General features: G+C 37.6%; 61 protein-coding genes, 1 riboswitch and 1 other annotated feature. Of the genes, 54 read left to right on the forward strand and 7 right to left on the reverse strand.

From position 1 onward, the window contains the following. Positions 1 to 269: 269 nt before the first annotated feature. The 4 genes from ABF682_RS03575 to rpoC all read left to right on the forward strand — a co-directional run bounded on the left by ABF682_RS03575 (position 270) and on the right by rpoC (position 11,100). Positions 270 to 737: a CtsR family transcriptional regulator gene (locus ABF682_RS03575; protein WP_289979837.1), complete on the forward strand. Its 468-nt coding sequence runs from the start codon at positions 270 to 272 to the stop codon at positions 735 to 737. Positions 738 to 753: 16 nt separating this feature from the next. Next, positions 754 to 3,219 carry an ATP-dependent Clp protease ATP-binding subunit gene (locus tag ABF682_RS03580; protein ID WP_415619032.1) on the forward strand — a complete coding sequence of 822 codons (2,466 nt, stop codon included), beginning with the start codon at positions 754 to 756 and terminating at the stop codon, positions 3,217 to 3,219. Between the two features lie 553 nt (positions 3,220 to 3,772). Next, a complete protein-coding gene (locus ABF682_RS03585) occupies positions 3,773 to 7,369 on the forward strand; it encodes a DNA-directed RNA polymerase subunit beta (RefSeq protein WP_289979834.1) in 3,597 nt (1,198 codons plus the stop codon). Positions 7,370 to 7,431: 62 nt separating this feature from the next. Continuing rightward, positions 7,432 to 11,100, forward strand: a complete 3,669-nt coding sequence (rpoC, locus tag ABF682_RS03590; RefSeq protein WP_289979832.1) for a DNA-directed RNA polymerase subunit beta' — start codon at positions 7,432 to 7,434, stop codon at positions 11,098 to 11,100. 205 nt (positions 11,101 to 11,305) lie between these two features. Here the strand turns inward: rpoC and ABF682_RS03595 are convergent, their stop codons facing one another. Beyond that, positions 11,306 to 12,007, reverse strand: a complete 702-nt coding sequence (locus ABF682_RS03595) for a prepilin peptidase (RefSeq protein WP_415619033.1) — start codon at positions 12,005 to 12,007, stop codon at positions 11,306 to 11,308. Positions 12,008 to 12,283: 276 nt separating this feature from the next. On the opposite strand from ABF682_RS03595, the gene rpsL reads away from it, so the two are divergent. The 3 genes from rpsL (at position 12,284) to fusA (ending at position 15,401) form a co-directional block, all read left to right on the forward strand. Then, on the forward strand, positions 12,284 to 12,697 hold the full coding sequence (rpsL, locus tag ABF682_RS03600) for a 30S ribosomal protein S12 (protein WP_289979829.1): 414 nt from the start codon (positions 12,284 to 12,286) through the stop codon (positions 12,695 to 12,697). A 29-nt stretch (positions 12,698 to 12,726) separates the two neighbouring features. Beyond that, a complete protein-coding gene (gene rpsG, locus ABF682_RS03605) occupies positions 12,727 to 13,197 on the forward strand; it encodes a 30S ribosomal protein S7 (protein ID WP_003689451.1) in 471 nt (156 codons plus the stop codon). 110 nt (positions 13,198 to 13,307) lie between these two features. Beyond that, positions 13,308 to 15,401 carry an elongation factor G gene (fusA, locus tag ABF682_RS03610; RefSeq protein WP_415619034.1) on the forward strand — a complete coding sequence of 698 codons (2,094 nt, stop codon included), beginning with the start codon at positions 13,308 to 13,310 and terminating at the stop codon, positions 15,399 to 15,401. A gap of 109 nt (positions 15,402 to 15,510) precedes the next feature. Here fusA and ABF682_RS03615 read toward each other — a convergent pair whose 3' ends face one another. Beyond that, entirely contained in the window at positions 15,511 to 16,059 is a 549-nt protein-coding gene (locus ABF682_RS03615; RefSeq protein WP_289979823.1) for a cysteine hydrolase family protein, read from the reverse strand. A 265-nt stretch (positions 16,060 to 16,324) separates the two neighbouring features. Here ABF682_RS03615 and rpsJ point away from each other — a divergent pair, with 265 nt between their 5' ends. From rpsJ to ABF682_RS03795, 36 genes are all read left to right on the forward strand, one after another. Further along, a complete protein-coding gene (gene rpsJ / locus ABF682_RS03620; protein WP_289979820.1) occupies positions 16,325 to 16,633 on the forward strand; it encodes a 30S ribosomal protein S10 in 309 nt (102 codons plus the stop codon). Positions 16,634 to 16,683: 50 nt separating this feature from the next. Next, complete coding sequence (gene rplC, locus ABF682_RS03625) at positions 16,684 to 17,313, forward strand: 50S ribosomal protein L3 (protein WP_415619035.1); 630 nt, start codon at positions 16,684 to 16,686, stop codon at positions 17,311 to 17,313. A 23-nt stretch (positions 17,314 to 17,336) separates the two neighbouring features. Then, positions 17,337 to 17,960, forward strand: coding sequence for a 50S ribosomal protein L4 (rplD, locus tag ABF682_RS03630; protein WP_289979816.1), 624 nt, complete (start codon positions 17,337 to 17,339; stop codon positions 17,958 to 17,960). A 1-nt stretch (position 17,961) separates the two neighbouring features. Continuing rightward, complete coding sequence (gene rplW / locus ABF682_RS03635) at positions 17,962 to 18,246, forward strand: 50S ribosomal protein L23 (RefSeq protein WP_289979813.1); 285 nt, start codon at positions 17,962 to 17,964, stop codon at positions 18,244 to 18,246. A 26-nt stretch (positions 18,247 to 18,272) separates the two neighbouring features. Beyond that, the gene (gene rplB / locus ABF682_RS03640) at positions 18,273 to 19,103 is read left to right on the forward strand and encodes a 50S ribosomal protein L2 (RefSeq protein WP_415619036.1); all 831 of its coding nucleotides are present in this window, start codon (positions 18,273 to 18,275) and stop codon (positions 19,101 to 19,103) included. A gap of 46 nt (positions 19,104 to 19,149) precedes the next feature. Continuing rightward, positions 19,150 to 19,431, forward strand: coding sequence for a 30S ribosomal protein S19 (rpsS, locus tag ABF682_RS03645; protein ID WP_289979811.1), 282 nt, complete (start codon positions 19,150 to 19,152; stop codon positions 19,429 to 19,431). A gap of 14 nt (positions 19,432 to 19,445) precedes the next feature. Then, positions 19,446 to 19,793 (forward strand): 50S ribosomal protein L22, encoded by a 348-nt coding sequence (gene rplV / locus ABF682_RS03650; protein ID WP_289979810.1) that lies wholly within the window; start codon positions 19,446 to 19,448, stop codon positions 19,791 to 19,793. A 13-nt stretch (positions 19,794 to 19,806) separates the two neighbouring features. Next, complete coding sequence (gene rpsC, locus ABF682_RS03655; protein ID WP_289979809.1) at positions 19,807 to 20,463, forward strand: 30S ribosomal protein S3; 657 nt, start codon at positions 19,807 to 19,809, stop codon at positions 20,461 to 20,463. A 3-nt stretch (positions 20,464 to 20,466) separates the two neighbouring features. After that, complete coding sequence (gene rplP, locus ABF682_RS03660; RefSeq protein WP_289979808.1) at positions 20,467 to 20,901, forward strand: 50S ribosomal protein L16; 435 nt, start codon at positions 20,467 to 20,469, stop codon at positions 20,899 to 20,901. Further along, complete coding sequence (gene rpmC, locus ABF682_RS03665; RefSeq protein ID WP_003689426.1) at positions 20,891 to 21,085, forward strand: 50S ribosomal protein L29; 195 nt, start codon at positions 20,891 to 20,893, stop codon at positions 21,083 to 21,085. The genes rplP and rpmC overlap by 11 nt, the downstream gene beginning before the upstream one ends. A gap of 25 nt (positions 21,086 to 21,110) precedes the next feature. Beyond that, complete coding sequence (gene rpsQ, locus ABF682_RS03670) at positions 21,111 to 21,377, forward strand: 30S ribosomal protein S17 (protein ID WP_289979806.1); 267 nt, start codon at positions 21,111 to 21,113, stop codon at positions 21,375 to 21,377. Positions 21,378 to 21,443: 66 nt separating this feature from the next. Beyond that, positions 21,444 to 21,812, forward strand: coding sequence for a 50S ribosomal protein L14 (rplN, locus tag ABF682_RS03675; RefSeq protein WP_289979803.1), 369 nt, complete (start codon positions 21,444 to 21,446; stop codon positions 21,810 to 21,812). A gap of 33 nt (positions 21,813 to 21,845) precedes the next feature. Continuing rightward, a complete protein-coding gene (gene rplX / locus ABF682_RS03680; RefSeq protein ID WP_289979801.1) occupies positions 21,846 to 22,157 on the forward strand; it encodes a 50S ribosomal protein L24 in 312 nt (103 codons plus the stop codon). A 26-nt stretch (positions 22,158 to 22,183) separates the two neighbouring features. Continuing rightward, the gene (rplE, locus tag ABF682_RS03685) at positions 22,184 to 22,726 is read left to right on the forward strand and encodes a 50S ribosomal protein L5 (RefSeq protein ID WP_289979799.1); all 543 of its coding nucleotides are present in this window, start codon (positions 22,184 to 22,186) and stop codon (positions 22,724 to 22,726) included. Between the two features lie 13 nt (positions 22,727 to 22,739). Then, positions 22,740 to 22,925, forward strand: a complete 186-nt coding sequence (locus ABF682_RS03690; RefSeq protein ID WP_003689416.1) for a type Z 30S ribosomal protein S14 — start codon at positions 22,740 to 22,742, stop codon at positions 22,923 to 22,925. A 29-nt stretch (positions 22,926 to 22,954) separates the two neighbouring features. Further along, positions 22,955 to 23,353: a 30S ribosomal protein S8 gene (gene rpsH, locus ABF682_RS03695; RefSeq protein ID WP_289979791.1), complete on the forward strand. Its 399-nt coding sequence runs from the start codon at positions 22,955 to 22,957 to the stop codon at positions 23,351 to 23,353. A gap of 31 nt (positions 23,354 to 23,384) precedes the next feature. Beyond that, positions 23,385 to 23,921 carry a 50S ribosomal protein L6 gene (rplF, locus tag ABF682_RS03700; RefSeq protein ID WP_289979788.1) on the forward strand — a complete coding sequence of 179 codons (537 nt, stop codon included), beginning with the start codon at positions 23,385 to 23,387 and terminating at the stop codon, positions 23,919 to 23,921. A gap of 43 nt (positions 23,922 to 23,964) precedes the next feature. Then, complete coding sequence (gene rplR / locus ABF682_RS03705) at positions 23,965 to 24,321, forward strand: 50S ribosomal protein L18 (protein ID WP_289979787.1); 357 nt, start codon at positions 23,965 to 23,967, stop codon at positions 24,319 to 24,321. Between the two features lie 21 nt (positions 24,322 to 24,342). Next, entirely contained in the window at positions 24,343 to 24,843 is a 501-nt protein-coding gene (rpsE, locus tag ABF682_RS03710; protein ID WP_289979786.1) for a 30S ribosomal protein S5, read from the forward strand. 15 nt (positions 24,844 to 24,858) lie between these two features. Continuing rightward, complete coding sequence (gene rpmD, locus ABF682_RS03715; protein WP_289979782.1) at positions 24,859 to 25,041, forward strand: 50S ribosomal protein L30; 183 nt, start codon at positions 24,859 to 24,861, stop codon at positions 25,039 to 25,041. A gap of 46 nt (positions 25,042 to 25,087) precedes the next feature. Next, positions 25,088 to 25,522, forward strand: coding sequence for a 50S ribosomal protein L15 (gene rplO, locus ABF682_RS03720; protein WP_289979779.1), 435 nt, complete (start codon positions 25,088 to 25,090; stop codon positions 25,520 to 25,522). Then, entirely contained in the window at positions 25,522 to 26,817 is a 1,296-nt protein-coding gene (secY, locus tag ABF682_RS03725) for a preprotein translocase subunit SecY (RefSeq protein WP_289979778.1), read from the forward strand. The genes rplO and secY overlap by 1 nt, the downstream gene beginning before the upstream one ends. 102 nt (positions 26,818 to 26,919) lie before the next feature. Continuing rightward, positions 26,920 to 27,573 carry an adenylate kinase gene (locus ABF682_RS03730; RefSeq protein ID WP_415619099.1) on the forward strand — a complete coding sequence of 218 codons (654 nt, stop codon included), beginning with the start codon at positions 26,920 to 26,922 and terminating at the stop codon, positions 27,571 to 27,573. A gap of 183 nt (positions 27,574 to 27,756) precedes the next feature. Then, positions 27,757 to 27,975, forward strand: coding sequence for a translation initiation factor IF-1 (infA, locus tag ABF682_RS03735; RefSeq protein WP_003689399.1), 219 nt, complete (start codon positions 27,757 to 27,759; stop codon positions 27,973 to 27,975). 34 nt (positions 27,976 to 28,009) lie between these two features. Continuing rightward, the gene (gene rpmJ / locus ABF682_RS03740; RefSeq protein WP_003689393.1) at positions 28,010 to 28,123 is read left to right on the forward strand and encodes a 50S ribosomal protein L36; all 114 of its coding nucleotides are present in this window, start codon (positions 28,010 to 28,012) and stop codon (positions 28,121 to 28,123) included. Positions 28,124 to 28,148: 25 nt separating this feature from the next. Beyond that, the gene (rpsM, locus tag ABF682_RS03745; protein ID WP_003689378.1) at positions 28,149 to 28,514 is read left to right on the forward strand and encodes a 30S ribosomal protein S13; all 366 of its coding nucleotides are present in this window, start codon (positions 28,149 to 28,151) and stop codon (positions 28,512 to 28,514) included. A 25-nt stretch (positions 28,515 to 28,539) separates the two neighbouring features. Beyond that, positions 28,540 to 28,929, forward strand: a complete 390-nt coding sequence (gene rpsK, locus ABF682_RS03750; protein ID WP_289979582.1) for a 30S ribosomal protein S11 — start codon at positions 28,540 to 28,542, stop codon at positions 28,927 to 28,929. Between the two features lie 85 nt (positions 28,930 to 29,014). Beyond that, positions 29,015 to 29,959: a DNA-directed RNA polymerase subunit alpha gene (locus ABF682_RS03755; protein WP_415619037.1), complete on the forward strand. Its 945-nt coding sequence runs from the start codon at positions 29,015 to 29,017 to the stop codon at positions 29,957 to 29,959. A gap of 25 nt (positions 29,960 to 29,984) precedes the next feature. Further along, complete coding sequence (gene rplQ / locus ABF682_RS03760; protein ID WP_289979578.1) at positions 29,985 to 30,368, forward strand: 50S ribosomal protein L17; 384 nt, start codon at positions 29,985 to 29,987, stop codon at positions 30,366 to 30,368. A gap of 447 nt (positions 30,369 to 30,815) precedes the next feature. After that, positions 30,816 to 31,643 (forward strand): energy-coupling factor ABC transporter ATP-binding protein, encoded by an 828-nt coding sequence (locus ABF682_RS03765; RefSeq protein ID WP_415619100.1) that lies wholly within the window; start codon positions 30,816 to 30,818, stop codon positions 31,641 to 31,643. After that, positions 31,619 to 32,500 (forward strand): energy-coupling factor ABC transporter ATP-binding protein, encoded by an 882-nt coding sequence (locus ABF682_RS03770; RefSeq protein ID WP_415619038.1) that lies wholly within the window; start codon positions 31,619 to 31,621, stop codon positions 32,498 to 32,500. The genes ABF682_RS03765 and ABF682_RS03770 overlap by 25 nt, the downstream gene beginning before the upstream one ends. Further along, positions 32,490 to 33,290, forward strand: coding sequence for an energy-coupling factor transporter transmembrane component T family protein (locus ABF682_RS03775; protein ID WP_415619101.1), 801 nt, complete (start codon positions 32,490 to 32,492; stop codon positions 33,288 to 33,290). Before ABF682_RS03770 ends, ABF682_RS03775 begins: the two co-directional genes overlap by 11 nt. A gap of 24 nt (positions 33,291 to 33,314) precedes the next feature. Next, entirely contained in the window at positions 33,315 to 34,082 is a 768-nt protein-coding gene (truA, locus tag ABF682_RS03780; RefSeq protein WP_289979574.1) for a tRNA pseudouridine(38-40) synthase TruA, read from the forward strand. A 126-nt stretch (positions 34,083 to 34,208) separates the two neighbouring features. Next, a complete protein-coding gene (rplM, locus tag ABF682_RS03785; protein WP_354669253.1) occupies positions 34,209 to 34,652 on the forward strand; it encodes a 50S ribosomal protein L13 in 444 nt (147 codons plus the stop codon). Between the two features lie 12 nt (positions 34,653 to 34,664). Then, positions 34,665 to 35,057, forward strand: a complete 393-nt coding sequence (gene rpsI, locus ABF682_RS03790) for a 30S ribosomal protein S9 (protein WP_289979572.1) — start codon at positions 34,665 to 34,667, stop codon at positions 35,055 to 35,057. A 208-nt stretch (positions 35,058 to 35,265) separates the two neighbouring features. Further along, on the forward strand, positions 35,266 to 36,225 hold the full coding sequence (locus ABF682_RS03795) for a LysR family transcriptional regulator (protein ID WP_415619039.1): 960 nt from the start codon (positions 35,266 to 35,268) through the stop codon (positions 36,223 to 36,225). A 229-nt stretch (positions 36,226 to 36,454) separates the two neighbouring features. On the opposite strand, the gene ABF682_RS03800 is transcribed toward ABF682_RS03795, so the two are convergent. From ABF682_RS03800 to ABF682_RS03810, 3 genes are all read right to left on the reverse strand, one after another. Further along, positions 36,455 to 37,639 carry an NADH-dependent oxidoreductase gene (locus ABF682_RS03800; RefSeq protein ID WP_289979569.1) on the reverse strand — a complete coding sequence of 395 codons (1,185 nt, stop codon included), beginning with the start codon at positions 37,637 to 37,639 and terminating at the stop codon, positions 36,455 to 36,457. A 165-nt stretch (positions 37,640 to 37,804) separates the two neighbouring features. Continuing rightward, entirely contained in the window at positions 37,805 to 38,896 is a 1,092-nt protein-coding gene (locus tag ABF682_RS03805) for an ABC transporter permease (RefSeq protein WP_415619040.1), read from the reverse strand. After that, positions 38,893 to 39,627 carry an ABC transporter ATP-binding protein gene (locus tag ABF682_RS03810; protein WP_415619041.1) on the reverse strand — a complete coding sequence of 245 codons (735 nt, stop codon included), beginning with the start codon at positions 39,625 to 39,627 and terminating at the stop codon, positions 38,893 to 38,895. The genes ABF682_RS03805 and ABF682_RS03810 overlap by 4 nt, the downstream gene beginning before the upstream one ends. A gap of 151 nt (positions 39,628 to 39,778) precedes the next feature. Here ABF682_RS03810 and ABF682_RS03815 point away from each other — a divergent pair, with 151 nt between their 5' ends. The 3 genes from ABF682_RS03815 to ABF682_RS03825 all read left to right on the forward strand — a co-directional run bounded on the left by ABF682_RS03815 (position 39,779) and on the right by ABF682_RS03825 (position 41,614). Further along, positions 39,779 to 40,327 carry a TetR/AcrR family transcriptional regulator gene (locus tag ABF682_RS03815; RefSeq protein WP_415619042.1) on the forward strand — a complete coding sequence of 183 codons (549 nt, stop codon included), beginning with the start codon at positions 39,779 to 39,781 and terminating at the stop codon, positions 40,325 to 40,327. Positions 40,328 to 40,430: 103 nt separating this feature from the next. Further along, positions 40,431 to 40,745, forward strand: coding sequence for a PadR family transcriptional regulator (locus tag ABF682_RS03820; protein ID WP_289979565.1), 315 nt, complete (start codon positions 40,431 to 40,433; stop codon positions 40,743 to 40,745). Between the two features lie 11 nt (positions 40,746 to 40,756). Then, entirely contained in the window at positions 40,757 to 41,614 is an 858-nt protein-coding gene (locus tag ABF682_RS03825) for a hypothetical protein (RefSeq protein WP_415619043.1), read from the forward strand. Positions 41,615 to 41,744: 130 nt separating this feature from the next. On the opposite strand, the gene ABF682_RS03830 is transcribed toward ABF682_RS03825, so the two are convergent. Further along, positions 41,745 to 42,653, reverse strand: coding sequence for an L-lactate dehydrogenase (locus tag ABF682_RS03830; RefSeq protein ID WP_289979560.1), 909 nt, complete (start codon positions 42,651 to 42,653; stop codon positions 41,745 to 41,747). A gap of 143 nt (positions 42,654 to 42,796) precedes the next feature. Further along, positions 42,797 to 43,031 (forward strand) — a binding site (T-box leader). A 64-nt stretch (positions 43,032 to 43,095) separates the two neighbouring features. Between ABF682_RS03830 and ABF682_RS03835 the strand changes: the two genes are divergently transcribed. The 3 genes from ABF682_RS03835 (at position 43,096) to ABF682_RS03845 (ending at position 46,042) form a co-directional block, all read left to right on the forward strand. Further along, entirely contained in the window at positions 43,096 to 43,884 is a 789-nt protein-coding gene (locus ABF682_RS03835) for a carbon-nitrogen family hydrolase (protein ID WP_289979558.1), read from the forward strand. 35 nt (positions 43,885 to 43,919) lie between these two features. Beyond that, complete coding sequence (locus tag ABF682_RS03840) at positions 43,920 to 45,095, forward strand: pyridoxal phosphate-dependent aminotransferase (protein WP_289979557.1); 1,176 nt, start codon at positions 43,920 to 43,922, stop codon at positions 45,093 to 45,095. A 509-nt stretch (positions 45,096 to 45,604) separates the two neighbouring features. Continuing rightward, the gene (locus tag ABF682_RS03845; protein ID WP_289979555.1) at positions 45,605 to 46,042 is read left to right on the forward strand and encodes a MarR family winged helix-turn-helix transcriptional regulator; all 438 of its coding nucleotides are present in this window, start codon (positions 45,605 to 45,607) and stop codon (positions 46,040 to 46,042) included. A 266-nt stretch (positions 46,043 to 46,308) separates the two neighbouring features. Here ABF682_RS03845 and ABF682_RS03850 read toward each other — a convergent pair whose 3' ends face one another. Beyond that, positions 46,309 to 47,193 carry a LysR family transcriptional regulator gene (locus tag ABF682_RS03850; protein ID WP_289979552.1) on the reverse strand — a complete coding sequence of 295 codons (885 nt, stop codon included), beginning with the start codon at positions 47,191 to 47,193 and terminating at the stop codon, positions 46,309 to 46,311. 273 nt (positions 47,194 to 47,466) lie between these two features. On the opposite strand from ABF682_RS03850, the gene ABF682_RS03855 reads away from it, so the two are divergent. The 5 genes from ABF682_RS03855 (at position 47,467) to ABF682_RS03875 (ending at position 52,131) form a co-directional block, all read left to right on the forward strand. Continuing rightward, entirely contained in the window at positions 47,467 to 48,435 is a 969-nt protein-coding gene (locus ABF682_RS03855) for an AEC family transporter (RefSeq protein WP_289979548.1), read from the forward strand. A gap of 280 nt (positions 48,436 to 48,715) precedes the next feature. Next, positions 48,716 to 49,309: an ECF transporter S component gene (locus ABF682_RS03860; protein ID WP_415619044.1), complete on the forward strand. Its 594-nt coding sequence runs from the start codon at positions 48,716 to 48,718 to the stop codon at positions 49,307 to 49,309. 30 nt (positions 49,310 to 49,339) lie between these two features. Further along, positions 49,340 to 50,062, forward strand: coding sequence for a glycoside hydrolase family 73 protein (locus ABF682_RS03865; protein ID WP_415619045.1), 723 nt, complete (start codon positions 49,340 to 49,342; stop codon positions 50,060 to 50,062). A gap of 26 nt (positions 50,063 to 50,088) precedes the next feature. Then, positions 50,089 to 50,187, forward strand: a riboswitch (purine riboswitch). Positions 50,188 to 50,255: 68 nt separating this feature from the next. Continuing rightward, a complete protein-coding gene (locus tag ABF682_RS03870) occupies positions 50,256 to 50,843 on the forward strand; it encodes a xanthine phosphoribosyltransferase (protein ID WP_415619046.1) in 588 nt (195 codons plus the stop codon). After that, a complete protein-coding gene (locus ABF682_RS03875) occupies positions 50,836 to 52,131 on the forward strand; it encodes a nucleobase:cation symporter-2 family protein (protein ID WP_415619047.1) in 1,296 nt (431 codons plus the stop codon). The genes ABF682_RS03870 and ABF682_RS03875 overlap by 8 nt, the downstream gene beginning before the upstream one ends. Positions 52,132 to 52,365: the final 234 nt, after the last annotated feature.

The raw sequence follows: 52,365 nt of genomic DNA on the forward strand, positions 1-52,365 counted from the left end.
GTAGAGCACTACGTTCGGGACGTAGGGGTCGCAAGTTCAAATCTTGTTTTCCCGACTTGAGTACACACATATGAAGAAGTTATGGAATTCTACCATAACTTTTTTTGTGTTCTTGAGCTTTTTTTAATATTTAGGTTGATAAAAATTTTTTTTGTGGTTTAATCTGTAACAAAGCTAAAATAACTTGTCTGTATATCGTTAACTTTGCAATTGCAATTTTTTTCCGTATAATAAAAGTCAATATTAGTCAAATTAAAAAGGGTGATTGCATGCAAAGCCAAAATATTTCAGATATTATTGAGAAATACCTCAAAAGTATTCTAGCTGATTCGCAACAAGTTGAAATCAAGCGCTCCGAAATAGCTGAACTTTTCAATTGTGTACCATCGCAGATTAATTATGTTATCAATACCAGATTTACCATTCAAAACGGATATGTTGTAAAAAGCAAGCGTGGTGGAGGGGGTTACATCAGGATTGTTAAAGTGAATTTATTAGATGATTCAGATGTTATAGACGATTTGATTAATATAATCGGGGATGAAATTGATTTTAACAAGGCATTTCAAATCATCCAAAGTGTGTATCAGGAAGGAATGCTTACAAGAAGAGAATCTAACTTGATTATTTCTAGTATTGACAAGCGAACTCTTGCCTTTGAAAATAGACAGATCGAAAAGATAGTTAGAGCAAGGATTTTAATCAGTATATTGAATCGTTTAAGATATGATGACTAGAAAGTGAGGGGTTATAATGGATAATTTATTCACACCAAGCGCGAAAAAAGTTTTAGTTTTGGCACAGGAACAGGCTAAATATTTTCGCCATCAAGCAATTGGAACAGAACATTTATTACTTGCTTTGACCCTCGAAGAACAAGGCATCGCAGCAAAAGTTTTAAAACAATTTATAATTACAGAGACAGATGTTAGAGAAGAAATCGAACGAATTGCTGGATATGGAACGTTGAAAAAGACTGATAAAGTCGGTTATCTTCCATATTCTCCAAGGGCAAAAGAAATATTAGCATTGGCTGGTGACGAGGCCAAACGGACTAATGCACAAAAAATTGGAACGGAGCATCTGTTACTTGCTCTTTTGAGAAATAACGATATTCTTTCTTCGCGTATTTTACAGGCGCTTAATGTTGATACTAGAAGAATGTACCAATCAATAGTGCATAAATTGGGCTTGAGTGAAGCACAAATGAAAAAATATGAAAAGAAATCAACTAAAGCAAATGGGACACCAACCCTTAATTCCTTAGCAAGGGATCTTACGGATTTAGCTCAAAACAAAAAGATTGATCCAGTAATTGGGCGTGAAAAAGAAGTTAAACGATTGGTTCAAGTTTTAAGCCGAAGAACAAAAAACAATCCTGTTCTTCTTGGTGAACCCGGAGTTGGCAAAACAGCGGTTGCGGAAGGGTTAGCAGAAGCAATTATTGCTGGAGATGTACCTGACTCATTGCAGGATAAGCGTGTAATGATGCTTGATATGGGTTCATTGGTAGCAGGCACTAAATATCGTGGAGAATTTGAAGATCGTGTTAAGAAAATAATTGATGAAATATATGCAGATGGCAATGTTATTTTGTTTATTGATGAACTGCATACTTTGATTGGTGCTGGTGGGGCAGAAGGAGCAATTGATGCCTCGAATATCTTAAAACCAGCATTGGCGAGGGGAGAAGTTCAAGTTGTTGGAGCGACTACTCTTGATGAGTTCCAAAAATATATTGAGTCTGATTCTGCACTTGAGCGTCGTTTCGCTAAGGTATTAGTCGAAGAACCCTCAAGTGAGGATACAATTGCAATTCTTAAGGGCTTACGTTCTCGCTATGAAGAACACCATCAAGTTGAAATAACAGATGAGGCTGTTGAGAGTGCTGTACAGTTGAGTGTGCGTTACATCGCAGATCGTTTTTTACCGGATAAGGCAATTGACTTAATGGATGAAGCTGCTGCACGCGTGCGAATCGAAAACAGCAATGGAGTGAATAAAATTGCTGCAAAAAGAAATTTATTGAAGGATTTGGCTGAACAAAAGGTTGTAGCACTAGGTTCAGGGGAATTCGATGAAGCTGCTGAGATTAGAGAAAAGGAATTAAAGATTAAGAAGCAGCTTGACAGGCTAACAAAAGCTAATGCTAATCATACCGGATATTCCTTGAGTGTTGAATCAGAGGATATCGCAAAAATTGTTTCTGAATGGACTGGGGTACCGGTTACTCAGATGCAAAAGAAGGAAACGACCCGTTTGATTGATCTTGAAAAGGTCTTACACAAACGTGTTATTGGACAAAATGAAGCTGTTTCCGCTGTTTCACGTGCCATTAGACGAGCAAGAAGTGGATTGAAGGATCCTAATCGTCCAATTGGTTCGTTTATGTTTCTCGGGCCTACGGGTGTTGGAAAGACGGAGCTGGCTAAGAGTCTTGCAGAAGTAATCTTCGGTTCAGAAGACTCGATGATTCGGATAGATATGAGTGAGTACATGGAGAAGTATGCAACAAGTCGTCTTATCGGATCACCACCCGGATATGTTGGGTATGAAGAAGGTGGACAGTTGACAGAGAAAGTAAGACAACATCCATATTCTGTTATTCTTTTCGATGAAGTTGAAAAAGCGCATCCAGATGTCTTTAATATCTTATTACAAGTTTTAGACGACGGATATCTATCAGATTCAAAGGGTAGAAAAGTTGATTTCAAGAATACGATTATCATAATGACATCTAATCTTGGAGCAACTGCGCTTAGGGATGAAAAAGAAGTTGGGTTTGGCAGTACAGATTCAGCTAGTGATTTTACTAAGATGTCAGCTAAGATTCGCGAAGTTTTGAAGAAAGCATTTAAGCCTGAATTTCTTAATAGGGTTGATGAAACAATCATCTTCCACTCACTTCAAAAAGAAGAACTGCACAAAATTGTTAAACTTATGGCAAATGAATTGTTGAATCGTGTGCGGGAGCAAGATGTTTCGGTTAAGATTACACCAGCCGCCGTTGATGTAATCACGAAAAACGGTTTTGATCCTGAATATGGAGCAAGGCCAATTAGAAGGGCCTTACAAACCGATGTTGAGGATAAATTGAGTGAACTATTGATTACTGGACAAGTTAAGGTCGGAAGCAAAGTAACAATCGGTGCATCTAAAGGCAAGATTAATATTACTGTTACTGAGAACGAGAATAAAAAGGAATTAACAAAACAGTGATGTTCTTAGTATTAAAGTAAGATTTAAAAACTTTTTAAGTCAGTGCCATAAAGTCGAGGAGATTTGGTTATTAACAAAAAATTACGAATATAGTGCGAACTTTGCTGTACGACGTGTTTATTCATAATAAATAGAGAGGGGCTGGGTCAAAAGTTAAATTTTGATTCAGTTCCTCTCTTTATTCCGTATAAACGTGTTTCATAAGTCAAAATTTCGAGTTAGTACTTAAATTTTCCCGACTTTGTACTGCTTTTTTCTTACGTTTAGTAAGCCTTTATATTATACGTTTCTCTGTTGTGGCTTAGGGTGTTGCAGACTCCAATTTTATTCTTGACACAATAAAATTTTATTGGTATCATAAGTAATTGCAAAACTGTGAAATGGGGAGACTGTGATCTATTGTCCATAGAATCCCCCTATAGAAGCAAAAATGGTGTTAATTCGGTATACGATGTGACCTGTTTTTGGTTTTTTTTTGCCAAAAAAATGTTCTTTTAGTAATTTGTAATACAAATGTAATATTTGACTGGCCGTCACAGAAAAATTTTGAGAGGTGAACAACTTGGCAGGACATATAGTAAAATACGGCAAACACCGTACACGTAGAAGTTATGCTCGAATCAAAGAAGTGCTTGACTTACCTAACTTGATTGAGATTCAAAGTGACTCCTATAACTGGTTTTTGGATGAGGGTCTTCGTGAAATGTTTGAAGACATTATGCCAATCGAGGATTTTGCGGGTAACTTGTCGCTTGAATTTGTCGACTATCAGTTACTTGAACCTAAGTACACTGTAGAGGAAGCAAGACAACACGATGCAAACTATTCAGCGCCACTTCATGTAACTCTTAACTTGATTAATCATGAAACAGGCGAAATCAAGGCACAAGATGTCTTCTTTGGCGACTTTCCATTAATGACCGAGCAAGGTACGTTTATTATTAATGGTGCTGAACGTGTAATTGTTTCTCAGTTAGTACGTTCACCAGGAGTGTATTATAATTCAGAGTTAGATAAAAATGGCCGTGAGAATTACGGAACAACGGTAATTCCTAATCGTGGTGCATGGCTAGAATATGAAACAGATGCAAAAAATATTGCATACGTTCGTATTGATCGAACACGTAAGATTCCATTAACTGAATTGGTTCGTGCTCTGGGTTATAGCTCAGATGATGAGATTATTCAAATCCTTGGTAACACTGATAGTTTGCTGTTGACTCTTGAAAAAGATGTTCATAAAAATGCAGACGATTCACGTGTTGTTGAATCATTAAAAGATATTTATGAAAGACTACGCCCAGGAGAACCAAAAACAGCAGATAGTTCACGTAGTTTGTTGACTGCACGCTTTTTTGACCCAAAACGCTATGATTTAGCTCCCGTTGGTCGCTACAAGATTAATAAAAAACTAGATTTAAAAACTAGATTGCTTAATTTAACTCTTGCTGAAACGTTAGCAGATCCTGAGACCGGAGAAATTATTGTCAATAAGGATACTGTGCTTGATAAACATGTTATGGAGAAACTAACACCATATCTTGAAAAAAATGATTTTAAAACAGTTGTTTTTCATCCATCAGATGAAGGGGTTGTTACTGACCCAACAACGCTTCAGATCATTAAGGTTTACTCTCAAAAAGATCCAGAAAAAATTGTAAATATGATTGGCAATGGAAACATTGATTTAAAATTCAAACATATTTTACCTGCTGATATCATTGCTTCAATGAATTACTTCTTTAGTCTGCAAGAAGGAATTGGATTTGTTGATGATATTGATCATCTAGGTAATCGCCGAATTCGTTCGGTTGGTGAGTTATTACAAAATCAATTTAGAATTGGTCTTTCACGTATGGAACGTGTTGTTCGTGAGAGAATGTCAATTCAGGATACATCAACTGTGACACCTCAACAATTAATCAATATTCGTCCAGTAGTTGCTTCTATTAAAGAATTCTTTGGTAGTTCACAGCTTTCACAGTTCATGGACCAGACCAATCCGCTTGGTGAATTAACACATAAGCGTCGTTTGTCTGCCTTAGGGCCTGGTGGATTGACTCGTGATCGTGCGGGATATGAAGTTCGAGATGTTCACTATACTCACTATGGTCGGATGTGCCCAATTGAAACACCTGAAGGACCTAATATTGGTTTGATTAATAGTCTTTCTTCTTATGCTCGGGTAAATCGTTATGGATTTATTGAAACCCCTTATCGTCGTGTCTCGTGGACAACGCATATGGTTACAGATAAAATTGATTATTTGACTGCTGATGAAGAAGATAATTATGTTATTGCACAAGCCAACTCACCATTGAATGAGGATGGTTCATTTGTCGATAATGTTGTTATGGCTCGTAATAAGAGTGAAAATATTGAGATAACTGTTGATAAAGTTGATTACATGGATGTTTCGCCTAAGCAAGTTGTTGCAGTTGCGACAGCATGTATTCCTTTCTTGGAAAATGATGATTCTAACCGTGCTTTGATGGGTGCCAACATGCAGCGCCAGGCTGTGCCTCTACTTGATCCTCATGCTCCACTTGTAGGAACAGGTATTGAATACAAGACTGCACATGATTCAGGGGTAGCTTTAATCAGTAAGAGTGAAGGAACCGTTGAGTATGTGGATGCACGTGAAATTCGTGTTCGTCGTGCTGATGGCTCACTTGATAAGTATAAGTTAATGAAGTTCCGCCGTTCTAATGGTGGTAAGAACTACAACCAAAGACCGATTGTGCGTGTGGGAGACCATGTTGATTATGATGAAGTTTTGGCTGATGGTCCATCGATGGAAAGCGGCGAGTTGGCATTAGGACAAAACCCATTGATCGCCTTTATGACTTGGGATGGCTATAATTTTGAAGATGCAATTGCCATTAATGAACGTTTAGTTAAAGAGGATGTATATACATCTATTCATATTGAAGAACATGAATCAGAAGCTCGTGATACCAAGCTTGGACCTGAAGAAATGACTCGCGAAATTCCGAATGTTGGTGAAGATACACTGCGTGATCTTGATGAATTCGGGATTGTGCGTATTGGTGCCGAGGTTCATGATGGTGATATTTTAGTGGGTAAGGTTACTCCTAAAGGTGTGACGGAATTATCTGCTGAAGAACGTTTACTGCATGCAATTTTCGGAGAAAAAGCGCGTGAAGTTCGTGATACCTCATTGCGTGTTCCTCATGGCGGTGGCGGAATCGTGCAAGATGTAAAAATCTTTACACGTGAAGCAGGGGATGAATTATCACCTGGTGTCAATATGATGGTTCGTGTTTATATTGCACAAAAGCGTAAGATTCAAGTTGGTGACAAGATGGCTGGACGCCATGGCAATAAAGGGACTGTTTCAATTGTTATTCCTGAAGAAGATATGCCATTTATGCCTGATGGTACCCCAATTGATATTATGCTTAGCCCAATGGGTGTACCGTCTCGTATGAATATTGGACAGGTTCTTGAGCTCCATTTAGGAATGGCTGCTCGCAAACTCGGAATTCATGTTGCTTCACCAGTTTTTGATGGTGCTCGCGATAGTGATATTTGGGATTCTTTGAAAGAAGCTGGAATGGCAACTGATGGTAAGACTTTACTCTATGATGGACGGACTGGAGACACATTTGATAATCGGATTGCGGTAGGTGTGATGTATTACATGAAGCTCGCACATATGGTTGATGATAAGATTCATGCCCGTTCAATTGGACCATATTCACTTGTTACCCAGCAACCACTTGGAGGTAAAGCTCAATTTGGTGGTCAGCGCTTTGGTGAAATGGAAGTTTGGGCACTTGAAGCCTACGGAGCCGCTTACACACTACAAGAAATCTTGACTTATAAGTCAGATGATGTTGTAGGTCGTGTTAAGACTTATGAAGCTATTGTTAAGGGTGAACCAATTCCAAAGCCTGGTGTTCCTGAATCATTCCGTGTACTTGTTAAAGAATTACAGTCACTCGGACTTGATATGAAAGTGTTAGATGTCGCTAAAAAAGAAATTGAATTGCGTGATATGGATGACGAAGACGATGAAGTTGTTAATGTTGATGCTTTAAGCAAGGTAGCGAAAGAACAAGCTGAGAAGAAAGAACAAGAAGAAGAAGTCAATGCGGGAAAGACTGAATCTAGAACAGAACACTAGTTGCTATAAATCAGCTAGTCGGCTACTTTAAATCATCCAAATAAGAAAAGGAGGTCGATCTCTTGATCGATGTCAATAAATTCGATAGTATGCAGATTGGTCTGGCTTCTTCGGATAAGGTCCGTAGTTGGTCTTATGGCGAAGTGAAGAAACCAGAAACAATTAACTATCGTACTCTTAAACCAGAAAAAGACGGTTTGTTTGACGAAAGAATTTTTGGACCAACAAAAGATTGGGAATGTGCATGTGGTAAGTATAAACGAATTCGTTATAAGGGAATCGTTTGTGACCGTTGTGGTGTTGAAGTAACACGCTCTAAAGTTCGTCGTGAACGCATGGGACATATCGAACTTGCAGCACCAGTGACACATATCTGGTATTTTAAGGGAATTCCTAGCCGAATGGGCCTAGTACTTGATATGAGTCCGCGTGCACTTGAGGAAGTTATCTACTTTGCCTCATATGTTGTTACGGAACCTGGAAATACACCGCTTGAAAAGAAACAACTTTTGACAGAGCGCGAATTTCGTGAAAAACGTGAACAATATGGTAAAGAATTTAAAGCAGGAATGGGTGCGGAAGCAATTCGTACTTTGTTGCAAGATGTTGAACTTGAAAAAGAATGTGCAGAGCTAAAAGAGGAATTGAAAGAAGCAACTGGGCAAAAGAGAACCCGTGCAGTTCGTCGACTTGATATTCTTGAAGCGTTCTTACAATCAGGCAACAAACCCAGCTGGATGGTAATGGATGCCATTCCAGTTATTCCCCCAGATCTTCGTCCTATGGTGCAGCTTGAGGGTGGACGTTTTGCAACTTCAGACTTGAATGATTTATATCGGCGTGTAATTAACCGTAACAATCGATTGAAACGATTGCTTGATTTGAATGCACCTGGTATTATCGTACAAAATGAAAAACGTATGCTACAAGAGGCTGTTGATGCACTAATTGATAATGGCCGTCGTGGTCGTCCTGTAACTGGACCCGGTAATCGTCCACTGAAGTCATTGTCACATATGCTTAAAGGTAAACAGGGACGTTTCCGCCAGAACTTACTTGGTAAACGTGTTGATTATTCTGGACGTTCTGTTATTGATGTTGGACCTAAGCTCAAAATGAATCAAATGGGAATTCCTCATGAAATGGCGCTTGAATTGTTTAAACCTTTCATGATGAAGGAACTTGTTCAACGTGAGATGGCTTCTAATATCAAGAACGCTAAACGTAAGATTGATCGACGAGATGAAGATATTTGGGATGTGTTGGAAGAAGTTATCAAGGAACATCCTGTTCTTTTAAACCGCGCACCTACACTTCACCGTTTAGGAATTCAGGCTTTTGAACCTACCTTGGTTAATGGGAAAGCGATGCGCTTGCACCCATTAGCTTGTGAGGCTTACAATGCTGATTTTGATGGAGATCAGATGGCTATTCATGTTCCATTATCTGCGGAAGCCCAGGCGGAAGCTCGACTATTGATGCTTGCTGCTCATCATATCTTGGCTCCAAAAGATGGTAAACCAATTGTTACTCCATCACAAGATATGGTTATCGGTAACTATTACATGACAGTTGAAGAGGCTGGACGTGAAGGCGAAGGAATGGTTTTCAAAGATGTTAATGAAGCACGTACAGCATATTTGAATAACTATGTTCATTTACACACACGCATTGGTTTGCAAACAACATCTCTTGCTAAAATAGGCAAACCTTTCAGTGATTGGCAAAAGGGACGGATTATGGTTACAACTGTTGGTAAAGCAATCTTTAATGAGATTCTTCCACCAGAATTTCCATACTTGAATGAACCATCAGAAGAAAATCTTACAGGAATGACACCTGATAAGTTCTTCATCGAACCAGGTGCTGATATTCATCAATACCTTGCTGACCATGAATTAGTTTTACCTTTTAAAGCAGGTTTCTTGAGTGATATTGTTGCCGAAGTTTACAAGAAATTCAAAGTTACTGAGACGTCTAAGCTGCTTGATAGAATGAAGGATGCTGGATATTATGAGTCTACTAAGTCTGGACTGACTGTTGGTATTTCTGATGTTACTGATTTGAAGGAAAAACCAGCTATTATTGATCAGGCGCATAAAGAAGTCTCGAATGTTGCAAAACAATTCCGTCGTGGTTTAATTACTGAAGACGAGCGCTACGAAAGAGTTATTGCAATCTGGAATGATGCAAAAGACCAGATTCAGGAAAAACTTATTCAAAACATGAATCCTAAGAACCCAATTCAAATGATGTCGGATTCTGGTGCACGTGGTAATATTTCCAACTTTACGCAACTTGCTGGGATGCGTGGATTGATGGCCGCACCTAATGGCAAGACAATGGAATTACCAATTATTGCAAACTTCCGTGAAGGTTTATCTGTTATGGAAATGTTTATTTCAACTCATGGTGCTCGTAAAGGTATGACTGATACTGCGCTTAAGACTGCTGATTCTGGTTATCTTACACGTCGTTTGGTTGATGTTGCCCAAGATGTAATTATCCGTGAACAGGATTGTGGAACTGATCGTGGACTTGATGTGACAGCAATTCGTGAAGGTAATGAATTAATTGAACCTTTATACGATCGTATTTTAGGTCGGTATACAATGAAGGAAGTTAAGAATCCGACTAATGGTAAGATTATCGTGCCAGCAAATGTTATGATGAATGAAGATATAGCAAATGAAATCATCAATGCTGGTGTTGAGAGGGTTACAATTCGTTCGGCATTTACATGTAATACTCGTCATGGAGTATGTGAACATTGTTATGGTCGTAATATGGCCACTGGTGATGAAGTTGAAGTTGGTGAAGCAGTCGGAACTGTTGCTGCTCAATCAATCGGTGAACCCGGTACTCAGCTTACGATGCGGACTTTCCATACTGGTGGTGTTGCGGGAGATGATATTACTCAAGGACTCCCTCGTGTTCAGGAAATTTTTGAGGCACGTAATCCTAAAGGACGTGCTGAAATTACTGAGGTTACAGGGGTCATTGAGGCAATTGAAGAAAATCCTGCTGAGCGCACAAAAGAAGTTACAGTCAAGGGTGAAACGGATACAAGAACTTACAGTCTGCCATTCACTTCAGTATTAAAAGTTGCTGAGGGAGATAAGATTCACCGTGGGGATGCATTGACTGTTGGGTCAATCGATCCTAAACAACTTATTCAGGTACGCGATGTATTATCAACTGAAAACTATATTCTAAGAGAAGTCCAGAAAGTTTACCGTATGCAAGGGGTGGAAATCTCAGATAAGCATATTGAAGTTATGTCTCGTCAGATGTTACGCAAAGTTAGAGTGATGGATCCAGGCGATACAGACCTCTTGCCAGGTACATTGATGGATATCTTCGACTTTAAGGATCAGGATTATAAGACCATAATTCAAGGCGGAATTCCTGCTACTGCAAGACCTGTATTACTTGGAATTACGAAAGCTTCTCTTGAAACAAACAGTTTCTTGTCTGCTGCTTCATTCCAGGAAACGACGCGTGTTTTGACGGATGCTGCAATTCGAGGTAAAAATGATCCACTTATTGGTTTGAAAGAAAATGTTATCATAGGTAAGATTATTCCTGCTGGTACAGGGATGCCTGACTACCGCGGAATCAAGCCTAAAGAAGTTGGCACAGTTTCTGAGAATGTCTATTCTATTTCTGATTTAGAGAAGAAGATGAAGGAAGAAGAAGCTGCTGCGCAAGGTTCTACTTCAAGTGATTAAATAAATCTGAAGTAAAAAGGAGAGCGTACCATAGGTCGGTAAAATTTGAGTACTGATACCAAATTACTAATATTGTGTGTGTTTTGCTATGAGTAATTTGGGGTTAGGTGAGAATTTTGATTTATGGAACACGCTTTTCCAAAATTAAAGGTGCCAGGTCAAAAATTAAATTTTGACTTGGCACCTTTTTTGTATATCAGAATGTCTAACATATACTTTCAATGTAGAAAGGATGTACCACAATAATAATGACTAGTGAGAGAGTCTGGAATGGTAAAAATGGAACTTTTTTTAGATGAGTAATCAAAAAAAATAAAATACCAAAGATTGACGCGGTTAGTAATAAATACAAAGTGCATTGATAACCGAGTACAAAATAAGAAGTAGAAGTATAGATTACATCAGCCCAACCGAACATTTTTTTGATTGAGAAATAAATGAGTATGACTAACAATAAAAAGAATTGAAAAAAAGACGAGAATGAAAATTTTAAAAAGATAATACTTAATGCGAAGAATATTGAGAAACCCAGATACAAAATTTTGCTTGAAGCAGCATATAGTTTATAATCTTGCAGTCCAAGGCAGAGGCTCCACATGGCAAAAGAGAATAAAATAAAAAAATAAGAACGTGGATAGTTAGAGTAACAATATACTGCGAGACTTCCACCTAGAAGTTCAATAAAAGTGCTTAAAGGGGGGATTTTTGAGATGCAAAAGCAGCAGTGACCTCTTTGTAAAACAAAACCAAAAATAGGAATCAGCTGCCAAAATTTGAGGGAATGATGGCACTGCTCACAAAAAGAATGTTGGTGTAATTGGGATATATTATTGACATATCTCCAGCTGTAGCACACAACGAAGGAACTTAAAACTGCACCAAAAAGAAAAATTAAGAAGTAGTCCATCTAAATAACCGCCTTTTGTTTATCTAAATGTAATTACGCATTCAAAATAAAAATGGAAAATATTTAAAAAATATTGACAGACACCTAAATGAGATGTTATTATACTCAAGGTGCTTTATGTGAACAGTTTCTCTCGTTGTCGGGACATGCTGACTGTGTTACGTTAGCATACATTGTTTCATCTAGGTCTAGGTTCTTTTTATTTTTTTGCAAAATAATGAACCACCTGGATGTGTGTACTTAAAAGATGTAAATTTAGAAAGGAGGAAGCTTTAGATGCCAACAATTAATCAATTAATTCGTAAAGGTCGTAAATCTAAAGGTTCAAAATCTGATGCCCCAGCTTTAAACTTTGGGTATAACAGTTATAAGAAAGCTCAAACAAATAATCCTGCTCCTCAAAAACGTGGGGTTGCAACTCGTGTTGGTACAATGACACCTAAGAAGCCTAACTCAGCTTTACGTAAGTATGCTCGTGTTCGTTTGTCCAACTTGATTGAAGTAACAGCGTACATTCCAGGTATCGGTCATAACTTACAGGAACATAGTGTTGTTTTGATTCGTGGAGGTCGTGTAAAGGATCTTCCTGGTGTTCGTTACCATATCGTTCGTGGTGCTTTGGATACAGCCGGTGTTACTGACCGTAGACAAAGTCGCTCGAAGTATGGTACTAAGAGACCTAAGAAATAATAATAGATCGGTTTAAGGAGGTTATTTAGATGCCAAGAAAAGGTGCTGTTACAAAGCGCGAAGTATTCCCAGATCCAATTTACAAATCTAAATTGGTTACACGCTTAATTAATCGTTTGATGGTTGATGGAAAGCGTGGGACTGCTTCAAGAATTTTATACGAAGCTTTTGATTCAATTAAAGAAGAAACAGGTAATGAACCATTGGAAGTGTTTGAAGAAGCAATGAAGAATATCATGCCTGTACTTGAAGTTAAGGCTCGCCGTGTGGGGGGTTCTAATTATCAGGTTCCTATTGAAGTTCGTCCAGATCGTCGTACTACATTAGGTTTAAGATGGTTAGTGAACTACTCGCGTTTACGTGGTGAACATACTATGCCAGAACGTTTGGCAAAAGAAATTATTGATGCTGCTAATAATACTGGCGCATCTGTTAAGAAGCGTGAAGATACACATAAAATGGCAGATGCAAACCGTGCATTTGCACATTATCGCTGGTAATTTTGGAAGATGGCTATTATATGATTTCTGTAATCCTATAGTAGTCATTTTTTTGAAATTATTTGAAATATTCATAATTTTAATTAGATTTGGAAGGAGAAATCTCTCAAATGGCTAACAAACGTGAATTTCCGTTAGAAAGGACACGTAATATCGGAATCGTCGCTCATATCGATGCTGGTAAAACGACAACGACAGAACGAATCTTATATTATACTGGTAAAATTCATAAAATTGGTGAGACCCACGAAGGGGCATCACAGATGGATTGGATGGCACAAGAGCAAGAGCGTGGGATCACAATTACTTCTGCTGCAACAACTGCACAGTGGAAGAGTCACCGTATTAATATTATTGATACTCCAGGACACGTTGACTTTACTGTTGAAGTTGAACGCTCATTGCGTGTTCTTGATGGCGCAGTGGTTGTTCTTGATGCACAATCAGGTGTTGAACCACAAACAGAAAATGTTTGGCGTCAAGCCACAACATATGCTGTTCCCCGGATTGTTTTTGCAAACAAAATGGATAAAATTGGTGCAAACTTTGATTATTCTGTAAGTACAATCAAGGACCGTCTTCAAGCAAATGCCGTAGCTATTCAGATGCCAATTGGTGCTGAAGATGAATTTCAAGGTGTGATCGACTTAATTGAAATGAAGGCCGATATCTACGATGAAGATGAGCTTGGTTCAAAATGGGATACAGTTGATATCCCTGATGAATATAAAGAAGAAGCACAAAATCGCAGAGATGCAATGATTGAAGCAATCGCTGATATTGATGAAGGCATTATGGAAAAATACCTTGAAGGTGAAGAAATTTCCAAGGATGAATTGAAAGCAGCTATTCGTAAAGCAACATTGGGCTTGGAACTGTTCCCAGTTTTGGCTGGTTCAGCTTTCAAAAATAAAGGTGTCCAAATGATGCTTGATGCAGTTAATGATTACTTACCTTCACCTTTGGATGTTAAACCATATAAGGCTACTAATCCAGACACTGATGAAGAAGTTGAATTAGTTGCAGGTGATGATAAGCCATTTGCTGGTTTGGCATTTAAGATTGCTACAGACCCATTCGTTGGGCGTTTAACATTCTTCCGTGTATACGCAGGAACACTTGAAGCTGGTTCTTACGTATTAAATGCTACAAAAGACAAGCGTGAACGTGTTGGACGTTTGTTGCAAATGCATTCAAATCATCGTAAAGAAATTGCTGAAGTATTCTCTGGCGATATTGCAGCTGCGATTGGTTTAAAAGATACAACGACTGGAGATTCCTTAACTGATATCAAGCATCCATTAATTCTCGAATCGATGGAATTCCCTGATCCAGTTATCCAGGTGTCGATTGAACCAAATACGAAGGCTGACCAAGATAAGATGGATGTTGCTTTGCAAAAACTCGCTGAAGAAGATCCAACTTTCAAGACAGAAACCAACCCAGAGACAGGCGAAACATTAATTGCTGGAATGGGTGAACTTCATCTGGATATTATCGTTGATCGTATGAGACGAGAATTTAAGGTTGAGGCCAAGGTTGGTGCTCCACAAGTTGCTTATCGTGAGACATTTACAAAACAAGTGTCTGCACAAGGTAAGTTCGTGCGCCAGTCTGGTGGTAAAGGCCAGTATGGTGATGTTTGGGTTGAATTTACACCAAACGAAGAGGGTAAAGGCTTTGAATTTGAAAATGCTATTGTTGGTGGGGTTGTTCCTCGTGAATATATTCCTTCAGTAGAACAAGGCTTACGTGAATCAATGAAGAATGGTGTTCTTGCAGGATATCCATTGATTGATGTTAAGGCTAAGTTATACGATGGGAGTTATCATGATGTCGATTCTAGTGAAGCTGCATTTAAGGTTGCCGCATCATTAGCGTTGCGTAATGCTTCTAAGAAGGCAGGCGCTGCAATTCTTGAACCAATCATGCGTGTTGAAATCGTTGCTCCTGAAGATTACTTAGGTGATGTTATGGGACACGTTAATGCTCGTCGTGGTCGTGTTGAGGGGATGGAAGCTCGTGGTAATGCACAAGTTGTTAAGGCTTTTGTGCCACTTGCTGAAATGTTTGGCTATGCTACAACACTGCGTTCAGCAACACAGGGTCGTGGGACTTTCACAATGACAATGGATCATTACGAACCAGTTCCAAAGACTATTCAAGAAGAGATTATCAAGAAAAATGGCGGTAGCGTCGAATAATTAGAAAAGGGCGAGATCAAAAATTAAATTTTGACTCCGTCCTTTTTTGTATAATATATGCAGTTTTTGTACAATGGTAATTTAAAGCAATCTTTGTTAAAAGTGGATCTTAAATAATTTTTGCACCAAGACTAGTCTTAAAGTGGTCAAGTGCCCATTCATGTCCTGTTTGGTTGAAGCTGGCAACTGCGTTTTGTGGAATTGTAATTTTGAAATTCTTATTATAAGCGTCGATGGCAGTATGGAGGACACAAATATCAGTACAAACACCGCAGAGATAAAGTTCTTCAATATGATGTGTACGTAAGAAGTTTTCAAGATTAGTATTTGCAAAAGCAGAGTACCTGTTCTTATCATAGAAATAAATCTCTTCATTATTTTTGTGCAAATCGAACCATTTACCAACATTTCCAAATAATTTTCGTCCCCAAGTATTGGCCAGATTATGAGGAGGGAAAAGTTTTGTTTCGGGATGGTATGGATCATCTTGAGTATGAAGATCTGTAGGAAATATAATGCAATCATGGTTGGCGAAAAACTTGTTAGCCAGCGTTACGATATTTGTATCAATTGCTTGCCCAGGAACACCACAGGTTAGTGCACCTTTATCAGCAACAAAATCATTTGTATAATCAATTACTATGAGAGCTTTTTTCATTGATATTGGTCCCTTCTAGAAGTGTTTACAAAAAGAATAAGCATTTTTTTAAAAAAATGCAAATTAAATTGAAAAAAAGCTTGCTTTGAAGATATATCCAAGGTATTATAAAAAGGTACTTGTCCAAGGGATGAGTGCGCGTATTAAAAAGAAGTTTGAGCTGTGATGTTGAAGGTTGCGACACACCCGGGAGCTTTGCCATGGGGTGGTTGGGAATTTTGACGGAGCTAGTCTTGTTTTTAAAATAGACGAAGGAGGGAACAAAATGGCAAAACAAAAAATCCGTATCCGTTTAAAGGCATACGAACATCGCATTTTAGATCAATCTGCTGATAAGATTGTCGAAACAGCAAAGAGAACTGGTGCAACAATCGCAGGTCCTATTCCATTACCAACGGAACGTACACTTTATACGGTTATCCGTTCACCACATAAGTACAAGGACTCACGTGAGCAATTCGAAATGCGCACACATAAGCGTTTGATTGATATTATTAATCCAACACCTAAAACGGTTGATTCATTGATGAAATTGGATCTACCTAGTGGTGTTGATATTGAAATCAAATTATAATTCAGTAATTACTAAAGCAATAGTAAAATAAATTAATTGGAGGTGTATTCATGACCACTAAAGGAATCTTAGGGAAAAAAGTAGGGATGACGCAAGTTTTCACTAATAACGGCGAATTAGTTCCTGTAACTGTCGTTGAAGTTAGTGCTAACGTTGTAATGCAAGTCAAAACTGTCGAAAATGATGGTTACGAAGCTGTACAGTTGGGCTTTGATGATTTACGTGAAGTGTTATCAAACAAACCTGCTAAAGGTCATGCAGCAAAAGCAAAAACTGCTCCTAAGCGCTTCATTCGTGAAATTAAAGATGTTGAGCTAGGAGATTATAAAGTCGGAGATGAAGTTAAGGCGGATATCTTTGAAACAGGCGACATCGTTAATGTCATAGGTACATCAAAGGGCCATGGCTTCCAAGGTAACATTAAGCGTTGGGGACAATCACGTGGGCCAATGGCTCATGGGTCTCGTTACCATCGCCGTCCTGGTTCAATGGGTGCCGTTATCAACCGTGTATTTAAAGGCAAACTTCTTCCAGGTCGTATGGGTGGAGATCGCGTTACGATTAAGAATCTTGAAATTGTCCAAGCAGATATGGAAAACAACGTACTTTTAATCAAAGGTAATGTACCAGGTGCTAACAAATCATTAGTTACTGTTGTTGGTACGATTAAAGAAAAATAATTTGAGGAAGGGAGGACAATTAAATGCCAAAAGTTACATTATTTAAGCAAGATGGTAGTAAAAATGGTGAAGTTGAATTAAACGAAAACATTTTTGGTATCGAACCAAATGATAATGTCGTCTTTGATGCAGTGATTATGCAGCGTGCATCATTACGTCAAGGAACACATGCCGTTAAGAACAGAAGTGCTGTTTCTGGTGGTGGTAAGAAACCATGGCGTCAAAAAGGAACAGGTCGTGCTCGTCAGGGCTCAATCCGTTCACCACAATGGGTTGGTGGTGGAGTAGTCTTCGGACCAACACCACGTTCATACAGCTACAAACTTCCAAAGAAGGTTCGCCGTTTAGCAATCAAGTCAGTACTTTCACAAAAAGTATTGAATGAAGGTTTACTAATTGTTGATAAGCTAAGTTTTGAACAACCAAAAACAAAGGCCTTCGCAGAAGTTTTGAATAGCTTAGATGTTAAGACAAAAGTTTTAGTAGTTCTTGAAGATGGCAATGACTTAGCCGCTCTTTCAGCTCGTAACTTGCCAAATGTTACGGTTGTTAGTGCTAAAGGCGTTAATGTGTTAGACGTCATTAATAGCGACAAGTTAGTCATGACTCAAGAAGCTCTTTCTCAAGTAGAGGAGGTTCTTGCATAAAATGGAAGCACGTAAAATTATCTTAAAACCAGTTGTTACAGAAGCTTCGACTGCAAATTTGGATGCAAAGCGTTATACATTTGATGTTGACACGCGTGCAACTAAGATTGAAGTTAAGAAGGCTGTTGAAGAAATTTTCGACGTTAAGGTTATCAAAGTTAACGTCATGAATGTCAAAGGCAAATTAAAACGTATGGGTCGCTATGCTGGCTATACAAAGAAGCGTAGAAAAGCAATCGTTACTTTAAGTGCAGATTCAAAAGAAATCAAATTATTTGAAGAATAAAATTTTGTATATAGGAGGGAATACACGTGGGGATCAAAAAATTTAAACCAACCTCTAACGGACGCCGTAATATGACTGGTTCAGATTTTTCTGAAATTACAAAAACAACTCCAGAAAAATCTTTGCTTGAATCACAAAGCAAGACAGCCGGCCGTAATAGTTATGGTCGCATTACTGTTCGTCATCGTGGTGGTGGTCACAAGCGTCAATATCGTTTAATTGATTTTAAACGTATTAAAGATGATGTACCTGCAACAGTTAAAGCAATCGAATATGATCCAAACCGTTCAGCAAACATTGCATTACTTGTTTATGCTGATGGTATTAAGTCATACATCCTTGCTCCTAAAGGCCTTGAAGTCGGCCAAGTTGTTCAATCAGGAAAAGAAGCAGATATTAAGGTAGGTAATACTTTAGTATTATCAGATATCCCTGTTGGTACAGTTATTCATAATATCGAACTCAAACCTGGAAAGGGCGGCCAGTTAGTTCGCTCAGCTGGTACCTCAGCACAGTTATTGGGTAAAGAAGGCAAATATGCTTTAGTTCGTTTGACTTCTGGCGAAGTTCGTATGGTGCTTTCAACTTGTCGTGCTACAATTGGTGCGGTTGGTAATGAGCAACATGAGCTTATCAAAATCGGTAAAGCTGGCCGTTCACGTTGGGCTGGTAAACGTCCTACAGTTCGTGGTTCTGTAATGAACCCTAACGATCATCCACATGGTGGTGGTGAAGGTAAAGCTCCTATCGGACATCCAAGTCCTATGTCACCATGGGGTAAGAAAACGATGGGTTACAAGACGCGTTCTAAGAAGGCACAATCTGATAAATTTATCGTACGTAAACGTAACAAGTAGCCAGAAGGTTGCTTAAGGATTAGATGATCCGAAAGGAGGATTCACATTGAGTCGTAGTTTGAAAAAAGGACCATTTGCTGATGCTCATTTAATGAAGAAAATCGAAGCTCAAGCAGATCAAGAAAAGAAATCTGTAATTAAGACATGGTCACGTCGTTCAACAATTTTCCCAAGTTTCATTGGTTATACAATCGCTGTGTATGATGGTCGTAAGCATGTACCAGTTTATATTCAAGAAGATATGGTTGGCCATAAATTAGGTGAATTTGTACCAACACGTACATTCCGTGGTCATGGTACTGGCGATAAAAAAACAGGTGTTAAGTAAGGGAGGGTAATAAAATGGCTGAACAAGTAACATCAGCAAAAGCAACTGCCAAAACAGTTCGAATCCCTGCACGTAAAGCACGTCTAGTGATCGATCTCATCCGTGGCAAAAGTGTAGCTGAAGCATTAGGGATTTTGAAGTTCACACCAAGAGCTGGCTCCCTAATTATCGAAAAAGTATTAAAATCGGCAATTGCAAATGCGGAAAATAATTTTGACTTGGATGTTGAAGATTTAATTATCAGTGAAGCTTTTGTTAATGAAGGACCAACCTTAAAACGTTTTCGTCCTCGTGCAAAAGGTTCTGCTTCTCCAATCAACAAGCGTACTAGTCATGTTACTGTAGTTGTATCTGTAAAATAAGGAGGGATAATGCGTGGGTCAAAAAGTAAATCCAACGGGATTACGTGTAGGAATCATTCGTGACTGGGATGCAAAATGGTATGCAGAAAAAGATTTTGCTGAAAATTTACATGAAGATTTACACATCCGTGAATACATTCAAAAGAAATTAGCCGATGCATCTGTCTCTACCGTTGAAATTGAACGTGCTGCAAAGCGTGTTAATGTTTCAATCCATACTGCAAAACCAGGTATGGTTATCGGTAAAGGTGGAGCTGAAGTTGAAAAACTTCGTAAGGAATTAAATGAATTAACAGGCAAACGAGTTCATATCAATATTATTGAAATCAAGAGACCAGATTTAGATGCTTTGTTGGTAGGCGAGAATATTGCGGTTCAATTAGAAAATCGTGTTGCATTTCGTCGTGCTATGAAACAGGGTATTCAACGTACAATGCGCTCTGGTGCTAAGGGAATTAAGGTCCAAGTTGCAGGTCGTCTTAACGGCGCCGATATGTCGCGTGTAGAACATTTTTCAGAAGGAACTGTTCCTTTACACACATTGCGTGCTGATATTGACTATGCGTGGGTAGAGGCACAAACAACTTATGGTAAATTAGGAGTCAAGGTCTGGATTTATCGTGGGGAAGTTTTACCTGCTAAGAAAGATAATAGTAAAGGAGGGAAATAACCTATGTTAGTACCAAAACGTACAAAACATCGCCGCGAATTTCGTGGCAAGATGCGTGGTGAAGCAAAGGGTGGCAAGACTGTTGCTTTCGGGGAATACGGTTTACAAGCTGTTGACTCACATTGGATTACGAACCGTCAGATTGAAGCTGCTCGTATTGCAATGACACGTTATATGAAACGTGGTGGGAAAGTTTGGATTAAGATTTTCCCTCATAAATCATTTACTGCTAAAGCTATTGGTGTTCGTATGGGTTCTGGGAAAGGTGCTCCTGAAGGTTGGGTAGCCCCAGTAAAACGTGGCAAAATTCTTTTCGAAATTGGTGATGTTCCGGAAGAAGTTGCTCGTGAAGCATTGCGTTTAGCTTCCCACAAGCTCCCATTGAAGACTAAGTTTGTAAAACGTGAGGAAGTAGGTGGCGAATCAAATGAAGGCTAAGGAAATTAATGAATTAACCACTGCTGAAATGCTCGATAAAGAAAAGCAATTCAAAGAGGAATTATTTAACTTGCGCTTCCAATTAGCTACCGGTCAATTGGAAAATACGGCTCGTTTAAAAGAAGTTCGTAAGACGATTGCACGGATTAAAACTGCATTACGTCAACAAGAATTGAACAAATAGAATACGAAGAGGAGGAAACTAAAGTATGACTGAAGCTCGTAACCAACGTAAAGTCTATCAAGGACGTGTTGTTTCGGACAAAATGGATAAGACGATTGCTGTTGTTATTGAAACATACAAGAACCATAAAGTTTATAACAAACGTGTTAAGTACTCTAAAAAGTATAAAGCGCATGATGAAAATAACGAAGCAAAAGTTGGAGACATTGTAAAGATTATGGAAACTCGTCCGTTGTCAGCAACAAAGAGATTCCGTTTAGTTGAGATCGTTGAAAAGGCAGTTATTATCTAGATATTTTCTAGACTTAATGGACTTTGATTCGTATTCTGATTCGTTAACGAAAGGAGGTCACATATCGTGATCCAACAAGAAAGTCGTTTAAAAGTTGCTGATAACTCTGGTGCACGTGAAATTCTTGTAATTAAAGTCTTAGGTGGTTCGCGTGTTCGTACAGCGAATATTGGTGACATGATTGTTGCTACTGTTAAACAGGCAACACCAGGTGGCGTTGTCAAAAAAGGTGACGTTGTCAGGGCAGTTGTTGTTCGAACAAAGTTTGGAACACATCGTACAGACGGTTCTTACATCAAATTTGATGAAAACGCAGCAGTTATTATTGGTGATGACAAGTCACCTAAAGGTACACGTATCTTCGGGCCAGTCGCACGTGAATTACGTGATGGAAACTTCATGAAGATTGTTTCCTTAGCACCTGAAGTATTGTAATAAACCGATATTGGCAAGGAGGTGCGAAATAAAATGTTTGTAAAAAAGAATGATAAAGTTAAGGTAATTGCCGGTAAGGACAAGGGTAAAGAAGGCATTGTTGAAAAAGTTTTCCCTGGGAAAGACCGTGTAATTGTTAAAGGTGTAAATATTATTAAGAAACACCAAAAGCCAAGCAACGCAAATCCTAATGGTGGAATTGTTGAGATTGAAGCACCTATTCATGTTTCCAATGTTATGTTGCTTGATCCAGCAAACAATGAAATAACTCGTGTAGGAGTAAAAGTTGTTGATGGTAAAAAAGTTCGAGTTTCTAAAAAAACTGGTGAGTCTTTAGATAAGTAGAATAGGAAAGGAGGATTGCTTTCTTCATGGTTAATCGTTTAAAAGAAAGATATGATAAAGAAGTAGTTCCATCAATAATTGAAAAGTTTGGCTATACTTCAATCATGCAAGCTCCTAAAGTTGATAAAATCGTTATCAATATGGGTGTTGGTGATGCAGTTAGCAACGCTAAGAACTTGGATGAAGCTGTTGAGGAATTGACTTTGATTGCAGGTCAAAAACCCGTTATTACTAAGGCAAAGAAATCAATCGCTGGGTTCCGTTTGCGTGAAGGTATGCCTATCGGAGCTAAGGTTACATTGCGTGGTGAACGTATGTATGATTTCTTGGACAAATTAGTATCTGTTTCCTTACCACGTGTGCGTGATTTCCATGGTGTTAGTAAGCGTGCCTTTGATGGCCGTGGCAACTACACATTGGGTATTCGTGAACAGTTAATTTTCCCTGAAATTGATTTCGATGATGTTAACAAGGTTCGTGGAATGGATATCGTTATTGTTACAACTGCAAATTCAGATGAAGAATCCAAAGAATTATTGTCGCAACTAGGAATGCCATTCGCTAAATAAAGGGGGGTTCACATTGGCAAAAAAATCACAAATTGCAAAGAACAAACGCGAAGCTAAGTTCTCTACGCAGGAATATACACGCTGTGAACGTTGTGGTCGTCCACATTCAGTTTATCGTAAGTTTAAGTTATGCCGTGTTTGCCTAAGAGATCTTGCCCACAAAGGTCAAATTCCTGGGATGAAAAAGGCTAGCTGGTAATCCAATAAAGTAAAAGGAGGGCAAATTTAATGGTCATGACTGATCCAATCGCAGACTTCTTGACACGTGTTCGCAATGCAAACATGGCAAAGCACGAATCTCTTGAAGTACCTGCTTCAAAAATTAAGCACGATATTGCAGAAATCCTCAAGAATGAAGGTTTCATTCGCAATGCCGAATATATTGATGATGACAAACAAGGAATCATCCGTGTATTCTTGAAATTTAGTAAGGATAATGAACGTGTTATTACTGGAATTAAGCGTATTTCAAAACCCGGTCTACGTTCATATGTTAAAGCAGATGCTGTTCCTAAAGTCCTAAATGGCTTAGGAATCGCTATTCTTTCAACCTCAGAAGGGGTTATGACAGATAAAGACGCCCGCGCAAAGAAAATTGGCGGCGAAGTATTAGCATACGTTTGGTAGAAATTTTCGAAAGTAAGGAGGTGTCACTACCGTGAGTCGTATTGGTTATAAAGAAGTTACTGTACCTGCTGGTATTGAGGTCAACCGTGATGGAGACATCGTGACTGTTAAAGGACCTAAAGGTGAATTAACTCGTGAGTTCTCTGATAAGATTTCGATGGGAATCGAAGGCAATGTTGTCAAATTTGATCGTCCAAGCAACGATAGCAAGACAAAAGCATTACATGGAACAACAAGAGCTGTATTCCATAACATGATATTGGGTGTTACCGAAGGCTTCAAGAAGGAATTAGAACTTCAGGGTGTTGGTTATCGTGCACAAATGAAGGGACAAACACTTGTGTTGAATGTTGGTTACTCTCATCCAGTAGAATTTGTTGCTGAAAATGGGATCAGCATTGAAGTACCTTCTGCAACCTCAATAATTGTTTCTGGTATTTCAAAAGAAGCTGTTGGAGATTTTGCTGCAAAGATTCGTTTGACACGTGCTCCAGAGCCTTACAAGGGCAAAGGAATTCGTTATAAAGGTGAAATTGTTCGTCGTAAGGAAGGTAAGACTGGTAAGTAATCAGTTTAACTGAAGATCTAAATTAAATTAAGAGGTGAAAATTGTGATTTCAAAACCAGATAAGAATAAGACACGTCAAAAGCGCCATCTACGTGTCCGTGGTAAGATCTCTGGTACAGCTAAGTGCCCACGCTTAAATGTTTATCGTTCTAACAAAAACATCTACGCTCAAGTAATTGATGACGTAGCGGGTGTGACGCTAGTTAGTGCCTCTACATTAGATAGTGAAGTCAGTGGTGACTCTAAGACAGGACAAGCAACTTCAGTTGGTGAAGTTGTTGCAAAACGTGCTGTTGCAAAGGGTATTAAGGAAGTTGTTTTTGATCGTGGTGGATATTTGTATCATGGACGTATTGAAGCACTTGCAACTGCTGCTCGTGAAAATGGATTAGACTTTTAGGAAAGGGAGGGAAACTAATTTATGACTTTTATCGATCCAGCTCAATTAGACTTAGAAGATCGCGTTGTTGCGATTAACCGTATCACAAAAGTTGTTAAAGGTGGACGTCGCTTGCGTTTTGCTGCCTTAGTTATTGTTGGAGACCACAATGGTCATGTCGGCTTTGGTACAGGTAAGGCACAAGAGGTTCCTGATGCTATCCGTAAAGCTGTTGATGATGCTCGTAAGAATCTTATTACAGTTCCAATGGTTAACGATACGCTTCCTCACGAAGTCCTTGGTGAATATAGTGGTAGCCGTATTATGTTGAAACCAGCTACAGCCGGTTCTGGTGTTGCTGCTGGTGGCGCTGTCCGTGCCGTTATGGAATTGTCTGGTGTTGCTGATGTTACAAGTAAGTCACTTGGTTCAAGCACACCAATCAATGTCGTACGCGCAACAATGGACGGTTTAGCAAAAATGAAGAGTGCTGAAGAAGTTGCTGTACTTCGTGGTGTTTCAGCACAACACTTAGCAGAATAAAGGAGGCTCAATATTATGGCTAATTTAAAAGTTACTTTGGTTCGTAGTGTCATTGGGCGTCCGCAAAAGCAACGTGATATTGTTAAAGCACTTGGATTAGGTCGTATCAACAGTACAGTTGTACTTCCTGACAATGCTGCAACACGTGGTGCTGTTACGAAGATCAATCATTTGGTTGAAGTTTCAGTTGCTGAGTAATCGTTTATGACATGTTATAACTATTAATTAAGGAGGTGCCAACCTGATGGAATTGCATGAGTTAAAAGCAAGTGAAGGTTCACGTCATGTACGTAATCGTGTAGGTCGCGGAACTTCATCCGGTAATGGTAAGACGGCTGGACGTGGTCAAAAAGGCCAAAAGGCTCGTAGCAAAGTACGCTTGGGTTTTGAAGGTGGACAAATGCCATTGTTCCGTCGTATGCCAAAACGTGGTTTTCAAAATATCAACCGTAAAGAATTTGCAGTTGTTAATTTAGACACGCTTAACAAATTCGATGAAGGTACAGAAATTACACCTGTACTCTTAGTTGAAAATGGTGTTGTTAAAAAAGAATTAAGTGGAATTAAAATTCTGGGTAATGGTGAGTTGACTAAGAAGTTAACTGTCAAAGCCAACAAGTTTTCTGCTTCAGCTAAAAAAGCTATTGAAGCAGCTGGCGGTCAAGCCGAGGTGATTTAATGCTTAAAACGATGAAGAACGCCTTAGCTGTAAAAGAGATCCGTAACAAAATCTTATTTACATTAGGTGTCTTGATTGTATTTCGTTTAGGCACATATATCACAGTCCCTGGGATCAACGCTAAGGCTTTAAGTAGTGTTGCATCTTCAGGGTTAGTTAGTATCTTGAATACTTTTAGTGGTGGTGGCTTGACGAACTATTCCATCTTAGCAATGGGTGTTTCGCCATATATCACAGCTCAGATTATTGTTCAACTACTTCAGATGGATATTGTCCCCCGCTTTGTTGAGTGGAGTAAACAAGGTGAAGTTGGTCGTAGGAAGCTTAATCAAGCTACAAGATACTTAACGATAGTGCTGGCGTTTGTACAGTCAATTGGAATTACAGCTGGATTTAATGCACTGAGCAGTTTGAATTTGGTCGAAAATCCAGGAGTTAAGACATATTTAAGTATAGGAATTATTTTAACGGGTGGTTCGCTATTTACTACATGGCTTGGCGATATGATTACTGATAGAGGTTTTGGAAACGGAATTTCAATGATAATCATGGCTGGTATTATCGCAAGAATTCCTACTGGTATTCATCAGATTTACAATGATCAATTTGCTGATGCTTCATCAGGTGACTTGTGGAAGAGCATTTTATATGTTGTTGTGTTGGTTATAGCTATTCTGGTAATCATTGCTTTTGTTACATATGTACAACAAGCAAGTTATAAGATTCCTATTCAATACACTAGACGACTTGCAGGAGCAACTAACAGCTCATATCTCCCATTGAAAATCAATGTGGCAGGAGTTATTCCAGTTATTTTTGCAAGTTCCTTTATTGCAACGCCGCAAACTATTTTGATGGCATTTACACAAAATTACTCTGAAGCTACATGGTACCAGGTGATGACTAACATCTTCAACATGCAAGCTACAGGCGGAATGATTCTTTACACTGTTTTGATTGTTGTATTTACATTCTTTTATGCTTTCGTTCAGGTTAATCCGGAGAAATTATCGGAGAATTTGCAGAAACAGGGTAGTTATATTCCAAGTGTCTGGCCAGGTAAGGAAACGGAGAAATTTGTTTCACGTCTGTTGATGCGTTTAAGTTCAGTCGGTTCACTCTTCTTAGGACTCGTTGCCTTAATTCCATTAGTTGCCTCAAATATTTGGGGATTAGATGAATCAATCGGATTAGGTGGAACTAGTTTACTGATTGTTGTGGGGGTTGCACTTGAATCAATCAGACAATTAAAGGGTATGATGATGAAGCGCGAATATGTTGGCTTTATTAGATAAGTTAGTGATGATGAAAGAGAGTTCGGCTTCGCTTTAGTGAAGCCAACTTTTTCATTTAAACCTAATTACACATTCTATGGAGGTTATTGAACAATGACAGGAATGAACTTAATGTTAATGGGACTGCCTGGAGCTGGAAAAGGGACACAGGCTGAAAAAATTGTTGATGAATTTAATATTCCGCATATTTCAACAGGGGATATTTTTCGTGCTGCTATTAAAAATAGCACACCAATGGGCTTGAAGGCGAAGGCTTTTATTGATAAAGGTGAACTTGTTCCAGATGAAGTTACAAATGGAATCGTCAAAGAACGTTTAAGTGAAACTGATACAGACAAAGGCTTTTTACTTGACGGTTTTCCTAGAAATATGGTTCAAGCAAGAGCGCTGGAAGAAATGGGAGTTGAGTTATCAAAAGCTTTGGTTGGTGTTATCAATATTCATGTTGATCCTTCTTCATTATTAGAACGATTGACAGGGCGCTTTATCTGCCGAAATTGTGGTGCGACATATCATAAGGTCTTTAAACCAACGAAGGTAGCGGGAATTTGTGACCGTTGTGGTAGCCATAACTTCTATCAGCGCGAAGATGATAAACCCGAAACTGTTAAGAATCGTTTGAGTGTTAATATTAAGATGAATACTCCATTATTAGCATTTTATGAAGAAAAGGGCTTATTACATGAAGTTGATGGTAACCAAGATATTGATAAAGTCTTCAGTGGTGTCAAAGAAATTTTAGAAAAGCTGAAGTAATGATTGTTGAAATTGCTTGCATATAGTTCTTTGAAATGATATACTATTTCAGGTTTATCTTTTCAATAGGATTAGTCTGTCCATTTGGATGGATTAGCTTGCGTAAGAAGAGTTACTCCTTGGTTTTAAGGAGTTGCCGTTTTGCGTGTAAAGTTTTAAAACCATTTAAGGAGGTACTTTTGCGTGGCGAAAGATGATGTGATTGAAATTGAGGGTACAATCAAAGAAACGTTACCCAATGCGATGTTCAAAGTTGAACTCGAAAACGGACACGAGATACTAGCTCATGTATCAGGCAAAATCAGAATGCATTATATTCGCATTTTACCTGGTGATAAGGTAACTGTCGAAATGTCCCCTTACGATTTGACTAAGGGCCGCATTACCTATCGCTTTAAATAGATTGTACTTCAAATACATTTGGGAGGTATAATTCATGAAGGTAAGACCATCAGTAAAACCAATGTGTGAACACTGTAAAGTAATTAAGCGCAAGGGTCGTGTTATGGTAATTTGCTCAAATCCAAAACACAAACAACGTCAAGGATAATTAAAAATTAGGAGGTGTAATTGTTATGGCTCGTATTGCAGGTGTCGATTTACCACGTGACAAGCGTATCGTAATCGGATTAACTTACATTTATGGAATCGGTAATACTACAGCACAAAAAATCTTAGCAGAGGCAGAAGTATCTGAGGATGTTCGCGTACGCGATTTGACTTCTGATCAAGAGGACAAGATTCGTGCTGTTGCTGATAAGTACAAGGTCGAAGGTGATCTTCGTCGTGAGGTCAGCTTAGATATCAAGCGTTTATCAGAAATCGGATCGTACCGAGGTCTACGTCATCGTCGTCATTTACCAGTTCGTGGACAAAACACGAAGAATAACGCACGTACACGTAAAGGCCCAGCTGCATCAATTGCTGGTAGAAAGAAATAATTAATTAAAGGAGGTTAGCTATTTCATGGCAGTTAAGAAAGGTTCACGTAAGCGTCGAGTAAAGAAAAATATTGAAGTCGGCGTAGCGCATATTCATTCAACATTTAATAACACACTTGTTATGATTACAGATGTTCATGGCAATGCTATTGCTTGGTCTTCTGCAGGCGCTCTTGGTTTCAGGGGTAGTCGTAAATCAACTCCATTTGCCGCTCAAATGGCTGCAGAAGCTGCAGCTAAAGGTTCAATGGAACATGGTATGAAGAGTGTTGAAGTTGCAGTTAAAGGCCCTGGCTCTGGTCGTGAAGCCGCTATTCGTGCTTTACAGACAACTGGTCTTGAGGTTACATCGATTCGCGATGTGACACCAGTTCCTCATAATGGATGTCGTCCTCCAAAACGCCGTCGTGTTTAATATGGTTTCGTATTCATTTTGAGGTAAATCTTCATAATGTTTTCGCCAGATTACACGCCGTGTTTTGAAAGGGGTAAAGATAAGAATGATTGAATTTGAAAAACCAAAAATTCATAAAATAGAAGAAAATCTTGATTATGGTAAATTTGTTATTGAACCACTTGAACGTGGCTATGGTACTACTCTAGGTAATTCACTTCGTCGTATTTTGCTTTCATCACTTCCTGGTGCTGCAATTACTGATATTCAGATTGATGGTGTACTGCATGAATTTTCGACCATCAAGGGTGTTCTTGAAGATGTAACACAAATCATTTTGAATCTTAAAAAAGTTGCTTTGCGTATTATTTCGGAAGAAAATCAAACTTTGGAAATCAATGTTGCTGGTCCTGCTGAAGTAACTGCGGGTGACATTCAAGGAAGTAGTGATGTTGAGGTTCTTAACCCCAATCTGTATATTTGTACAGTTGCTGAAGGCGCATCATTCCATGTTCGAATGACTGCTAACACTGGCCGTGGCTATGTTTCTGCTGATGATAACAAAGCCAGAGCTGATGATATGCCGATTGGTGTATTGCCAATCGACTCAATTTATACCCCGATTGAACGTGTAAACTATCAAGTAGAGAAAGCACGTGTTGGTCAAAGAGATGATTTTGATAAGTTGACACTTGATGTTTGGACTAATGGTGCAGTTACTCCAAGTGAAGCTATCAGCTTATCTGCGAAAATTTTAACAGAACATTTAACTTTATTTGTTGATCTTACTGATGAGGCAAAGAATGCTGAAATCATGGTAGAAAAAGAAGAAACACATAAAGAAAAAATGCTTGAGATGACGATTGAAGAGCTTTATTTATCGGTTCGTTCTTATAATTGCTTGAAACGTGCTGGAATCAACACAGTTCAAGAGTTAACTAACAAGTCCGAAGCTGATATGATGAAGGTCCGCAATCTTGGACGTAAGTCATTGGAAGAAGTTAAGAATAAACTTGTTGACTTGGGTTTATCATTACGTCATGATGACTAATCTTTATTAAGGGAGGGAATACTTCATGGGTTACCGTAAATTAGGACGAACAAGTTCACATCGTAAAGCTATGTTGCGTAACTTGACGACTGACCTGCTCGTTAACGAAAAAATCGTGACAACTGATGCACGTGCTAAAGAAGTGCGTAAATCAGCTGAAAAGATGATTTCATTAGGTAAGAAAGGCGACTTAGCTTCTCGTCGTCGCGCTGCTGCATTTTTGATGAATGTTGTAGCTGACGTCAAAGAAGACGGTGATAATGTTGTTGTTCAATCAGCATTACAAAAGCTTTTCTCAGATTTAGCACCACGTTTTGAAGAACGCAATGGTGGTTACACACGCATCCTCAAGATGGAAGAACGTCGCGGAGATGCAGCAAAAATGGTTGTTCTTGAATTAGTTGACTAGTTTGAAATAACTATCATTTTGTCACTTTTATAACGATAACTGGGCGTTACGATGATGGGGTAGTCCCTAGTCTAGTCCTAAGTACCTTAATTGGGAAACCTTCGTTATAAAAAGTGATTTTTTGGTTCTAAAGCATTTTTTTGCTTTGGAACCTTTTTTATAATCGTAGAATTGAGCTTTATGAAGCAAAATTGAATTTTAATTCAATACTGTAATTAAGCCGTAAGTTGTTGGTTAAAAGATAAATTGGTGACTAGTGCTCAAACTTAATCTAGTGATGCCAAAAGTTGAATTTTCTTGGGTGTGGTCATACTATCGACCGATAGTACACTTTTACTGTATTAGAACTGTTCTTTAATTCTTGCAATACAACTCTTTTTTAATAAACTGGATATGGTATGATAAATGTTATAAAATTCTAGCTGAGGAGAGTACAGAATAGTGGATATGATTGAAATCAAAAATCTTATTTTTAAGTATCCGCAACAAGAAGTGTATAATTTCAACAATTTTAACTTGAAAGTCAAAAAGGGTGAATGGCTTGCGATTATTGGACATAATGGAAGTGGAAAGAGTACATTAGTACGTCTGATAGATGGTTTGCTGGCTCCCGAAAGTGGCGAAATTACAGTGAGTGGAATAAAATTAACGCCTGAGACAGTTTGGGATGTACGCAGTAAAATCGGCATGGTTTTTCAAAACCCTGACAATCAATTTGTTGGAGCTAACGTTGAAGATGATGTTGCTTTTGGATTAGAGAATGCTGCAATTCCACGTGAAGAAATGTTAATCAGGGTCAAACAGGCACTTGAACGTGTTGGCATGTGGAAATTTGCAGACCATGAGCCAGTTAGATTGTCAGGTGGACAGAAACAGCGAGTGGCATTGGCTGGAGTAATTGCATTAAAACCCGAGATTGTCATTCTTGATGAGGCTACAAGTATGCTTGATCCTGAAGGGCGTCTGGCAGTTTTGGAGATTATTCATGAGCTGAATCGCGTGGAGCATTTGACTGTTATTTCAATTACACATGATATTGATGAGGCATCTAAAGCACAGCGAGTGGTGGTACTAGATGATGGTAAAGTTGTTCAAGATGATATTCCTGCAGAGATTTTTTCACATAGAGCAGGTTTGATTAAAATTGGACTTGAGCCTCCTTTTTCGGAAAAATTAAAAGAGGAACTTATTAAACAAGGAATCAAAGTCCCTGATGAATATCTTACAAAAGAAGGAATGGTTGATTGGCTATGGCAATTATTTTCAAAACAGTAAATTATACGTATCAACCAGACACTCCTTTTGAACAACAGGCACTTGATAATATATCGGTTGAGATCCCTACTGGAAGTTACACTGCACTAATTGGGCATACTGGGAGCGGAAAATCTACTTTTTTGCAACATCTGAATGGACTTTTGCGCCCAACAAGTGGCGAAATTCTAATTGGTGAGCAAATAATTACGGCTGAGACTAAGAATAAGGAGTTAGGTGAGCTTCGTAAACACGTAGGGATTGTGTTTCAATTTCCTGAGACACAATTATTTGAAGAAACAGTAATTAAAGATATTGCCTTTGCACCAAAGAATTTCGGAAAAACTGAAGCGGAGGCAGAGATAATTGCGCGCAAAATGGCACGGCAAGTTGGATTAGGTGAAGAACTATTAACTAAATCTCCTTTTGAATTATCTGGCGGTCAAATGAGACGTGTTGCAATTGCTGGTATTCTTGCAATGGAACCTGAGGTCTTAGTGCTAGATGAACCAACGGCTGGGTTAGACCCCAAGGGACGTCTTGAGATGATGAGAATGTTCAAAAGGTTAAAAGAAGAACAGAACTTGACAGTTGTTTTGGTCACCCACCAAATGGATGATGTCGCCAATTATGCCGATAATGTAATTGTACTGGAAGAGGGAAAGCTGATTGCTAATGGAACACCTAGTGAAATTTTTTCGCAACCAGATTGGCTTGTTGAACATCATCTTGCATTGCCTAAGGCTGGTAAGTTTGCGTTGGCGTTTGAAAAGAAGACAGGATACAAGTTTTCAACTTTACCATTGACAGAGGTTTCCTTAGCTCGACAAATTGCATCTTTGTTGCATGAAGGTGGAGGTGATGTTCATCATGGGTAAAGTTTTATTAGGAAGGTATGTTCCTGGTGATTCAATTGTGCATCAGATGGATCCCAGAGCAAAATTGATATTAAGTTTTTTCTTTATTATTATTATCTTTTTAGCCAATAATTGGCAGTCATATGTTCTATTGTTGGCGTTAACGATAGGCAGTATTATGGCTGCAAAAGTTAACTTTGCTTTTTTTATCAAAGGTGTTCGTCCACTAATCTGGTTAATATTATTCACAGTTTTGCTACAAATTTTTTTTAGTAGCGGAGGGACCATCTTTTGGAGATGGGGACCATTTAACCTATCTTATTTTGGCTTGATTAATGGGGCGTATGTTTTTTGCAGATTTGTACTCATCATTTTTATGTCAACATTATTAACGCTGACGACAGCACCACTTGAAATTGCGGATGCGCTTGAAAAATTGATGATGCCGCTAAAGAAAATCAAGGTTCCTGTCTATGAGATTTCCCTGATGCTGTCAATTGCACTGCGATTTGTACCCACGCTGATGGATGAAACTGCGAAAATTATGAATGCACAACGTTCACGTGGGGTGAATTTTGGTGAGGGAAATATTATACAGCAGATAAAGTCGGTTGTTCCATTGCTTGTTCCGTTATTTGTTAGTTCATTCAATCGCGCCGAGGATTTGGCGACTGCGATGGAGGCACGGGGGTATCGTGGTGGTGAAGGAAGAACTAAGTATCGTGTACATTATTGGCATACGAGTGATACAATAGGATGTGCTGTCTTTGTGATAGTGATGCTTATCTTATTATTCGTGCGCCATTGGTAATTATGAGTGGATGTGAGGAATTAGATGTCAAAGAGGTATATGATAACGCTGGCGTATGATGGAACAAACTTTGCGGGATTCCAGAGCCAGCCTCAGCAACGGACTGTGCAAGATGTTTTAGAAAGCGCCGTTAATAAGATGAGTACTGCAAAAGAGTTTGTGCATGTTTTTGGTTCAGGGAGAACAGATGCTGGCGTGCACGCATATGGTCAGATTGTTCATTTTGATCTTGAAAATGATATTCCAGAACAAGGAATTGTGAATGGATTAAATAGTATGCTGCCACTGGATATGCAAGTAGTGGATGCAAAGATTGTCTCAAAGGAGTTCCATGCGCGATTTACGGCACATGGCAAACGTTATCTGTATCGTGTAAGTCGTGGACGTTTTGTCGATCCTTTCAAACGATTTTATACCGGACATTACAAGTATCCGATAGATATCGAATTAATCAAGAAGGCAATTCCAGATGTAATTGGAACACATGATTATTCAAGTTTTGTAGCGTCAGGCAGTCAAGCCAAAAGCCATGTTCGAACTATCTATGATGCAACTGTTAAGGAAGACTTTAAAAATAATGAAATAATTTTTGAATTCTTTGGAAGTGGCTTTTTATATAACCAGGTGCGAATCATGGTTGCTGCACTTCTTGAGATTGGTAATGGTAAGCGACCAGTACATGATTTTTTGCGCTTATATGAAGTTAAAAATCGCAATGAATGTCGTGCAACTGCTCCAGCAAGCGGTCTGTATTTAAAAAAAGTATATTATAATGTAGAAAACGATAAATAAGTAATCGATTTTAATTGACTTTAAGGATAAAAAAAAGTATCATAATATTTGGTATTGTTTGCCCCACGGTAGGCCCCGGAAACTTATTTTGTGTCAAACAAGCATATACAAATGGAGGAAATAAACGTGCGTACAACATATATAGCAAAACCAGGCGAAATCGAACGTAAATGGTACGTAGTAGATGCAACCGATGTTCCTTTGGGACGTCTTTCATCAACTGTTGCTTCTATCTTACGTGGTAAAAATAAACCAGTATTTACACCAAATGTTGATACAGGTGACTTTGTGATTGTTATCAATGCAGAAAAGATTGCTTTAACAGGTCGTAAAGCAACAAGAAAAATTTACTATCATCATACAGATCATCCAGGTGGTTTGAAGAGCCGTACAGCTGGTGATTACCGTGAAAAAGATCCTGAGAAGTTAATTGCTTTATCCATCAAAGGAATGCTTCCAAAGGGTACACTTGGTACAGCGCAAGCTAAGAAGTTACATGTATATCGTGGTGCAGACCACAAGCATGAAGCTCAACAACCAGAAGTATTGGATATCACAAACTTAATCTAGGAGGAAACTTAATTGGCTCAAGTACAATATAAAGGCACTGGCCGTCGCAAGAATTCTGTTGCTCGTGTACGTTTAGTACCAGGTACAGGTAAAATTGTTATGAACGGCAAGCCTGCAGAAGAATATGTTCCATTTGCAAACTTACGCGAAGTTATGGTTCAACCATTTGACGTTACAGAAACAAAGGATGCATATGATGTTCTTGTCAACGTTGATGGTGGCGGCTTCTCTGGTCAAGCTGGCGCAACACGTCATGGTATTGCCCGTGCATTGCTCGAAGTAGATCCTGATTTTCGTGGCGTCTTGAAACGTGCAGGTCTTTTGACTCGTGATGCACGTATGAAAGAACGTAAGAAACCAGGTCTTAAGAAAGCTCGTAAGGCTTCACAATTTTCAAAACGTTAATCGTTGGTATATCAATGATGAAGACACTTCCCCTTTTTGGAGAGGTGTTTTTTTTATAAAGAGAGAGCTAAAAATGGAGCGCGCAAAAGAATGAGATACAGCGATAAATTTTTCTGGACATGTTTTCGCAAAATTAAGTACAATAACAATGAAAGTACTTTGTTTAGTGTGACATTAAAAAGTAATGGATTATCCAAGGAGGGCTCGGATGAATTTTGAACAACTACTTTATGTTGAAGTTCTGGCGCAACATAATTCCATGCAAAAAGCTGCTGAGGTACTTCACATTAGCAAGTCAGGGTTAAGCATTGCAATTAATCAATTTGAAAGAGAATTGGGTGTGCGGCTATTTGATAAATCACCAGCTGGAACTCAGTTAACAATTGAAGGAGGACAGTTACTTTCCTCTATTTCAGATATTCTTAGTTTTAAAAATAATCTTGAAAATACAGCCGCTATTGTTGCTAATCCAAAAAAACATCAAAGGATTTCAATTCATTATATGAATACGATGTTAAAACCTTTTATAAATACCTTTATTGATAACTATGCAAGTAAATTCAAAAATGTGCAATTTGATATTAGTTGTCATGAATTTGAATCTATTGTCCGTCGTGTTCATAATCAAGAGATTGATGCGGGATTTATTGCTATTAATAACATCCAGGATGCAGCCGTAAAAGGTCTGGTTTTTACGCCAGTCTGTGATAGCAAGTTAGTTTTATTATGTGCTCCAGATAATTTTTTGAATACTTTGGGTAGACCAATCACCTTAGAAGATTTAAAAAAACAGCAATTTAGTATTTTCAATGATAAATTTCATGATGAAATTTTTGAAAAGTTACAATTTCAATGTGGCCCTTTATCCTTAATTTTAAGAGTAGATGATGCATGGGCGATGAACAAAGCAATAATTAAATTAAACACAGTCTGTTTTGGTCGAATATTACAGGGTGATTTATCAAGCAATCCAAATTTTTCAAACTTAAAAACAATTGATGTTGGTCATATCATTGACGATAACTTTAAACTTGGCTGGTTGACCAACCCCAATCATATGATATCTAAGAAAACACGGGAACTGTTACAAGATATTACGGCAGAAATTAAAAGAGAGTGTAATATAAATCGAAAAAGTTTGAGTACCAACTATAAATTACGAACATAACATGTACTTTGCTGTGATTAATTCAAAGTTGGACGGAGAATTTTGAATTATGGAACACTTTTATTCGTAATAAATAGAGGAGCTAGATCAAAATTTAACTTTGAATTTACTTATATATTTGGTCATAATAAAACCCCTAAAGTTGAGTGATTTTCACTTTAACTTTAGAGGTAGACCTCATTTTATCTAACTATTATGGTCACTTCATTTTGACCCAGTTCCCTGCGATTTAATTTGTCCCATCGTGAGTCACAACATCGTCCAGTTTAGTATTAGTAAGTGTCTTGAGATATTCTATCCCTGGCATAGCAAAATAGTCTGTGTTTGCAAGTAATTCAATCAAGCCGGGAGTTAAGTGAGATTTTTTAACAGATTCTTCGTTAAACTCTAAGAAAATTTTGTCCGCCTGTCCAGTTTTAAGTTTATAAGCAATTTGTGGATCAATTAAAGTTGGTCGACCTAAGCTTACAATATCTACATCGTTCAAAGCATCTTCCATTTTTTCAACGGTATGAATACCACCAGCAATTAAAATAAGCGCGGGTTTTTGGATACCTTTTCCAAGTAATTGTGCATAGTTTTTATCAGAATCATTAGGAGTAGCCGTATAATCATTTGTGGAAAGATGCACATAATCGAATTCAAAATCCGTGGACAACTTATTAACCAGTTGTTGAGATTCATGCCAAGTATAACCAACATTGTCACCATGGACTTCTTCTGGACTAATACGATAACCCACAATAAAGCCTTTTGGGGCATATTCTTCAACTACTCTAAAGACTTCTCGAGCAACCTCAATAGCAAAATTCATACGTTTTTCAAGACTGCCACCCCAAAAATCATTCCGAACATTTGAAAAACTGGAAAAGAACTCTTGAAGTAAATAATGATTTGCTCCATGAATCTCGACACCATCGAAACCACTATCAATGGCACGTTTGGTTGCGGTACCAAAATCATGTACAATATCCCATACTTCCTCTTCAGTCAATTCATGTAATGGGTAATCAATCCAAGGAAAATCAATTTTTGAAGGTACCTCCACACGACCGCCAAGAGTAATTCGGTACTGTGCTTCACGACCTGAGTGAACTAACTGAAGAATTGCCTTATTTCCATCTTTTTTTAAACCTTCAGCAATTTTTTTAAATCCTGGGACAAAGTTGTCATTATAAATTGCTAATTGTTCACGATTTGGGGCCCAAGAGCGTGAAGGTCCACCATTTGGACTGACACTTGTATATTCAACGATAACCATACCTGCTGATTGTGAACGCATATTATAATAGTCAACCGTGTCCTGCGTTATTTTTTCATCTAAACCGCTATTTGTTAGCATAGGTGATTGAGCAGTTCTGGTGGAGATTGTCGCACCATGCCGAAAGGTTACTTTATCTGTTAAATTTCTCATTATAAAAATACCTCCTTATTTTTTATAAATCAAGTATAACATTTCACAATCTTTTAGGTGTTTCGGAAATATGAATATAATGTTGAGTTTTATTGAACAGAAACGCATGCTAAACTATTACCAATGTATGGGTCTAATTTTGGAGGCTTGCTACCAAATTGTGCTTTACACCTTTCGATATCGTTTGAGGCCAACGATGTTTAAGAATGTAAAAATAACTAGAAAAACTAGAAGAATTAACCAGTCTTTCGCTATAGCATTCAAGCCCTGCCCTTTGATCATTACATTTGTCAGTGCATCTCCTGCATAGCTTAGTGGCAATAGATAACTAATGAATTTGACCCAGTGAGCCATTGTATCTAATGGAATGATCCCTGAGAAAAAAACTTGTGGTACAACAATAATTGGAATAAATTGCATCATCTGGAATTCAGAGTTGGCGAAGGTTGATACAAATAGACCGATTACAAGTGCTACTAGAGCAACTAGAATATTCGTCAGTAACACTAAGAAAAGATTGCCAACTATTTCAACTTGGAGAATATAAATAGCAAATAGGACGATTAAAAGAGTTTGCAAGATTGCAAACAACCCATAGCCGGCAAGGTAGCCAAAAACTAGCTGACTTCGACGGATTGGTGTTGCTAAAAGACGATCTAAAGTTCCAGACGTACGTTCTCTGATAAGTGCAATTCCGGAAATTAGAAAAACAAAGAAAAAAACAAAGAAACCAATTAAGACAGGAAAGATTTTATCAAAAAAGGTACTATTCGAATTACCATAAAGATATGAGTTTTTTATTTTGAAATTCGAAGAAGTTCGTTTTGTAGAAGGTTGGAGCGGCATTTCTTTCAGAGTTGCAGACAATTCTTTAATATTTGATGCTAATAGTGCATTTGCAAACAGGCTTTTAACTTGCGCACTTTTCGTAGGATCCTCATTCTCATATGTAATCTCAAGTTTATTTTTGTTACGTGTAACAAAAGCATCCAGATTGGCAGCTTGAATCTTCTGCGTATGGTTGTGTGAGTTTTGATAATGATGGATGCTCACCTTGGAATTTGGGAGTGATTGAATGATTTTGTGAGGAACACTAGTGGTAACACCAAGTTTAAGTTTTGTATCAGTATTTGAATTAAAGACTAAGTTCATTAATGTCAGAATTAAGATGGGAGCTAATAGCATCAATGCGAGAGTTCTTTTATCACGGATGATTTCTTTGATTACTCTAACTAGAACGGCTTTGAACTGAATCATTTTGAACTCACCTCTGCTTTCAAAAAGACTTCTTCAATACTGGTTGCATTGAACTTCTTTTTCAACTCGTTTGGAGTACCTAATGCGAAAATCTTACCATTGATAATTAGTCCGACTAAATCGCATTTTTCTGCTTCGTCCATAACATGTGTTGTCACAATAATTGCTTTTTGAATAGTTGCCAGAGCACGTAACTGTGTCCAAATGTCAAGTCGCAAACTAGGGTCAATTCCAACTGTTGGTTCATCCAAGATAATCAAATCAGGATTGGCTAATAATGCAATAGCCAGGGAAAGACGGCGTTTCATTCCACCAGAAAAAGCAGCGACAATTTGGTGCAGTGAATCTGTTAGGTTGACTAGGGATATATTTTTATTAATAGCAGCGGTTAGTTCTGCACCCGTAATTCCCATAAGGTTACCAAAGAAAGTTAGGTTCTCTAGCGCGGTTAGTGTTTCATATAAAGCATCTGTTTGGCCCATGTATCCAATCTTCTCAAGAATTTGACGATTGGGCATCTTTTCTCCAAGAATGGCAGCAGATCCAGTATCAAGTTTCTCCATACCTAGCAGACACTTGATAGTTGTTGTTTTACCAGAACCACTTGGGCCGATTAAGCCAATTATTTGGCCTTGTTTGATGTTTAATGTAATATCGCTGAGCACTTTTTTTTGACCAAAAGATTTAGAAGCATGGTTGATTGATGCGATTGTATAATTAAAATCGGTCATGGATAAATCCTCCTTTTTACTTTTAATGTACATTGTGTTTATTATATATATATTTGAAGTATAAGAGTTTTTATAAATTCTACAAGTAAAAAGACGAGATAATGGACAGATTAAGAAAATTGATTTTTAGGTTGTGAAAGGTGGAACCTGCATGATGGATTTGAGGTACCAAAAGACGAAAATTGCAATCTTAAGGGCAATTGAGGTATTGTTGCAAAATAAAGATTTTGAGAAGATTTCAATTAAAGATATTTGTGAAGCAGCACAAATAAGTCGCAGTGCATTTTACCTTCATTATACTGATAAATATGATTTAGCAAAGCAATGTCAACTTGAATTAATTGAGAAGGGAAACCGGCTTATCAAAGAATCTGTCATCGTTAAACGTAGGGAATTGATGCTGACAATGTTAAACTTGCTTTTGGGAGAAGGAAGGGTACTAGCATTATTGATTTCGAGTCATGGGTCAAGTGAAATTCAAGATAATATTCGTTATTTGATGCGTGAGAATGCACGTGAGAATATTTTACCACTTACAAATCTCAAGTTCGAAAACACAACTGAAGAGCGCTATTTTCTCAGTTTTTTTAGCAATGCTCTGTTCGGTGTAATTCAAGAATGGATTAATTCTGGACAAAAAGAAACACCCGAAGAAATCGTAGCACTTGTGGATAAAAACTTCCTATTTGAATTCGAATAAGGATAAAGGTATATTTTCACTACTATGCTTTACAAACTACTTCCCCTATGTTATCTTTTTATGGTAGTTAGCATTACATACTAGTTGGAAAGGAGTTATCAATTTGAGCAAAACACAAATGCTGAAAGGTGTACTTGAAGGTTGCGTTTTGCAAGTAATTTCAAAACACGAAACCTATGGGTATCAGTTGGTTCAAGAATTACGAACAGCCGGGTTCAAGGATGTAATTGGTGGAACTATTTATCCTATTTTGCAGAAATTAGAAAAAAAAGAACTGATTACTGGTGTGATGAAACCTTCACCTGAAGGACCAAGCCGCAAGTATTTCAATATAACTCTAACGGGGCAAGAAAAACTAGCAATTTTTATGTATGACTGGCGTGAAATTAATGGAAGTGTTAATCAGATCTTCAAGTAGGGGGAAATCGGATGAGTAGTAGAGACAAGCAGGTTGAAGGTATCAGAAATAAGATGAACGAGTTACAGAAAAAGTTAGAGGGTGAAAATGCTACCTTTTTTGATGATCTCAGAGGTTACTTGATTACATCCAGTCTTTTTTATGATGAATTAGATGTGACAGAACAATCTTATAATGTTTGTGTTGATTTGATTGAAGCACAAGAAAATGGGCAGACAGCACAAGAATATTTTGGCAAGGATAGTCGTAAGCTTGCCGACAGTATGATTAAAAATTTTAGGCATGCAGGCTATCGCGAAATCATGGAGTTAATATTATTACCAATTGGGATATATTGGGCAATATCATTTATTAGTGACTTTGCAAAGAGAGGTGCACTAAAAATAAATATTCTCGAATATATATTGATTGCATTACTTTCGCTGGGAATGGTAGTAATTGTTTTTGAGGCAGTTCATAAATCAATTTATTTGAGTGAAAATAATCCATTTAGAAAATCAAAAATCGTTCAATTTATCATTGGAACTATTTTCTTTACTTGTATCACAGGTGCGTTTGTGACAATTAGTGTATTTACACCACCAATTTGGGTAGCTAAGTTGGTGTATCCAGGTGATGTAATTCTAATGTTAACCGTCACAGCAATTTTTCTCGGCTGGATTATTATTGGAAGAAAAAGAGAACTGTATAGTATTACTCCTTTTATTGTATTGATGGCTGCTGTTGGGATGTTACAAAGAATACCCGTAATGTTAGCAGTTGTAGGTTCCAATAATATCAAGTTTTTAGCGGTGGGTGCAGCAATTAGCGGTTTCTTAATCAATATTGTTTGGGGAAGAATTGAGATGAAGAGAATAGCACACGATTAAAAGTAAAAATTTTTTTATAAGTAAAAAGATGATACCGTTATAGATTTTCTGGCATCATCCTTTTAAATAATTTGCAATTCTTAAAACTTGGGGTTTAGAAATGTAACTTCTATATGTTACATAGCACTTTTTATTTATTTAGTTTTTCCTTAATAATCTTAGCGGAGTTGTCTAACTGAACTTTTTCTTCAATTGACAATGAAATTGAGTTGACTTCAATTATTCCTTTGCGACCAACGACTGCAGGGTAACCAATGTAATGACCATATTCTTCAAGATAGACAGAAGTTGGACAGGCTAAATGTGCATCTGAAAGAACTGCCTGTGTCAACTTGATTGCACAGGTCGCGATTGCATAGCAAGTATAGTGTTTGCCAGAGAAGACTAACCAACCGCCACGGCGCGCCTGTTGATCAAGTGAGGTTAAATCGAGACCTTTTTCCTCTGCGATTTTAATGATTGGATGACCTTTAACTTCAATAGTTGTCCATGCAGTGTATTGGGATTCACCGTGTTCACCCAAAACATATCCGCTGACATTTTTAGGATCTTCGTGTAGAGCTTGACCAACGGCGCGTTGCATTCTAGCTGTATCCAAGAATGTTCCGGTTCCGAAGACTTGTGCTTTGCTGAGACCAGTCTGTTGTTGCAATAACGTGGTAATTACATCACAAGGATTACTGATATTGATAACAACACCATGGAATCCAGATGTTTTAAGATTTGCTGCAACTTCTTCAACCGCTTCTGTATTGAAATTAAGCTCTCCAAAGCGATCACCATCCATTTTGATGGAATCGATGTTTCCAAAGGCAGTGATGACGACATCAGCATCAGATAGTGAGTCATAATCCTGTGGGATAATCTTGGTGAACGTGTCTAGTCGTGCAAGTGTATCACGCAAGTCATATTCTTCTGCAGTCGTCTTGTCATCATTAGTATCAATAATAACTAATTCATCGGCAATTCCCTTTGTAACTAAAGTATAGGCAATCGTGGCACCAACATGTCCTAAACCAATTATTCCAATTTTGCGCATTTTAAGTTCCTCCCCGTTACTAAAATTTCAGTAAAACACTGTTATCAATTTAAATTTTAAATTAGTGAATGTCAAGTAAAAAAAGATTTTAATCTTGACATAACTGTCTTTTCAGATAAAATAGCCTTGTGAACATTAAAATGAATAACATAATGAAAAGTAGAGTATATGTGTAAATTTTTGAGAGAGCTCTCAGTTGGTGTGAGAGAGTAAATGAATGCATAGAAAATGAGCTTGGAATGGTGCTTAGCAACTTGTGAGCTAGCAACGGATTTGTGCACGTTATTGACACATGCTAAATTACATGTTTTTAGCTGTGGAGGTGTTATCTATGAAGATAGCACAAATCAAGGTGGTAACACGAGACTCGTCCTTACATACAAGGGATGAGTCTTTTTTTGGTAAAGAAAAGATAATACAAGTTATTAGAAAGCAGGTAGATATGAAAAAATTCAAAGCAAGTCTTTTGCAATTGGACATAACTTTTGGTAATCCAGAAGCTAATTACATTAATGTTGAGAAGTATATTAGAAAAGCAGTTCTTAGTAAGCCAGATGTCTTAGTATTACCTGAAATGTGGAATACAGGATATGCCTTGGACGAGCTGGGAGAGATTGCAGATCAAGATGGCAAAAGAACTAGGGCTTTTCTCGCAAAACTCGCCAAACGGTTTGCAGTTAACATTGTCGGCGGTTCAGTGGCAACTAAAGAGGATGGAAAATTCTACAATACAAGTTATGTATTTGATCGTAAAGGTAATTTAGTTAGCCAATATCAGAAGGTTCATTTATTTGGTCTGATGAATGAAGATGATTTTATCAGTGCTGGTTCAACTCAAAATCAATTCGTGCTGGATGATATCAAGGCAGCGGGGGTAATTTGTTATGACATTCGTTTTCCAGAATGGGAACGTAAGTTGATGTCAAATGGGCAACAGATACTTTTTGTGAGTGCACAATGGCCAACTAAGCGCATTGCGCAATGGAAAATGCTATTATGTGCACGTGCAGTTGAAAATCAAGCATTTGTAGTTGCAGTTAATCGTGTTGGTGAAGCACCTAAGGATAGTTTTAACGGTCATTCCTTAGTGATTGATCCATTAGGTAAGATCTTAATAGAAGGTACTACAGATGTAGAAGGAATTTTTACCTGTGAATTTGATCTAGATGATTTAATACAAGTGCGGGGAAATATACCGGTCTTCAAAGATCGCCGGCCAGAACTATATTAATGAAGAACAAGCATCTAAAGAAGGAGAAATGCATAATGTTTTTTGAAGAATCAGAACTTTTAAAGAATTTACCAACACAATTTTTTGCAACACTTGTAGCCAAGGTTAATCAGAAGGTTGCTGCTGGAAATGATGTAATCAATCTTGGACAAGGGAATCCTGATCAGCCGACATTTGACTATATTGTTAAAGAGTTGCAAGAACAAGCGACTCAGCCAATCAACCACAAATATTCGCAGTTTAGGGGTCTCCATGCACTTAAAGTTGCTGCTGCAAAATTCTATAAGGAAAAGTACGGAGTTGATTTGGAGCCTGAGTCTGAAGTTGCAATCTTAGGCGGTTCAAAAATTGGACTGGTTGAATTACCATGGGCATTGATGAATCCAGCTGAACTATTGCTGCTGCCAGATCCAGGTTATCCAGATTATCTATCAGGAGTAAGCTTGGGTAAGGTTAATTATGAAACTTTCCCATTAAAAAGGGAGAACAATTTTTTGCCAGATTATCAAGACATTGACGAAGAAACTGCAAAAAAAGCAAAATTTATTTATTTGAACTACCCGAACAATCCAACAGGAGCAGTTGCTACCAAAGAATTTTATAAGAGGACAGTTGCTTTTGCACGTAAATATAATATAGGAATTGTGAGTGATTTTGCATATGGGGCAATAGGCTTTGATGGATATCATAATCCAAGTTTTTTGGAGGCTGATGGAGCAAAAGATGTTGGTATTGAAATGTACACTTTTTCGAAGACCTTCAATATGGCAGGGTGGAGAATTGCATTTGCTGTTGGGAATCCATCTATGATAGAAGCAATTAACTTGATTCAGGATCATTTGTTTGTGAGTGTTTTCCCAGCCATCCAAGAAGCAGCAGTTACGGCATTATTAGATTCGCAAGAAGAGACTGAAGTAAAGAAGCTTGTCAGCAAGTACGAAGAACGACGTAATGCTTTTGTCGGTGCAGCTAAGAAGATTGGATGGAATGCATTTATTCCTGGAGGGACCTTCTATGCTTGGATGCCTGTCCCTGAAGGTTATACAAGTGAGAGCTTTGCCGATTTATTGCTAGAAAAGGCAAATGTTGCAGTTGCACCAGGCAAAGGATTTGGAATAATGGGAGATGGATATGTCCGAATTGGGTTATTAGTTGAACCAGAACGACTAGTAGAAGCGGTAAAACGGATTGAGAAGTTAAAACTTTTCTAAAGAAATAGGAATGGATATTCATATTTTTAACAATTAACACTATGATTATGGGTATAAGAATTAGTATAAAATGAGATCTAAATTTATTTTTTAACTTACTATAATTTGTTGCCTTCTTCTATCGTATTAAAATTTTGCTAGTTAAAAAAAATGATAAGTTATAAGAAAAAATTTATTTTTTTTAGTAATTTAAATGATATAGATGGGCTGACGTTAGCTTTTTTTTAAAAGTTCTTGATAGTATAATATAGAAGTGAAGTTTAACTTTTTACACAATAGAAAGTTAACAAAAGGATGAAAGCACTTAAAAAGCTTAATGTGTGGTGATGAATAGCAAGGATTAAGGCAAATAACTGGTTTTTTACCTTAAAAAGCATATAATGATAAACAAGAATTTGTATTAAGTTGTGATTTTAGGCATCGTAGCTTGACAGCAAGAATTAATTCTAGTATATTAAGTAAGTTCAAGTTGAATATAAATAATTTAGCAAAAAAATGGAGGAAAAAAAGTGATAACTTTACAAAAGTCTTTAACTAATTTAATGCAAGTATTAAGGTTACATGAACATCGTCAAAATGATCCTGATTTCGAAAAATTAGGAGCAATCGATGTCTATTACCTTGAAGCAATTTATCAATTAAAGGAACCCACAATTGGTATGATTTCAAAATTGCTTGATCAATCAACACCTAATACTAACTATCATATTAAAAAATTAATGCGACTTGGTTTAATTGAGAAACGCTTAGATGATACAGATCGGCGTGTTACTCATTTGATGGTTACGGAGAAATATCTCAAGATGCTTGAGTCAGATAATGAATTCTGGCAAAGACTAGAAAATCGTTTGGAAGATGAGGTTGCACCAAAGGATCTAGCGATTTTTAAGCGAGTTTTACGCCAAACTATTGAGGTCGTTTCTGATGAAAGCTTAGACGAATTTTAAATAGAATCCATTAGTTAGGGAGTGTACCGTAAGTCGGAGGGTTCGAGTTAGTAATTCGAAGTTGGACGGAGAATCTTGATTTATGAAGCACGTTTATTCGTAATAGGTAGAGGGACTAGATCAAAACTTAACTTTTGATCTAGTTCTTTTTTTTACACTAAAAAACTTCTAAAAGTGTCTTGCTTAATTCAACTTTTAGAAGCCACTATAATTCGCAGCTCTGTATTGCTGCTCGAATTTTACTACTTTATTACACAAATTTTTTCTTATAAATTAATTTTCTGTGGGAGTATCTCTATCAGGCGTTGCTGGAGTTGGGTAAGCATATGCGAGTGCCGATATACAAGTGAGAGAAGAAACTCTGGTTGATCAGCATCAGCAATATCTAGGACTTTGATTCCAGCTTCTGGAGGTAAGGCCAACTCGGTTAAGAAGCTTATCCCCATATTTTCTTTAATCATTGCTTTTAAGATATGAACGTCATTGGAGCGATGAATAATCTGCGGACGAAATTGGTTAGCATGACACATCTTGCTGAAAGCAATTGAGTGAATGAAACGGTCATCTAATATAATGAACTTTTCCTGTGCCAATTCTTTGAAATTGACACTTTTTTGTTGTGCCAAAGGATGTTTCTCACTGACTGCAATCTTAAAATGTGTACGATCGAAAATTTTGGCATCGAGTTTGGAGTCCACAATTGGTGTAATCGAACCAATTAAGGCTAAATCAAGCGTTCCGTCAATAATATAGTTAAGCATCTCATTTGATCCAGATTCGAAAATATCTAATTTATCAATTAAGCCAGCACGTAATAATTCTGGGGCTACGTGTGGAAAATAATAAGTTCCAATAATCGGCGGTAAACCAAACATTACTTTTTCGCTTGAAATTCTGGCAAGCTCTTTTTTCATGACTTCTAGTTCATTCAATATTTGCGTAACATGCCGATCGAGCTGTTCGCCACTTGGAGTGACGACTAATTGTTTATGAGAGCGATCACGGACAAATAATTTAACTTCAAGTTCTGTTTCTAAACGTTTAATCGCCATTGTGATTGTAGGTTGGCTCACGTTGAAGAAAGATGCAACCTGAGAAAAGTTTTTGTATTTGACCAATTCATGGAAGTAATGAAACTCCCTAATATTCATAATAAATCCTCCTTGTAAAATTAGCATAATATTCTTCATATAAAAACAATTGATAGTATAATGCAACTTTGACTATAAATTAAGACAAGTTTAACATATCAAGTGAGTTTAGCAATGCTTTTAGAGATGAAAATAATGAGTATCTTAATTTATTTTTCAAATAAAAGCTTTTCACTTTGTGGAGATAATCAGCTTATTCCATGATTATCTCTGTTTCATAGCAATAATTTTTTGAAGTAGTTTATTAATAATAATTTATGGGGGTAATAAGAAATGACAGTATTTTTAACTTCAGTTTCTAGTGTAACAGTTATTGTCTTGATAATGGCTTTAGGATACATTCTAAGAAGATCTGGGTGGTTTTCAGATACATTTGGCAAGAATATTTCTTCTTTGATTACTAAAATTGCTTTACCGGCATCAATCTTTGTCGCTGTAATGAATAATTTAACACGAAGTAAATTGTTCGGTTTATCAACAGGGCTACTGTTTCCTGCAATAGCGGTAATATTAGGTTATATAATTGCGTGGGTAACAGTTAAAGTCTTGAAAATTCCAGCAGGACGCCGTGGTATTTTTATGAATGCCGTTGTTAATGCTAATACCATCTTTATTGGGATGCCATTGAACAATGCACTTTTTGGTTCAAAAGCAACAACTTACTTCTTAATTTACTATATCATTAACACTGTTTCTACTTGGGCATTTGGTGTATTTTTAATCTCCAATGATGACCCAACTGTTGATAAAAGTAAGAAAAAGGCACAAAAATTAAATTGGAAAAAACTCTTACCAATGCCACTTGTTGGTTTTATTGTTGCCGTTGTCTGGATGCTTATTGGCATTCCAGTTCCATCATTTGCTGAACAAACTTTGACATATGTAGGTTCACTTGTGACACCATTGTCATTAATTTATATTGGGATTGTACTTGCGGATGCAGGTCTAAGCAACATGAAACTCGATCGAGATACTATTTTAGCTCTATTAGGTCGATTTGTGTTGTCCCCAGTGGTTTTAATTATATTAATTAAACTGGGTGGATCATTAGGATTGGGTATGCCAACGTTAATGAGCCAGACGTTGATTGTGCAATCTGCGACACCAATGCTTGCTGTACTTCCTATTTTAGCGAATGAGGCTCATGGTGATGTTAAATATGCAACAAATGTTGTAACAATTAGTACTGTATTGTTTATTGTGATTGTGCCAATTTTGATGGCAGTTATTCAGTTTGTCTAACCATTATGGGGCACTTCAAAATATATCAAGCCCAAAAATTAGCTTGAATCAATGAAGCTTTCGAAAATTAAGAATATAATTAAGGATGGAGTTGGGTCAAAAGTTAAATTTTGATTCAGCTCCTTTTCTTGCATCTAGTCAAATTCTTAATTATTATTCTTGGGTCTTTGAACTAGTGATTTGCTAATGATTTTAAATTATTGTCCCCCTTTTTTGTGAGTAAAAAAAGATGGATTGTGTTATAATCGATTCTATATTAATGCGAGTGGAGTTGGAAAATTTGAGTAATCATCAAAAAACAAGAAGGCTCGTTTTTTTGTCTTTTTTTACAGCAATTATCATTGTCCAAAATCTAGTTCCATTTTTAGGATATTTACCAATTGGCCCACTAGACTTAACTTTAATCCACATTACAGTCATTGTTGCGGCTTTTGTACTTGGCCCAGTGGATGGTGCAATCGTTGGGGGTATTTGGGGTGTAATAACTTTTGTAAGAGCATTTATTTGGCCAACCAGTCCCTTAGCTACAATTGTTTTTGTGAATCCATTAATCGCTATATTACCCCGTATCATGATAGGTATTGTTGCTGGAGGGATATTTGGAATTGCGCTTAAAAGATATAAGAAACCTTATAGGGTTTTACCGGTGGCGGCAATCTTGGGAGCCTGTTGCAATACGCTCTTGGTACTGGGACAAATTTATCTGTTTTATCAAGGAAAGTCCCAAATCTTGTATCATATTGATGCTAAAGCTCTTTTGCCATATCTATTGACTGTCGTAGGAACAAATGGAATTCCTGAAGCAATTCTTGCTGGAATAGTTGCTCCCCTAATTAGTGTTCCATTGATAAAAAGATGGAACTTCCACAAATGAGATTGTTCGAAAATGAAAGGTTGAGTCTTTGTGCCTAGGAAAAAAAGTACAAGAACACGAATGGTTAATAAGAGAAAGCCCTCTGCAAGAAGAAAAGGAAAGTCTAAAAAAAAATGGGGGATATTTTACACAAATGGGCACGTGCAAATTTTTAATGTTGCCGTGGCTTTGTTGATTCTTGGAATTCTAGGAGTGCAGTTGCTTGGGTGGGTAGGTAGAGTTGGTGAACAAAATAATCAAAATGCACAAACTAGTCAAATAAGTGATGCAACAAAGCGCAAATTTATTACTGCACTGCTACCAATTGCACAAGCGCAGCAAAAGCAATACAAGATATTAACCAGCATAACTTTAGCCCAGGCTGCGCTTGAATCTGATTGGGGCCAGAGCCAACTGGCTGCACGATACTATAATCTGTTTGGGGTAAAGAGTAGTGCGTCAAATGCGAAGGCTTTGACGACAAAAGAATATGTTAATGGTCAATGGATTACGGTAACTGCTAATTTTGCTGTTTATACAAGTTGGACACAGTCAATTGAGGCGCATACGAAACTATTTGTGCAAGGAACTGCGTGGGATAGTCAGCATTATCAGGTCGTTTTGACTGCCAACAATTATAAGGAGGCAGCTCAAGCGCTACAAGCAAAAGGCTATGCAACCGATCCTGATTATGCAGCAAAACTAATTAATGTGATTCAGACATACAAATTAAATAAATATGATACCTTATCTGAAACAAACACGAATGAATAGTATTGAAAAATAGATTTTCATATGTTAATCTTCAATAAGATATTGCTTATATAATGTCATAATATGGTTGACGAGTTTCTACCTAGGACCGAAAATCTTAGACTATAAGTAAAAAAGCTGTTATTTAGTGGGCTTCTTTTACTGTTTTTGACCGTAGAAGAAGTCTTTTTATTTTGCAAAGGAGAGACAAAAAGTGAAGTTATTAGAGAATCGCATTCGTGAAGATGGACTGGTTCTACCAGGCAATGTATTAAAGGTTAATCAATTCTTGAATCATCAAATTGATCCTGATTTGATGTATAAATTAGGACAAGAATTTGTGAAATTATATCAGGGTGAGGAAATCACTAAGATAGTGACAATCGAAGCATCAGGGATTGCGCCCGCAATAATGACTGGTTTGATTTTGCATGTTCCTGTTTTATTTGCACGCAAGCAAAAAAGCAGCACTATGAATGCAGGCTTGTACACTGCGGAGGTTTATTCATACACTAAGAAAGTGAAAAATACTGTTTCTGTGGATCAAAAGTTCTTGAACAAGAATGATCGTGTTTTAATTATTGATGATTTTTTGGCTAATGGACAAGCAGTTCAAGGATTGATAGATATCTGCAAGGCAGCGCAAGCTGAAGTAGTTGGTGTTGGAATTGCAATTGAGAAGTCTTTTCAAGATGGAGCAGAGTTAATTAAGAAACAAGATATTCGGCTTGAATCACTTGCTCGAATCTCATCTTTTGCTGACAATCAGGTTCATTTTGTGGAGGATAAAGACAATGAATAATGATGAGCTCAAGGAAGTTTCACATGGGAAAGCAGCTATCTTAGGAATTCAGCACCTCTTAGCAATGTATTCGGGTGCGGTAGCAGTTCCCTTGTTGATTGGTGTGGCTCTGAAGTTCAATAGTACACAGATGACTTATCTGGTTTCAATCGATATCTTCATGTGTGGGTTAGCAACATTATTGCAATTATTAAGGAATCGTTATTTTGGAATTGGCTTACCCGTAGTCTTAGGATGCGCCATTCAAGCAGTTGAACCGCTTAAAATGATTGGCAAACAGTTTTCGATTGGAACAATGTATGGTGCAATAATTGTTGCCGGGATTTTTGTATTTCTGATTGGGGGACAATTTGCCAGAATTAAGAAGCTTTTTCCACCAGTCGTAACAGGATCATTGATTACCGTTATCGGACTAACCTTGATTCCAATTGCTGTCCAAAATATTGGTGGTGGTGATGCAGCAGCTAAAACATTTGGCAGTTTGCAAAATCTTTTACTAGGATTAATTACAATCGTTGTCATATTGGTGATTCAGGTTTGGGGAAAAGGGTTCATTAGTTCTATTGCTATTTTGATTGGATTAGTTGTAGGAACAATCACAGCATCATTTATGGGCCTTGTTTCAACTTCTCCAATCTCAGAAGCAGCATGGTTTCATATCCCGCAACCATTTTATTTTGGTGCGCCACAATTTGAATGGTCATCATCGCTGACTATGATAATTATTGCTTTGGTCTCAATGGTTGAGTCAACGGGTGTATTTTTTGCATTAGGAAGTATTTTGGATAAGAAGATTACGTCGGATGATCTGAAAAGAGGTTATCGAGCTGAGGGATTAGCTGTAATTCTCGGTGGAATCTTTAACACTTTTCCTTACACGACCTTTTCACAAAATGTAGGCTTGCTGCAACTTTCTGGTATCAAAACAAAACGTCCAATCTATTGGTCAGCAGTAATCTTAATGATGATGGGACTTTTGCCGAAAATTGGAGCAGTTGCAACAATTATTCCAACTCCTGTTTTAGGTGGGGCAATGCTAGTGATGTTTGCAATGATTAGTGTCCAAGGTATGCGGATGCTCTTCGCAGTTGATTTTTCTGATGAGCGTAATATTTTAATTGTTGCTTTGGCTGTTGGAATGGGTCTTGGTGTTTCTGTGTACCCAGGTATTTTTCAATTTTTACCAAAAACAGCGCAATTATTTTTAGGAAATGGAATTGTTGTAGCAAGCATAACATCAGTCCTATTAAATATTATTTTCAAGGGGAAAGATGGTTTGGTTGAATAACTAAAATAAAAATGTGACTTGTGAAACACGTTTATTCATAATAAATAAAGAGCTGGGTCAAAATTTAACTTTTGACTCAGCTCCTGCTTTTTATTTTGGAAAGTGCTCAAAGATTACCCAATTTTTGATGCATTCATATATTTAACATGCTAACAAAAATAATCTTTTGTGCCTAATTCAAATTACTTATAACCAATCCCAGGTTAATTACGTAATTTACATTAGTGCTCAAAG

This window comes from Liquorilactobacillus sp. (assembly GCF_047719775.1).
GTDB lineage: Bacteria > Bacillota > Bacilli > Lactobacillales > Lactobacillaceae > Liquorilactobacillus.

Coding starts and splice junctions, on each gene's coding strand:
- ABF682_RS03815 (WP_415619042.1), top strand. CDS start 39,779: ATGATGGATTTGAGGTACCAAAAGACGAAAATTGCAATCTTAAGGGCA.
- ABF682_RS03755 (WP_415619037.1), top strand. CDS start 29,015: ATGATTGAATTTGAAAAACCAAAAATTCATAAAATAGAAGAAAATCTT.
- ABF682_RS03580 (WP_415619032.1), top strand. CDS start 754: ATGGATAATTTATTCACACCAAGCGCGAAAAAAGTTTTAGTTTTGGCA.
- ABF682_RS03830 (WP_289979560.1), bottom strand. CDS start 42,653: ATGCGCAAAATTGGAATAATTGGTTTAGGACATGTTGGTGCCACGATT.
- secY (WP_289979778.1), top strand. CDS start 25,522: ATGCTTAAAACGATGAAGAACGCCTTAGCTGTAAAAGAGATCCGTAAC.
- ABF682_RS03850 (WP_289979552.1), bottom strand. CDS start 47,193: ATGAATATTAGGGAGTTTCATTACTTCCATGAATTGGTCAAATACAAA.
- ABF682_RS03835 (WP_289979558.1), top strand. CDS start 43,096: ATGAAAAAATTCAAAGCAAGTCTTTTGCAATTGGACATAACTTTTGGT.
- ABF682_RS03810 (WP_415619041.1), bottom strand. CDS start 39,627: ATGACCGATTTTAATTATACAATCGCATCAATCAACCATGCTTCTAAA.
- rplQ (WP_289979578.1), top strand. CDS start 29,985: ATGGGTTACCGTAAATTAGGACGAACAAGTTCACATCGTAAAGCTATG.
- rplC (WP_415619035.1), top strand. CDS start 16,684: ATGACCACTAAAGGAATCTTAGGGAAAAAAGTAGGGATGACGCAAGTT.
- ABF682_RS03840 (WP_289979557.1), top strand. CDS start 43,920: ATGTTTTTTGAAGAATCAGAACTTTTAAAGAATTTACCAACACAATTT.
- ABF682_RS03825 (WP_415619043.1), top strand. CDS start 40,757: ATGAGTAGTAGAGACAAGCAGGTTGAAGGTATCAGAAATAAGATGAAC.
- rplV (WP_289979810.1), top strand. CDS start 19,446: ATGGCTGAACAAGTAACATCAGCAAAAGCAACTGCCAAAACAGTTCGA.
- rpsJ (WP_289979820.1), top strand. CDS start 16,325: ATGGCAAAACAAAAAATCCGTATCCGTTTAAAGGCATACGAACATCGC.
- rplP (WP_289979808.1), top strand. CDS start 20,467: ATGTTAGTACCAAAACGTACAAAACATCGCCGCGAATTTCGTGGCAAG.
- ABF682_RS03800 (WP_289979569.1), bottom strand. CDS start 37,639: ATGAGAAATTTAACAGATAAAGTAACCTTTCGGCATGGTGCGACAATC.
- ABF682_RS03855 (WP_289979548.1), top strand. CDS start 47,467: ATGACAGTATTTTTAACTTCAGTTTCTAGTGTAACAGTTATTGTCTTG.
- ABF682_RS03765 (WP_415619100.1), top strand. CDS start 30,816: ATGATTGAAATCAAAAATCTTATTTTTAAGTATCCGCAACAAGAAGTG.
- rplE (WP_289979799.1), top strand. CDS start 22,184: ATGGTTAATCGTTTAAAAGAAAGATATGATAAAGAAGTAGTTCCATCA.
- ABF682_RS03795 (WP_415619039.1), top strand. CDS start 35,266: ATGAATTTTGAACAACTACTTTATGTTGAAGTTCTGGCGCAACATAAT.
- rpmD (WP_289979782.1), top strand. CDS start 24,859: ATGGCTAATTTAAAAGTTACTTTGGTTCGTAGTGTCATTGGGCGTCCG.
- rpsQ (WP_289979806.1), top strand. CDS start 21,111: ATGACTGAAGCTCGTAACCAACGTAAAGTCTATCAAGGACGTGTTGTT.
- ABF682_RS03770 (WP_415619038.1), top strand. CDS start 31,619: ATGGCAATTATTTTCAAAACAGTAAATTATACGTATCAACCAGACACT.
- truA (WP_289979574.1), top strand. CDS start 33,315: ATGTCAAAGAGGTATATGATAACGCTGGCGTATGATGGAACAAACTTT.
- rpsG (WP_003689451.1), top strand. CDS start 12,727: ATGCCAAGAAAAGGTGCTGTTACAAAGCGCGAAGTATTCCCAGATCCA.
- ABF682_RS03615 (WP_289979823.1), bottom strand. CDS start 16,059: ATGAAAAAAGCTCTCATAGTAATTGATTATACAAATGATTTTGTTGCT.
- rplX (WP_289979801.1), top strand. CDS start 21,846: ATGTTTGTAAAAAAGAATGATAAAGTTAAGGTAATTGCCGGTAAGGAC.
- fusA (WP_415619034.1), top strand. CDS start 13,308: ATGGCTAACAAACGTGAATTTCCGTTAGAAAGGACACGTAATATCGGA.
- rpmJ (WP_003689393.1), top strand. CDS start 28,010: ATGAAGGTAAGACCATCAGTAAAACCAATGTGTGAACACTGTAAAGTA.
- rpsK (WP_289979582.1), top strand. CDS start 28,540: ATGGCAGTTAAGAAAGGTTCACGTAAGCGTCGAGTAAAGAAAAATATT.
- rpsH (WP_289979791.1), top strand. CDS start 22,955: ATGGTCATGACTGATCCAATCGCAGACTTCTTGACACGTGTTCGCAAT.
- ABF682_RS03575 (WP_289979837.1), top strand. CDS start 270: ATGCAAAGCCAAAATATTTCAGATATTATTGAGAAATACCTCAAAAGT.
- rpsM (WP_003689378.1), top strand. CDS start 28,149: ATGGCTCGTATTGCAGGTGTCGATTTACCACGTGACAAGCGTATCGTA.
- ABF682_RS03805 (WP_415619040.1), bottom strand. CDS start 38,896: ATGATTCAGTTCAAAGCCGTTCTAGTTAGAGTAATCAAAGAAATCATC.
- ABF682_RS03595 (WP_415619033.1), bottom strand. CDS start 12,007: ATGGACTACTTCTTAATTTTTCTTTTTGGTGCAGTTTTAAGTTCCTTC.
- ABF682_RS03875 (WP_415619047.1), top strand. CDS start 50,836: ATGAATAATGATGAGCTCAAGGAAGTTTCACATGGGAAAGCAGCTATC.
- rplW (WP_289979813.1), top strand. CDS start 17,962: ATGGAAGCACGTAAAATTATCTTAAAACCAGTTGTTACAGAAGCTTCG.
- ABF682_RS03730 (WP_415619099.1), top strand. CDS start 26,920: ATGAACTTAATGTTAATGGGACTGCCTGGAGCTGGAAAAGGGACACAG.
- rpsE (WP_289979786.1), top strand. CDS start 24,343: ATGACTTTTATCGATCCAGCTCAATTAGACTTAGAAGATCGCGTTGTT.
- rpsL (WP_289979829.1), top strand. CDS start 12,284: ATGCCAACAATTAATCAATTAATTCGTAAAGGTCGTAAATCTAAAGGT.
- rpmC (WP_003689426.1), top strand. CDS start 20,891: ATGAAGGCTAAGGAAATTAATGAATTAACCACTGCTGAAATGCTCGAT.
- rplO (WP_289979779.1), top strand. CDS start 25,088: ATGGAATTGCATGAGTTAAAAGCAAGTGAAGGTTCACGTCATGTACGT.
- rplD (WP_289979816.1), top strand. CDS start 17,337: ATGCCAAAAGTTACATTATTTAAGCAAGATGGTAGTAAAAATGGTGAA.